This window comes from Streptomyces albireticuli, assembly GCF_021228125.1.
GTDB lineage: Bacteria > Actinomycetota > Actinomycetes > Streptomycetales > Streptomycetaceae > Streptomyces > Streptomyces albireticuli.
In genome coordinates this window covers 287,250-344,215 of the sequence record NZ_JAJQQS010000004.1, presented here as the reverse complement: position 1 = coordinate 344,215, position 56,966 = coordinate 287,250, and the positions used below count along the sequence as shown (strand labels likewise).

The window sequence follows — 56,966 nt, the reverse complement described above, 5'->3', positions numbered from 1 at the left end:
CGCATGGACCCGCTGACCGCCCGCCACCTGGCGACGCACTACGGCTCGCTGTCCTTCGACATCGCGCGCCTGGTCAACGAGAACCCGGAGCTCGGCGAGCGCATCCACCCGGACGGCCCGGAGATCTGGGCCCAGGTCGCCTACGCCCGCGACCACGAGTGGGCGGAGACGGTGGACGACGTCCTGCGCCGCCGTACGACGCTGACGATCCGCGGTCTGGACACGGAGGACGTCCGCACGCGCGTCAAGGACATGCTCGGCGACAAGGGCTGACGCCCGCCGGGCCGGTCCGTGTGACCGTGTGATCGCTTGATCGCTCCCGAGGGGAGAGACGCACCGCGCGTCTCTCCCCTCGCTGCTGACAGGAACTGACCGATCCGCGATCGCGTCACCTTTGGGAAGAAGAAGGGGCGATTCTTTCCATGAAACGACCGGATTTGCTTAAAAAGCTTTCCAAAATACGCGTTCGGCGGCCGAGCAAGCGACTGGTGACGCGTCTCGCGCTCGTCCTGACCGCGGTGCTCGTCCTGCCGCTCGCGGTGGCGGGCAGCGCGCTGCGCGCCGCCTACGCCGGGTCCCCCTCCGAGGAGGCCGTCACCCGGGGCAAGGACGCGATCTGGCTGGGGCACGCCTGGGTCGACGGCCGTAAGGGCGACGCCGAACTGGCCGGGCTGAAGCGGAAGATGGCCGGCACCGGGCTGCGCGACCTCTATGTGCACACGGGCCCCCTGGAGCACGACGGCACGCTCCCCGCGAAGGTCTACCCAAGCGCCTCCTGGCTGATCGACGCCGTCCACCGCGAGCTGCCGGGCGTCCGCGTCCACGCCTGGCTCGGTGACAAGGTCGTCCGTAAGGGCGAGGGCGACGCCGGCCTGCGGCTGGACTCGGCTCCGGCGCGCGCCGCCGTGGTGGCCAGTGCCCGCCAGGTGATGGGTGCCGGGTTCGAGGGCGTCCACCTCGACGTAGAGCCCGTACGCACCGGTGACGCGTCCTTCCTCACCCTCCTGGACGGCCTCAGGCCGGCCGTCCGGTCCGCCGGCGGGGTGTTCTCCGTCGCCGCCCAGCAGATCGACCCGGTGCCGAGCATGCACCGGGCGGCACGGGCGGCGGGCAGCCCCAAGTGGTGGACGCAGAAGTACTTCGGCCAGGTCGCCCGCAGGGTGGACCAGATCGCCGTCATGTCCTACGACACCGGGCTCCCGCTGGAGAGCCTCTACGGCGGCTATGTGGCCCGCCAGACGGCCCTCGCCCTCCAGGTGACGCCGCGGGACACGGACCTGCTGATGGGCCTGCCCTTCTACCACACCGACTCCTGGGGACATCACGCCCGGGCCGAGACGGCCGCGGCCGCGGTGCGCGGCGCCCGGCTCGGTCTGAGCAGGGAGGACCGCGACCGGGAGCGCTTCGGACTGGCGCTCTACGTCGACTTCGCGGCCACCGACGCCGACTGGCGGGCCTATCGCAACGGCTGGGGCGCCAGAGGGTGACCAACAGCTGAGGAAGAGCCCGTACAGGGGCTGCGAACAGGGGGCACGGAAGTCGTAGTCTTGGGGTCGCACGGCAGAAAGAACGCTGCCAGGAACAACACTGCACAGAACGGCAACCGGTGGCCCGGACACGTCCGCCCCGGTCGGAAGGAGGCGCTGGGTGATCGAGCTTGAGGGGGTTCCCGAGCTGATCGACCCGGTCATGATCTGTGCCTTCGAGGGATGGAACGACGCCGGGGACGCCGCCTCCAGCGCCGTCGCGCACCTGGACCGGGAATGGAAGGGCGAGGTCTTCGGCGCACTCGACGCCGAGGACTACTACGACTTCCAGGTCAACCGGCCCACGGTCTGGCTGGACGGCGGTGTCCGCAAGGTCACCTGGCCCACCACCCGGCTGTCCGTGGTGCGCACGGGCGGTGGCGCGGAAGGCACCCCGCAGCGCGACCTGGTCCTCGTGCGCGGCATCGAACCGAGCATGCGCTGGCGGTCGTTCTGCAACGAGATCCTGGGCTTCGCCCACGAGCTCGGCGTGGAGATGGTGATCGTCCTGGGCTCGCTGCTCGGCGACACCCCGCACACCCGGCCCGTGCCGGTCAGCGGCATCACCTCCGACCCGGACCTGGCCCGCACCATGGATCTGGAGGAGTCGCGCTACGAAGGCCCGACCGGAATCGTCGGCATTCTCCAGGAGGCCTGCACCCACGCCGGCGTCCCGGCGGTGAGCCTGTGGGCGGCCGTCCCGCACTACGTCTCCCAGCCGCCGAACCCGAAGGCCACCCTGGCGCTGCTCAACCGCCTCGAGGACCTGATCGACCTGCGCATCCCGCTGGGCGAACTCCCCGAGGACGCGCGGGCCTGGCAGCTGGGCGTGGACCAGCTGGCGGCCGAGGACAGCGAGGTCGCCGAGTACGTCCAGTCCCTGGAGGAGGCGCGCGACACCGCCGACCTCCCGGAGGCGTCCGGCGAGGCCATCGCCCGTGAGTTCGAGCGCTATCTGCGCCGCCGCGACGGCCAGCCCCCCGCCCCCGGCCAGCCGGGCGGCCTGGCGGCCGAGCCGGGCCTCACCGAGGGCCGCGACCCCTCCTACCTCCGCGACACGGCCAGCGGCCGCACCCGGCCCGCGCGCCCGGCCGCGAAGGACGAGGACGCGACGGGCTCCCCGGGGGACGCCCGGAAGGACGCCACGGGGAACGAGCCGGAGGGCGATCCGAAGAAGCCGGAGAAGAGCGCCGGGGACACCGGGAAGGGCCCCGAAGACGGCACCGGGCCCGGCCGGGAACCGGAGGACCCCCGGGACGGGGAGAGCTGAGAACGGCGAACGGGCCCGGTGGCGACAGCCACCGGGCCCGTTCCCTTCGTCCGCGCGGTACCGGTGCCGCGGCTACGACCGGCGGCGGGGCTTGCCGCGCTTGGCGCCCTTGGCCCCTCCGGAGGAGGCGCCCCGGGCGCTCTTGCCGGAGCCTCCGGCACCGCCCCGCGAGCCCTTGGCCGCCGTCCTGCCCGTGGCCTTGCCCGCCGTCCCGCCCGCCGCGGGCTTGCGCCGCGCGCCGCCCGCCTCGGGCCGCTTGTCCTTACGCTCCGGCCGGTCCTGCGCGCGGCCCCGCGAGCTGTTGACCGTCCGCCCCCGGACGATCCCGATGAAGTCCTCCACCAGGTCGGTGGTCTTCTCCTCCGGCCACGACAGCGCGACCCGCGACTCGGGCACGTCCGACAGCGTCCGGTACGTCAGGTCCTTGCGGTGGTGCAGCCGGGCGAGGGACTGCGGGACGACGAGCACCCCGATCCCCGCGGCCACCAGCTCGACGGCGTCCGCGGTCGTGGCGGGCCGCTCGAACGCCGGACGCCCCGGCGGGCGCTCCCAGTCCAGGGTGTCGTCCAGGGGGTGCAGCACGATCTCGTCGGCCAGCTCCGCGGCGGACACCTCCTCGACGGCCGCCATGACGTGGTCCTTGGGGATCACGACCACGGTCGTCTCGGTGTAGAGGGGGATCGCGCTGAGGTCCGTACGGTCGACCGGGAGCCGCAGGAAAGCCGCGTCGGCGCCGCCGTCCCGCAGCACACCGGCCGCGTCGGCGGCGGAGACCTGGAGGAGGGCCAGGGGGACGTCGGGCAACCGCTCGTTCCAGATCCGCACCCATTTGCTGGGTGTCACGCCCGGGACGTACGCGAGCCGGAACGAGGGGGATGCTTCCGAGCCTGTCACCCGCCCAGATTACCGGTCGTGGTCGGAGGTATCGCACACGCTCGCTACTCTTGACACCATGACGTCGCACCAGAACACCCAGACGATGAAGCCCGCGACCGCGGCGAAGAAGCTGGGTGTGTACCTCGAGGCCACCCCCGCAGAGTTCCAGGAGGGCGTCGTCTCGCGCGGCGAGCTGAACGCACTTCAGGCCGATCCGCCGGAGTGGCTCCAGGAGCTGCGGCGCAACGGCCCGCACCCCCGTCCGGTGGTCGCCGCCAAGCTGGGCGTCTCCATCTCCGGCCTCGCCCGCGGCGGGGTCACGGAGGCCCTCACCACGGAGCAGATCGCCGAGCTGAAGGCGGAGAACCCCGAGTGGCTCCGGAAGGAGCGCGCCACCCAGGCCGAGGTCCGCAAGGAAGCGGTGCGCATCAAGGAGAAGAACGCCGAGCAGGACAGCCGTTCCTGACCGCGGTCCCGGGCGCGTCGCGGACGCACCGTCCCTGGGCCGTGCCCGCCTGACGCGGCGATCCGCCACCTGACGGAGCGGGCCCCTCACGGCCTGTCGTGACCGGGTCCCCCGGATATCGGAGCGACGCCGGAGCCCGTCCGCCGTACACTGGTCGGTCCGGTGGAGGCCGGTCCGCCGCACCCCGGAGAGGGGAGCGGCGGGCCGGCCTTCGCGTCCCCCATGGAGGTGTGCCCGGATGACCAGCAGCATCCCCGTCGTCGACACGCGTAGCGCGGCAGGCTCGGCCCTGCAGGCGGTCCTGCTCGACATGGACGGCACCTTGGTCGACACCGAGGGCTTCTGGTGGGAGGTGGAGGTCGCCGTCTTCGCCGAGCTGGGCCACCAGCTGCTGGAGGAGTACCGCGAGGTGGTCGTCGGCGGGCCCATGGCGCGCAGCGCCGCCTTCCTGATCCAGGCCACCGGCGCGAAGATCGCCCTCACCGAGCTGACGGTGCTGCTCAACACCCGCTTCTCCCAGATGATCGGCCGTGGGGTGCCGCTGATGCCCGGCGCCCGGCGGCTGCTCGCCGAGCTGGCCGCGCACTCGGTGCCGACCGCCCTGGTGTCCGCCTCGCACCGGGAGATCATCGACCGGGTGCTCGCCACCCTGGGCCCGGAGAACTTCACGCTGACCGTCGCGGGCGACGAGATCGAGCGGACCAAGCCGCACCCCGACCCCTATCTGCTGGCCGCGGCCCGGCTGGGGGTGGAGCCCGGCCGGTGCGCCGTGGTGGAGGACACCATGACCGGGGTGACCGCCGCGGAGGCGGCCGGCTGCCGGGTCGTCGCGGTGCCCTCGGTGGCGCCGATCCCGGCCGCCGACGGGCGTACGGTCGTCCGGTCGCTGGAGGAAGTCGATCTCGGATTTCTCCACGGTCTGATGACTCCGCCGCCGGCCGGCCGATGACCGGAATGCACCGACACGGACACTGAGCGTGCGCCGGAGAATGTTCAAGGAACTCTGGGCGTCGGTCCGATTGTTTTCCGTGACGAATGGCCCGGTTTAATTCCGGAGCCGCCGTCGAAGTGCGTGAGTGAGCTTCGTCACCGGGTCAAGAGGCGGCGGGTGGGGAATCGATCACGCTGAAGCACCCTTTCCGGGGCGGAAGCGCACCCTTGTGTCCTGTTTGATGATCTCCTGCGTGAATCGTTCCGGCGTCCGGATATCGGTGAATCGGCGGCCGTTATCGGCGCGTGATATCGCGTCAACTTCACCGTGTCCCGGGGGCAGTGGTGCCGCGCACTAATCTTTTCGCGAGAACTTCACGGCTGCCCGTGGGCCGACGCGTCAGACGTCGGTATCGTCCCGGGAACCGATCGCATCACAGGGAGAACCCCACACAATGAACCGCAAGACGTTGGTGCTGCCGACCCTGGCAGTCCTCCTGGCCCCCGTACTCGCCGCCTGTGGCGGGAGTGACGAGGCGGGGAAGGGCGGCGGCGCCATCGTCATCGGCACCACCGACCGGTTCGAGGAGACGACCGACGCCCCGGCGCCGTTCGACCCGGCCGCCGCGTACGACATCGGCGCCTGGAACGTGCTGCACAGCACCTTCCAGACCCTGCTGCGGCTGCCCCGCTCCGGCACCTCCCCGGTCGCCGACGCGGCGTCCACCTGCACCTTCGGGGACCGGAAGAACGAGCAGTACCGCTGCACCCTGCGCAGCGGTCTGAAGTTCAGCAACGGTCACGCGCTCACCTCGGAGGACGTGAAGTTCTCCATCGACCGCGCCCGGGCCATCAACTTCGAGAACGGCCCGGTGTCGCTGCTCAGCAACATCGACTCGGTCGAGACCCCGAGCGAGCTCGAGGTCGTCTTCCACCTGAAGTCCCCCGACGCCACCTTCCCGCAGAAGATAGCCACGCCGGCCGCGGCCATCGTGGACAGCGAGACCTACGGGAAGAAGGAGCTCGGCAAGGGCTTCAAGGTCGTCGGCTCCGGCCCGTACACCCTGCAGACGGAGGAGAAGGACGGCCGCGTCGTCAAGGCCGTCTTCTCGAAGAACTCCGACTACCAGGGGTCGGTGCAGCTGCAGAACGACAAGGTCGAGATGCGGTTCTACGACGACGCGAAGTCGATGGAGAAGGCGCTGAAGGACGGCGACATCGACATCATGAACCGCACCCTGGCGCCCGACCAGCTCAGCCGGATGCGGGGCGCCACGGACCAGGGCGTCCGTCTGCTGGAGGCGCCGGGCCAGGAGATCAGCTTCCTCGCCTTCAACACCGACGACCCGTCGGTGAAGAACAAGGCCGTGCGCCAGGCCGTGGCGCAGCTGGTCGACCGCCAGGCGCTGGCCCGCGACGGCTACGACCGGACGAACGACCCGCTGTACTCGCTGGTGCCCAGCGGCATCACCGGCCACCAGAACTCCTTCTCCAACAAGTACGGGGAGCCCAGCGCCGACAAGGCCCGCTCCATCCTGCGGGCGGCTAACATCACCTCCCCGGTCCCGCTGACCCTCACGTACACCGACGACCACTACGGTGAGGCCACGGCCAAGGCCTTCCAGGCGCTCCAGAAGCAGCTCAACGGCAGCGGGCTGTTCCAGGCCAAGATCCAGGGCGTGAAGTGGGCGGACTTCCGCCCCGAGGCCGCCAAGGGCAAGTACGCCGTCTACGGCATGGGCTGGTTCCCCGACTTCCCGGACCCGGACAACTTCGTCGCCCCGTTCTTCGGCAAGGACAACTTCCTCCGCTCGCCGTACCAGAACACCAGGATCAGCTCGCAGCTGATCCCGGACTCCCGCGAGGCGGCCCAGCGCGACACCGCGGCCAAGTACTTCCAGCAGGCCCAGGACATCGTGGCCGACGACGTGCCCGTGCTGCCGCTGTGGCAGGGCAAGCAGTACGTGGCCGTCCGCAGCAATGTCACCGGCGCCGAGTGGGCCCTCAACTCCGCCTCCGAGATGCAGCCGTGGGAGCTGGGCCGCGGCAAGTGAGGCAATAGGTTTCGTCAGACCGGTTCTGCCGACGATCTCATCGGACGATCAAGGAAACTGTGAGGAACGTGCACGTGAGGAAACGTGACCAGTGGCTTGCCGCCCCGCTCGGCGCTGGGCTCGCCGCCGCCCTGCTCACCGGGTGCGGTTCGGAAGACGGCAACGCGGGCGGCACCGGTGAGTCCGTGGTCATGGGGATGTCCGACGAGGTCGTGGCCACCGACCCGGCCTCCGGCTACGACCCCGGCTCGTGGCTTCTGTTCAACAATGTCTTCCAGTCGCTGATGAGCTTCCCCAAGGGGGGCATCACCCCCCAGCCGGACGCGGCCGAGAACTGCAAGTTCCAGGACGAGGTCAGCCAGACCTATCAGTGCAAGCTGAAGGACGGGCTGAAGTTCAGCAACGGCCACGACCTCACCTCCGAGGACGTCGCCCACTCCTTCCGTCGCACGATCAAGATCAACGACAAGAAGGGTCCGGCGTCCTCCCTGCTGTCCTCCATCAAGGACATCAAGACCCCGGACAAGCTGACGGTCGTCTTCCACCTCAACCGCTCCGACGCCACCTTCCCGCAGAAGATCGCCTCGGGCGCCGGCTCCATCGTGGACCACGAGGAGTACCCGGCGGACAAGCTCCGCACCGACGGCAAGGCCGTCGGCTCGGGTGTCTACAAGCTCGACTCCTTCGACAAGAAGGAGGCCAAGTTCTCGGTCAACACGTCCTACAAGGGCGCGGCCGCCGCGGTGAACAACCGCGGTGTCACGATGAAGTTCTTCCACGGCGACCAGGCCGAGCTGAAGTCCGCCGTCCAGAAGGGCTCCATCGACCTCGCCTACCGAGGTCTGCCGATGAAGGACATCGCCGACCTGGAGGCCGCCGGCGGCAAGCAGCACCTCAAGGTCATCGAGGGCACCAGCGCCGAGGTCCAGCACCTGGTCTTCAACACCAAGGACCCGGTGGTCGGCAAGCTCGGTGTCCGCAAGGCCATCGCCTACCTGGTGGACCGCAGCGCGCTCGTGCGCGACGTCTACAAGCGCACCGCCGAGCCGCTGTACTCGATCGTCCCGAGCGGCGTCACCGGTCACAAGACCCCGTTCTTCGAGGCCTACGGCGACCGCCCGCAGCCCGACAAGGCCGCCGCCGCGCTGAACTCCGCCGGCATCAAGGACAAGGTCAAGCTCACCCTGTGGGCCACCCCCGTCCGTTACGGCCCGGGCACCGTGCCGGAGTTCCAGGAGATAGCCAAGCAGCTCAACAAGAGCGGCCTCTTCGAGGCGGACGTGAAGTCCGTCCCGCTGGAGGAGTACGAGGCGGGCGTGGCAGCCGGCAAGTACGGCGTCTATGTGAAGGGCTGGGTGCCCGACTACCCGGACCCGGACAACTTCACCGCGCCGTTCTTCGGCGAGGGCAACGTCCTCCTCAACAACTACGAGTCCAAGGACATCACCAACCGCATCCTGGCCACCGCCGCCGAGGGCAGCCGCCCGGCGACCGTCGGCGACTTCACCAAGGTGCAGACCACCGTCGCCCAGGAACTGCCCATCCTCCCGCTGTGGCAGGGCAAGCAGTACGCGGTGGCGAGCGACCGGATCTCCGGTCTCCAGTGGACCCTCGACGCCTCGACCGTCTTCCGGTTCTGGGAGATCGGCAAGGCCGCCAAGGAGTAGCGGGCCGCCGGCCGGGCCGGGTGGGCACCCCGCCCGGCCCCGCGGCACCCAGAGGATCAGCCCCGTACCCGGGCACCGGGTACGGGGCTGATCCTCTTCCGCTCGCCCTTCCCGCCCGGCGGCGGGCGAGGGGGAGGGACCTACTGCGCGCCCGGGCGCACCAGCCCGCTCTCGTAGGCGTACACCGCGGCCTGCACCCGGTCGCGCAGGCCCAGCTTCGTCAGCACATGACCCACATGCGTCTTGACCGTCGTCTCGCTCACGAAGAGATCCGCCGCGATCTCGGCGTTCGACAGCCCGCGCGCCACCAGCTTCAGCACCTCGACCTCGCGGTCGGTCAGCGTGTGCAGCGTGTCCGGCAGCGGCTCCTCGCCCGACGGCAGATGGCCCGCGTACTTGTCCAGCAGCCGGCGGGTGATGCTCGGCGCCAGCATGGCCTCGCCGCCCGCCACCACCCGGATCGCCTGGACGAGCTCATGGGCGGGCGCGTCCTTCAGCAGGAAGCCGCTGGCACCCGCCCGCAGCGCCTCCACCACGTACTCGTCGAGATCGAACGTGGTGAGCACCAGCACCTTCGCCGGGCCGTTCCGCTCCGGGCCGGTGATCTGCCGGGTCGCCTCGACGCCGTCCATCCGCGGCATCCGGATGTCCATCAGCACCACATCGGGCTGCAGCGCCCGCACCTGGTCGAGCGCCTGAAGACCGTCCCCGGCCTCACCGACGACCGCCAGGTCCTGTTCCGCCTCGAGAATCATCCGGAAGCCGGTGCGCAGCAGCGGCTGGTCATCGACCAGTAGGACGCGGATCGCCACGGAAACTCCTTCGTTAGACCGCGTCCATTCTGCCCTGACCCGTCCCGCGACGGTCAGCCGCCCGCGCGCGGGGCCACGACCGGCAGCGGATACGGCGGGGGAGTGCCCCCGAATTCCGGACAGACGGCCTGGTGGTCGCACCAGCCGCACAGCTTCGTCGGCCTGGGGCGCCACTCGCCCGTGTCGGTGGCCAGCTCGATCGCCTCCCAGAGCGCCCGCAGCTTGCGCTCCACGGCCAGCAGCTCCGCCTCGACCGGGTCGTACGTCAGCACGTCACCGCTGCCCAGATAGACCAGCTGGAGGCGGCGCGGCACCCGGCCGCGCAGCCGCCACAGCACCAGGGCGTAGAACGTCATCTGGAACAGCGGCTCCGACCGGAACTGCGGGGCCGGGGCCTTGCCCGTCTTGTAGTCCACGATGCGCAGGTCGCCGGAGGGCGCCACGTCCACCCGGTCGATGAAGCCCCGCAGCGTCAGCCCCGAGGAACCCGCGCCCTCGATCACCGTCTCCACGTACAGCTCGCGGTCGGCGGGCTCCAGGCGCGTGGGGTCCTCCAGGGTGAACCAGCGCTCGACCAGCCGCTCCGCGTCCGCCAGCCAGGTCGCCAGCCGGTCCGCGTCGTGCGCGCCGTCCTCGCCGGTGAAGAGCTCGGCCAGCTCCGGCCGGGCCGCCAGCAGCTTCTCCCACTCGCCGGGCACCAGACCCTTCGCCCGGGGAGCGGTCCGCTCCGCCGCCGGGGCGTCGAAGAGCCGCTCCAGCACGGCGTGCACCACGGTGCCCCGGGTCGCGGCGGAGCTCGGCTTCTCCGGCAGCTTGTCGATCACCCGGAAGCGGTAGAGCAGCGGGCAGCGCATGAAATCCGCCGCACGGGAGGGCGACAGCGCGGCCGGGCGCGCGGGAACCCGCACCCGCTCCCCGACCGCACCGGACGCGACGGCCTCCCCCGTTCCCGGAGCCCCGGTGGCCCCGGCAGTCCCGGAAGCACCTTCGGAGCCCTCGGAAACGCCCGGCACGGACGGCTCGGCCGGCTGCCCGGCGCTTTCCTCAGTGGCGATACCCATGACAGGAACCCTACGGCCCGTCACTGACAGTCGGACGCATACCATCGACGACAGACCACCTCGCACTGCATGATCGAGACAGCGCACCGCCGGTGCGAGGGCCGCATCCGACGAGGGGACACCGTGGAGAACAGCGGGCAGGGCCGGTCCGGCGGCGGGGGCGCCGGCACCCAGGACGAGCCCGGGGACCGCAGGCCGAAGCGCCCGCGCGAGGGCGGCGGCATCCTCATGGGCCGCCCCTTCGGCGTGCCCGTCTACGTGGCACCCAGCTGGTTCCTCGTCGCCGCCCTCATCACCTGGGTCTTCGGCGGCCAGCTCGACCGCGTCCTGCCCGAGCTCGGCGGCGTCCGCTATCTGGTCTCCCTCTTCTTCGCCGTCGCCTTCTACGCCTCCGTGCTCGTCCACGAGCTGGCGCACACGGTCGCGGCCCTGCGCTTCAAGCTCCCCGTGCGCCGCATCCAGCTCCAGTTCTTCGGCGGCGTCTCCGAGATCGAGAAGGAGAGCGAGACCCCCGGCCGCGAGTTCGTCCTCGCCTTCGTCGGCCCCCTGCTCTCCCTGGTCCTCGCCGGCCTCTTCTACCTCGGGATGCGGGTCGTCGAGCCCGGCACCGTCCCCGGCGTCCTGCTCGCCGGCCTGATGGTCTCCAACCTCCTGGTCGCGATCTTCAATCTGCTCCCCGGCCTCCCGCTGGACGGCGGCCGCATGCTCCGGGCCGTCGTCTGGAAGATCAGCGGCAACCCCATGACCGGCACCGTCGCCGCCGCCTGGATCGGCCGCGCGCTCGCCGTCGCCGTCCTCATCGGCCTGCCCCTCCTCACCCGCGCCGCGGGCGGCTCCGAGGACATCGGCGGCGTGGACTCCCTCACCGACGCCCTGCTCGCCGCGATCCTCGCCGCCATCATCTGGACCGGCGCCGGCAACGGCCTCCGCATGGCCCGGCTGCGCGAGCGCCTCCCCGGCCTCCGGGCCCGCACCCTCACCCGCCGCGCCGTGCCCGTGGAGCCCGCCACGCCGCTCTCCGAGGCCCTGCGCCGCGCCGCCGAGGCCGGCGCCCGCGCCCTCGTCGTCGTGGACCCCCACGGCACCCCCACCGCGCTCGTCCGCGAGTCCGCCATCACCGGTGTCCCCGAGCACCGCCGTCCCTGGGTCGCCGTCAGCGCCCTCGCCCAGGACATCAAGGACGGCATGCGCGTCTCCGCCGAGCTCACCGGCGAGGAGCTCCTCGACACCCTGCGCGCCACCCCCGCCACGGAGTACCTGGTGGTCGAGCCCGGCGGCGAGGTCTACGGTGTGCTGTCGACCTCCGACGTCGAGCAGGCGTTCGTGGCCGCCATGGGCCGGACCCCGTCCCCGGCCCGGCCGCCGTCCTGAGCCCGTACGCGCCCCCGGCCCGTACCCCGGCCCGTCCCCGCGCGGCCGCCGGCCCGGCGTCGTGTCCATACCCCCGCCGGATGGCGGGTACGCTGGTCACATGTCCGAACCGACCGGTGCCGCCCGTCGTCGCGGCCCCTTCCAGGTCGGGGACCAGGTCCAGCTCACCGACCCCAAGGGACGCCACTACACCTTCACGCTCGAAGCCGGGAAGCAGTTCCACACCCACAAGGGTGCCTTCCCGCACGACGAGCTGATCGGTGCCCCCGAGGGCAGTGTTGTCCGTACCACGGGAAACGTCGCCTACCTCGCGCTGCGCCCCCTGCTCCCCGACTATGTCCTGTCCATGCCGCGCGGTGCCGCGGTGGTCTACCCCAAGGACGCGGGGCAGATCCTGGCCATGGCCGACATCTTCCCCGGCGCCCGCGTCGTGGAAGCCGGCGTCGGCTCAGGCTCCCTGAGCAGCTTCCTGCTGCGCGCCATCGGCGACCAGGGCATGCTGCACTCCTACGAGCGCCGTGCCGACTTCGCCGAGATCGCCACGCAGAACGTGGAGCGCTACTTCGGCGGCCCGCACCCCGCCTGGCAGCTCACCGTCGGCGACCTCCAGGACAACCTGTCCGACACGGACGTCGACCGCGTCATCCTCGACATGCTCGCCCCCTGGGAGTGCCTCGAGGTCGTCCGTAAGGCGCTCGTCCCCGGCGGCATCCTCTGCTGCTACGTGGCGACCACCACCCAGCTCGCCCGGACCGTCGAGTCCATCCGCGAGATCGGCTGCTTCGCCGAGCCGTCGGCCTGGGAGACCATGGTCCGCACCTGGCACGTGGAGGGCCTGGCCGTCCGCCCGGACCACCGCATGATCGGGCACACCGGCTTCCTGCTCACCGCCCGCCGCCTCGCGGACGGCGTCGAGCCGCCGCTGCGCCGCCGCCGCCCCGCGAAGGGCGCCTACGGCGAGGACTACGACGGCCCCGGCAGCCAGAGCGGCTCCTCCGACCGCTAGCCGGTCCGACAACCTCCGGCCGGAGCGCTCCGGCCGCGACACCACCCGCGGCGCCGCCGCCGGGAACCGCATCGCGGAACTCGGCGGCGGCGCCCGTTCGTTGACCCCGCGCGGACCCCGCCCCGACCCGGGCGGCGGTCCCCGCACATGGCGAAACCCCCTGTTCCCCGGCGCGGCGCCGTATGGCACGATGCGGATCATCCCCCGCAGTCACCGCCCACAGGAGTCAGCGCGCGTGCAGTCACCGGCAGGACCCACACCGTCCACCGCCGCGGGTCCGCTCCCGCACGCCCGCCCGCGCCCCGCGCACTGGGCGGTCACCGCCGCCGCGCTGGCCGTCGTGATCGCCGCGGCCGGCCTGGCCGGCCCCACGGAGGACACCCCTCCGGCCCCGTCACGCGCCACCGGGGCCGCTGCCGCACCCGACCCCGGAGCCGCGCGCTACCCCCTGGACTGCGGCGGCGGCGCGCTTCCCGAGGTCGTCCGGCGGGCCACCGCCGACCTCGACGGCGACGGGCGGCCCGAGACCGCGGCCGTCGTCCGCTGCCGCTCCGGCGCCGGCACGGCCCCCAGCGGCGTCTACGTCCTCGCCCCGGCCGCGGAACCCGGCGAGCCGCCCCGGATCGCGGCGACCCTCGTCGACCCGGCCCAGAAGATGAGCGTCACCCGCTTCGCGGTGACCGGCGGCACCGTTTCGGCCACTCTCCTCGGCTACTCCACCCCACGGGTGCCGCGTTGCTGCCCCGACCTCAGCCGGGCCGTCGAATGGCGGTGGCAGGGCGGCAAGTTCGTCCTGACCGCCCTGCCCGTCGCGGGGAGTGTGTGAGCCGTCACTCGGCGTCGGGGCCGTAGACCTCGACCTTGTCCGAAACCCTGCGGACGTGGATGCAGTCGCCCGGGCAGTCCTTCGCGGACTCCCGGACGTCGTTGAGCAGCGGCAACGGCACCGGGGTGGTGGCGCCCTGCTCCTGGAGGAGCTCGTCGTCCGGGCTCTTCACATAGGCCAGCCCGTCGATGTCCAGCTCGAAGACCTCGGGGGCGTACTGGGCACAGATGCCGTCGCCGGTGCACAGGTCCTGGTCGATCCAGACTTCCAGGTCGCCGAGTCCTTCTTCCTGCACGGTCATCTCGCCTGCCGTTTCCTGCGTACGTGAACCAATTGGAGCCAGCCCTGACGGGTGTTGACCGACTCGACGATACAACCGCCCGCTTTCCGATGTTGATGGGTGGGTATTCCCCTGCTGTGAGGACGTGCGCAAGGGTGAAGATCGGACACACTCCGACCGGGTTTGTGATCTAGGGGTTTCAACCTGCACCGGCCCAGGTAGGGTCAGGAAGCGTCCAGCTCCCCTTGGAGGAGGTGAGGACCGTGGCAGCCCACGACGACGACATGAACCGCGGCATCCGGCCGGGACGAGGGTCTGACGACCTCGCGAGCCAGGTTGCCTATTTCGAGCAGGAGATCGCCGTCCTGCGGCGCAAGCTCGCCGACTCTCCGCGTCACACGAGGATTCTCGAAGAGCGGATCGTCGAGCTCCAGACGAACCTGGCCGGCGTGTCCGCCCAGAACGAGCGGCTCGCCAATACCCTCCGCGAGGCCCGCGACCAGATCGTCGCGCTCAAGGAGGAGGTCGACCGGCTCGCGCAGCCGCCGGCCGGCTTCGGGGTCTTCCTGAAGGCGAACGACGACGGCACGGCCGACATCTTCACCGGCGGCCGCAAGCTCCGGGTCAACGTCAGTCCGAGCATCGATCCGGAGGACCTCCGGCGCGGCCAGGAGGTCATGCTCAACGAAGCGCTCAACGTGGTCGAGGCCATGGAGTACGAGCGGGCCGGGGACATCGTCACCCTCAAGGAGATCCTCGAGGACGGCGAGCGGGCCCTGGTCATCGGGCACACCGACGAGGAGCGGGTGGTGAGGCTCGCCGAGCCGCTGCTGGACACCACCATCCGCCCCGGCGACGCCCTCCTGCTCGAACCCCGCTCCGGCTATGTGTACGAGGTCATCCCGAAGAGCGAGGTCGAGGAGCTCGTCCTCGAAGAGGTCCCGGACATCGACTACACGAAGATCGGCGGTCTGGGGAACCAGATCGAGCTGATCCGCGACGCGGTCGAGCTCCCCTACCTCTACCCCGACCTCTTCAAGGAGCACGAACTGCGGCCGCCCAAGGGCGTGCTGCTGTACGGCCCGCCCGGCTGCGGCAAGACGCTCATCGCCAAGGCCGTCGCCAACTCCCTTGCCAAGAAGGTCGCCGAGGTCACCGGCCAGCCCGCCGGGAAGAGCTTCTTCCTCAACATCAAGGGCCCCGAGCTGCTCAACAAGTACGTGGGCGAGACCGAGCGGCACATCCGGCTGATCTTCCAGCGCGCCCGGGAGAAGGCGAGCGAGGGCACCCCCGTCATCGTCTTCTTCGACGAGATGGACTCCCTCTTCCGCACCCGTGGCTCCGGCGTCAGCTCGGACGTGGAGAACACCATCGTCCCCCAGCTGCTCTCCGAGATCGACGGTGTGGAGGGCCTGGAGAACGTCATCGTCATCGGCGCCTCCAACCGCGAGGACATGATCGACCCCGCGATCCTGCGCCCCGGCCGCCTCGATGTGAAGATCAAGATCGAGCGTCCGGACGCGGAGGCCGCCAAGGACATCTTCTCGAAGTACCTCACGGCCACCCTGCCCATCCACGCGGACGACCTCGCCGAGCACGGCGGCGACGGCAAGGCCGCCGTGGCGGGCATGATCCAGTCGGTCGTCGAGCAGATGTACGCGGAGTCCGAGGAGAACCGCTTCCTGGAGGTCACCTACGCCAACGGTGACAAGGAAGTCCTCTACTTCAAGGACTTCAACTCGGGCGCGATGATCCAGAACATCGTGGACCGGGCCAAGAAGATGGCGATCAAGGCCTTCCTCGACCACAACCAGAAGGGTCTGCGCGTCTCCCACCTGCTCGCCGCCTGTGTGGACGAGTTCAAGGAGAACGAGGACCTGCCCAACACCACCAACCCGGACGACTGGGCCCGGATCTCCGGAAAGAAGGGCGAGCGGATCGTCTTCATCCGCACCCTGGTCACCGGAAAGCAGGGTGCCGACACCGGTCGCTCGATCGACACGGTGGCGAATACCGGTCAGTATCTGTAAGCGCCTCGTCCGGCCGCGGATGCCCTGTCCTTCCCGCCCCGGCGGGGGGACGCCCGGGGCGTCCGCGGCCGGACGTGTTTTTCCCGGGATCCCGGCCATGTTTCCGCCAGGATTTCGCCACGGGGACATCGATCGCCCTGGTACGGCACGAACCGGAGCAATGACTGTAATGATCTCCCCACCGCCGCAAAGCCGTTCTAGGCTCTTCGATACCGCCGCGACGCGCAGCGCGGGATCGGGGGCCGCACAGCGAGCGGACGCGCGGCGGTACTTGAGCGCCGACCCCACCAGGGGGCGGCGCCGGGCAAGGAGGGCCGCATGACCGTACGGCGAGTAATGGGCATTGAGACGGAGTACGGGATCTCCGTCCCCGGTCACCCGAACGCCAATGCCATGCTCACCTCGTCCCAGATCGTCAACGCCTACGCGGCGGCGATGCACCGGGCGCGGCGAGCCCGCTGGGACTTCGAGGAGGAGAACCCGCTGCGGGACGCCCGTGGCTTCGACCTCGCCCGTGAGGCCGCCGACTCCAGCCAGCTCACGGACGAGGACATCGGCCTGGCCAATGTCATCCTCACCAACGGCGCGCGGCTGTACGTCGACCACGCGCACCCCGAGTACAGCTCCCCCGAGATCACCAACCCCCGCGACGCTGTCCTCTGGGACAAGGCGGGGGAGCGGATCATGGCGGAGGCCGCCGAGCGCGCCGCCCAGCTGCCCGGAGCCCAGCCGATCCACCTCTACAAGAACAACACCGACAACAAGGGCGCGTCCTACGGCACCCACGAGAACTACCTGATGAAGCGGGAGACCCCCTTCTCGGACATCGTGCGCCACCTCACGCCCTTCTTCGTCTGCCGGCAGGTGGTCACCGGCGCCGGCCGGGTGGGCGTCGGCCAGGACGGCCACGAGCACGGCTTCCAGCTCAGCCAGCGCGCCGACTACTTCGAGGTCGAGGTCGGCCTGGAGACCACCCTCAAGCGGCCGATCATCAACACCCGGGACGAGCCCCACGCGGACGCCGAGAAGTACCGCCGGCTCCATGTGATCATCGGGGACGCGAACCTCTCGGAGATCTCCACCTATCTGAAGCTGGGCACCACGGCCCTGGTGCTCTCCATGATCGAGGACGGCTTCATCGCCTCCGACCTCGCCGTGGAGCAGCCGGTCCGCACGCTCCACCAGGTCAGCCACGACCCCACGCTCAAGCGCCTCATCACGCTCCGTAGCGGACGGACGCTCACGGCCGTGCAGCTTCAGATGGAGTACTTCGAGCTGGCCCGCAAGTACGTGGAGGACCGCTTCGGCGCCGACGCGGACGAGCAGACCAAGGACGTCCTGGCCCGCTGGGAGGACGTCCTGGGGCGGCTGGAGCACGACCCGATGAGCCTCGCGGGGGAGCTGGACTGGGTGGCCAAGCGCGAGCTCCTGGAGGGCTACCGCCGCCGCGACGGCCTGGACTGGGACGCGGCCCGGCTGCACCTCGTCGACCTCCAGTACGCGGACGTACGCCCGGACAAGGGCCTCTACAACCGCCTCGTGGCCCGCGGCAGGATGAAGCGGCTCCTGGAGGAGCCCGAGGTGGAGCGGGCCCGCACGGCGCCGCCGGAGGACACCCGCGCGTACTTCCGCGGCCGCTGCCTGGAGCAGTACGCGGACGACGTGGCCGCGGCCTCCTGGGACTCCGTGATCTTCGACCTGCCGGGCCGTGACTCCCTGCAACGGGTGCCCACCCTGGAGCCGCTACGCGGTACCCGCAACCACGTCAAGGAGCTCCTCGATCGCTGTCGCACCGCCGAGGACCTGGTCCGGGTGCTGTCGGGAGGCTGAGCGACGTCCCTTCCGGCCGGGGCCGCCGGTGGGGTCTGAGAGGGCTGCGTTCAGGGAATCATCACGGTGGTTCCGGGACGTTGTAGCAAGTACGGGGCCGATGTCGGACCCTGCTTGTAGGGTCGGATCTTGTACGGCCGAGTACGTCGAAGTACCTCTGATCTTGTACGTCGAACCGAGCGGGGTGAGGGATATGGCGACCAAGGACACCGGCGGCGGGCAGCAGAAGGCCACGCGATCCACGGAGGACGTGGAGGAGCAGGCGCAGGACGCGCAGGTTTCGGAAGACCTCAAGGAACGGCAGGAGAAGCTCTCCGACGACGTCGACTCCGTGCTGGACGAGATCGACGACGTCCTCGAGGAGAACGCCGAGGATTTCGTGCGCTCCTTCGTCCAGAAGGGCGGCGAGTAGCCCGCCGCCGGCACCGCGGGCGGGGCCGCCGGACGGGGCCGGGCCGTACGGCCCGGCGGGGCGCGTGGGCAGGGCACGCGTGATCCGTCCCGCTGCTCCGTCCGGGGATATCTATCACGATCATGGGACGGGTAAGGTCCCTCGCGTACGGTGCCCCGGCCGCGACGCGGCGCCGGGGGCAGTTCATGGATCGGGCGGACGCGAAGGGCGGGCCGCCGCATATCTGGAAGGAAACGTGTGGAAGCCAACACTCGTAGCACCGGGCGTCTACCAGCTGCCTTCCTGACACCCGGCTCCTCGTCGTTCATGGATTTCCTCGGCTCCCACGCGCCGGAGCTGCTGCCGGGCAACCGCGCGCTGCCCCCGGTGCAGGGCGCCGTCGAGATCCCGCACGGTACGACGATCGTCGCGGCCTCGTTCCCCGGCGGCGTGGTGCTCGCCGGTGACCGGCGGGCGACGATGGGCAATGTCATCGCGCAGCGCGACATCGAGAAGGTCTTCCCGGCCGACGAGTACTCCGCGGTCGGCATCGCCGGCACGGCCGGGCTGGCCGTCGAGATGGTCAAGCTCTTCCAGCTGGAACTGGAGCACTTCGAGAAGGTCGAAGGGGTGCAGCTGTCCCTGGAGGGCAAGGCGAACCGGCTGTCCACGATGATCCGCAGCAACCTCGGCATGGCCATGCAGGGCCTCGCCGTGGTGCCGCTCTTCGCGGGCTGGGACGTCGACCGGCAGAAGGGCCGCATCTTCTCCTACGACGTGACCGGCGGCCGCTCGGAGGAGCACGGCTTCGCGGCCACCGGCTCCGGGTCGGTCTTCGCCCGGGGCTCGTTCAAGAAGCTCTTCCGCCCGGACTTGACGGAGAGTCAGACCACCACGCTCGTCGTCCAGGCGCTCTACGACGCCGCCGACGACGACTCCGCGACCGGCGGACCGGACCTCGCCCGCAGGATCTATCCGATCGTCACCGTCATCACCGACGAGGGCTTCCGGAAGCTGACCGAGGCCGAGTGCTCGGAGGTCGTCCGCGCGATCCACGACCGCCGGCTGGAGGAGCCGGACGGTCCCCGAGCCGCGCTCCTCTGAATGCACCCGCCACTGACAGAAAGGGACGGATAGCCGGTGTCGACGCCGTTCTACGTCTCCCCCCAGCAGGCCATGGCCGACCGCGCCGAGTACGCCCGCAAGGGCATCGCGCGCGGCCGGAGCGTCGTCGTGCTCCAGTACACCGACGGCGTTGTCTTCGTCGCCGAGAACCCGTCCCGCGCGCTCCACAAGGTCAGCGAGATCTACGACCGGATCGCCTTCGCCGCGGTCGGGAAGTACAACGAATTCGAGAACCTCCGCATCGGCGGCGTCCGCTACGCCGACCTGCGGGGCTACACCTACGACCGGGACGACGTCACGGCCCGCGGCCTTGCCAACGTCTACGCCCAGACCCTGGGCAACATCTTCTCCAGCGCCGGTGAGAAGCCGTACGAGGTCGAGCTGATCGTCGCCGAGGTCGGGGCCGGCCCCGAGAACGACCAGATCTACCGCCTGCCGCACGACGGCTCCATCGTCGACGAGCACGGCTCCGTCGCGGTCGGTGGCAACGCCGACCAGATCAGCAGCTATCTCGACCAGCGCCACCGGGACGGGATGACCCTCTCCGAGGCGCTCAGGCTCGCCGTCGAGTCCCTCACCCGGGACAACAACGGCGGGGAGCGCACGCTGACGGCGGAGCAGCTGGAGGTCGCGGTCCTGGACCGTACGCGGCCGCAGCAGCGGAAGTTCAAGCGGTTGCTCGGACGGCAGCTGTCGCGCCTGCTGGAAGGCGCCGGCGGAGCCTCCGCGGCGGACGAGCCGGAGGAGCAGGACGAGTCGGCCGGGGGTTCGGAGACCTCGGAGGACTGAGCCCCGGGTCTCCGGGGCCCTCGCCCCGGATCACGGCCGCCCTTGAGCGCCGGGCGGGCCGGAATTCCCGGCCCGCCCGGCGCTCAAGGGCATCGCGCGCGGCACGGAAGCGGCCCGGGGGCCGTCAGCCCCCGGCCACCGTCGTCGTACCCCGGACGACGAGTTCCACCGGGAGCAGCCGGGGCGCGACCGGTCCGCCGTCCAGCACCCCCATCAGCGCCCGCATGCCCGCCTCGCCCACCTCCTCGGCCGGCAGCCGGACGGTCGTGAGCTCCGGTTCGACCGCCGTGGCCAGGGACAGGTCGTCGAAGCCGGTCACCGACAGGTCGTCCGGCACCCTGAGGCCCAGCCGTCGGGCGGCTTTGCAGGTGCCCGCGGCGAGGACGTCGTCGTCGCAGATCAGCGCGGTCGGCCGGGGCCCCGGCCGGGTGAGGGCGTGCTCGGCGGCGCGGAGGCCGTCGGCGACGGTCAGCGGGGCGCGCACCACGCTCAGCTCCGTGCCGGGCGTCCCTCGCAGCGCCTCGGCGAGGGCCGCGGCCCGCACCCGGAAGGTCCAGGAGTCGATGTCCGCCGCGAGGTGGACGAAGCGGCGGTGGCCCAGGGCGAGCAGGTGCCCGGCGACCTGGCGCATGCCGTCCGCGAGGTCGAGGTTGACGGTCGTGGCGGCCTCCGCGCGCTCCGGGTCGCTGTCGAGCATGACCAGCGGCAGCCCGCCCTCGCGCAGCGCGGCCAGTGCCTCCGCCGCCATGGAGGAGGCGATCACCCCGTCCAGCGTGGCGCGGGCGGAGGCGAAGGGGTCACGGGCCGGGCCGACGCCCTCGGGGGAGGGGTAGAGGACCACCCCGATGCCCTGCTCGGCGGCCACCCGGGCGGCCCCGGTGTAGACGCGGGCGAAGAATTCGTTGGTGAGCGCGGGCACGACCAGCAGCGCGGTGCGGGTGCGGCCGAGGCGCAGGTTCCGGGCCGCGAGATTGGGCCGGTAGCCCAGGCTGCGCGCGGCGGAGCGTACCGAGTCGGCGGTGCGCTCCGAGACGCGGCCGCGCCACTTCTCGCCCATGACGAGGGAGACGGTGGCCTGCGAGACGCCCGCGACCCGGGCGACGTCCCGGCTGGTGGCGCGGGCCCCGGTGCGGGGTCCGCGGATGCTGGGCCAGCGGCTTCCGGGAGCGGCCTCGGGCCGCTCCCGCGGACCGGTCCCCGCCGGGACGGCGGTCCCCTCCGCCTGGCCCCCGTGCTCCCCCTGGGCCTCGTCGTTGCCGTCCGTGCTGGTCACTGGCCTGGTCACTGGCTGTCTCCCCGATCGCCCGCCCACAGGGTTGGACCCGTGGGCTGCGGCCATGGTACGTATAACGTCTCTAGTTATACGTAAAACCGGACTGGCTCGGTCGAAAACGACCCGGTCGAACGAAAGGCGGACCATGGCGTCGGCGGGTGGCGGTTATGTCGAGATGCTCAGAACGAAGCATGCGGCACGGTTGCTGACCGGCACCCTCGTGGGCCGCCTGCCCAACGCGACCGCCGCGCTGGCGATCGTGCTCTTCGTCCGCGCCGAGGGCGGCAGCTACACCCTCGCCGGAGCGCTCTCCGCCGTCTACGGCGTGGCCAACGCCTTCGGCCAGCCGCTGCTCGGCCGGGCCGTCGACATGTACGGCCAGCCGCGCGTGATCCTGCCCTCGGCCGTCCTGGCCGCCCTCGGCATGACGCTGTTCACCGTGGTCGGACTGGACCCGCTGCCCCTGTCCTACGTCGCCATGGTCGTGGCCGGCTTCTTCACGCCGCCGCTGGAGGGCGGGCTGCGCGCCCTGTGGCCCTCCGTCCTCAAGAGCGAGGACGACATCCACGCCGCGTACTCCCTCGACGCGATCGCCCAGGAACTGATCTACGTGGTCGGTCCGCTGATCGTCATGCGGATCGTGGCGTTCTGGTCCGAGGCCGGCGCGCTGTTCGTCCTCAACATCCTGGGTCTCCTCGGCGCGCTCGCGGTCGTCACCTCCCCGCCTTCGCGGAAGTGGCGCAGCGAGGCCCGTGAGGCGCACTGGCTGGGCGCGCTGCGCTCCCGCGGGCTGCTGGTGCTCCTCGGCGCGTTCTTCTTCATCGGCTCGGCCCTGGGCTCGATCGCCGTGGCCGCGGTGGCCTACGGCGACGACCACGGTGGCGGCGGCGTCGCCAGCTACCTCCTCTCGGCCCTCGGCGTCGGTGCCCTCATCGGCGGTTCGATCTACGGTGCCCGGCAGTGGGCGGGCACGCCGGAGCAGCGGCTGCGGGTGCTCGTGGCGGGCCTGGCCGTCGGCTATGTTCCGCTGCTGCTGGTCCCGGGCGTCGTCGCCATGACGATCCTGGCCGGTGTGGCCGGCCTCTTCCTGGCTCCCGCGCTGGCCTGCGCGTTCGTCGTCGTGGACCGGCACGCCCCGCGCGGCACCGTCACGGAGGCGTTCTCCTGGCTGGTGACGTCCTTCGGCGTCGGCGCCGCCATCGGCACCGCCTTCGTCGGCCCCGCGGTCGAATACGGCGGCGCGACGGCGGGATTCGTGGTCGCCGTCGGCAGCGGTGCCACCGCCCTGCTGGTCCTTCTGGCGGCCCACCGCTCGCTGCGCGCTCCCGAAACCTCGGGGACGGTCGTGGCGCGGTCGGAAAATGATCGGAACGGTGCTGTCGAACCCGGTTTCAGCGCAGGGGTTCAGGCGTAATGTTCAGGCATGGACCGCCGCATTTTCGGGCTGGAGAACGAGTACGGCGTCACGTGCACCTTCAGGGGACAGCGCCGGCTGTCGCCTGACGAAGTGGCGCGCTACCTCTTCCGCCGTGTCGTTTCCTGGGGGCGCAGCAGCAACGTCTTCCTGCGCAACGGTGCCCGGCTCTACCTCGACGTGGGTTCGCACCCGGAATACGCAACTCCCGAGTGCGACAGCGTTGTCGAGCTGGTCACCCATGACAAGGCGGGCGAGCGCATTCTCGAGGGCCTGCTCGTCGACGCCGAACGGCGCCTGCACGAGGAGGGGATCGCGGGCGACGTCTATCTCTTCAAGAACAACACCGACTCCGCGGGGAACTCCTACGGCTGCCACGAGAACTACCTGGTGGCCCGCCACGGGGAGTTCTCCCGGCTCGCGGACATCCTCATCCCCTTCCTGGTGACGCGGCAGCTGCTGTGCGGCGCCGGGAAGGTCCTCCAGACCCCGCGCGGGGCGGTCTACTGCGTCAGTCAGCGCGCCGAGCACATCTGGGAGGGCGTCAGCTCGGCCACGACCCGCTCGCGCCCGATCATCAACACCCGGGACGAGCCGCACGCCGACGCCGAGCGGTACCGCCGGCTGCACGTGATCGTCGGCGACTCGAACATGTCCGAGACCACGATGCTGCTCAAGGTCGGCGCCACCGATCTGGTGCTGCGCATGATCGAGGCGGGCACGGTGATGCGGGACCTGACCCTGGAGAACCCGATCCGGGCCATCCGCGAGGTCAGCCACGACATCACGGGAAGACGAAAGGTGCGCCTCGCCAGCGGCCGGGAGGCCTCGGCCCTGGAGATCCAGCAGGAGTACTACGAGAAGGCCGTGGACTTCTGCGAGCGGCGCGGCATCCGCACGGGCACGGTGGAGCGGGTCCTGGAGCTGTGGGGCCGCACTCTGGAGGCGGTGCGCGACGAAGACCTGGACCGGATCTCCACGGAGATCGACTGGGTGATGAAGTACCAGCTCATCGAGCAGTACCGGGCGAAGAACAACATCAGCATGTCCCATCCGAGGGTCGCCCAGATAGATCTGGCGTACCACGACATCCACCGCCGCCGGGGGCTGTACTACCTGCTGGAGAAGCGCGGCCGGGCGGCCCGGGTGTGCAACGACCTCAAGATCTTCGAGGGCAAGTCGGTGCCTCCGCAGACCACCCGGGCACGGCTGCGCGGCGACTTCATCCGCCGGGCGCAGGAGCAGCGCCGTGACTTCACGGTCGACTGGGTGCATCTGAAGCTGAACGACCAGGCGCAGCGGACGGTGTTGTGCAAGGACCCCTTCCGGTCGGTGGACGACCGGGTGGAAAAGCTGATCGCCGGGATGTAGTCCGGGCGTGCCACGGGCGGTGTGCCGCCCGTACGGGCGGACGGCGGTGGGGCCGGTGTGCAGGGGCTCCACCGCCGTTGCGTGCCATGGTTAGAGTTGGCCCGTCCGAATGTGTCCGACCGCTGCCCGTCTTGAGGGATTTCTGTGCGCCGAATCGCAGCCCTGTTGATCGCCCCCTTGCTGCTCGTCACCGCTACGGCGTGCGGCAGCGACGATTCCGGCAAGGCCGGTGAGCCGCCCGCCGTCAGCGGGGAGGCCGACAAGAAGCCCAAGATCGACAAGGGTGAGGGCGACCCGCCCAAGGACCTGAAGATCAAGGTGCTGAAGGAGGGCGACGGGGCGAAGCTCCAGAAGGGCGACGCCCTGACGGCCAACTACCTGGGCCAGCTCTGGGACGGCAAGGTCTTCGACAACAGCTGGGACCGCGGCCAGCCGGCCACCTTCGAGATCGGCACCGGCAAGGTCGTCAAGGGCTGGGACGAGGGCCTGGTGGGCCAGAAGCTCGGCAGCCGTGTCGAGCTGGTCATCCCGCCGGACAAGGGCTACGGCGAGCAGGGCCAGGGCGAGCAGATCCCGCCCAAGTCCACGCTGGTCTTCGTCGTCGACCTCAAGAGCGTCACGCCGAACAAGCCGACGGGCAAGGTCGTCGAGCAGAAGAACGAGGACCTGCCGAAGGTGGGCACCAACACCGACGGCAAGGCCCCGTCGGTGACGGTCCCCAAGGACAAGGACGCGCCCTCCAAGGTGCAGTCCGAGACGATCATCGAGGGCACCGGTAAGCCCGTCGGCAAGGACGACACCATCCAGACGCACTTCGAGGCCGTGCTCTGGAAGGACAGCAAGCCGCTGGACAACACCTGGCAGCAGAGCGGTATGCAGGCGGTGGCGCTGAAGAGCCTGCCGGGCTGGCAGGAGGGCCTGGCCGGCAAGAAGGTCGGCAGCCGGGTGCTGCTGGTCGTGCCGAAGAGCGCGCTGACCGAGGCGCAGCAGAAGCAGTTCGACTCGGCCGTGGTCTTCGTCGTCGACATCCTGGGCGTCAACTGACCCGGGCACGTTCCGTCCCCGGTCCGGAACGGAGCGGGAACGGTCGGCATCGGCCGTTCGCACGGCCGGACATCTGCCAGACTTGCACGGTTGTCTACAAGATTCGTTCGTAGGAGCACTTTCGTGAGCATCGACAAGCCGGAGATCGACTTCCCGGACGGCCCGCCTCCGGCCGACCTTGAGATCAAGGACATCTGGGAGGGTGACGGCGCCGTCGCCCAGGCCGGCCAGATGGTCAAGGTCCACTACGTGGGCGTGGCCTTCTCCAGCGGCGAGGAGTTCGACGCGAGCTGGAACCGTGGCACGCCGCTCCAGTTCAAGCTGGGCGTCGGCCAGGTCATCGAGGGCTGGGACAAGGGTGTCCAGGGCATGAAGGTCGGTGGCCGCCGCAAGCTGGTCATCCCCGCCCACCTCGCCTACGGCGACCGTGGCGCCGGTCAGGCGATCGCCCCGGGCGAGACGCTGATCTTCGTCTGCGACCTGGTCGCCGTGGCCGGCTGAGGCCTTCGCCACCGCGGCCGAGGGCCCATGCCTGCGGGCATGGGCCCTCGGCTTTTGCCGGGGAAGCCTTGAGCGGTACGGTCAACGGTTGAGAGCACAAGTAGAGAGGGCGTCGATGGCGATCGCCAAGGCCGAGCGGCTGATGAACCTGGCGCTGTGCCTGCTGGGCACCCGCCGACCGCTCAGCAAGCGGGAGTTGCGGACCTCGATCGAGGCCTATCTGGAGGCCTTCGGCCCGGGGCACGGAGGGACCTCCGCGCCCTCGGACACCGCGACGGGCAGCGAGGACGCCTTCAACCGGATGTTCGAGCGCGACAAGGACGACCTGCGCGAGCTCGGACTGATCATCGAGACGGTCGAGAGCGTCGAGGGCGACATCGGCTATCTCGCCCGCCGCGACAGCAACCGCCTCCCCCCGATCACCCTCGACGTCGAGGAGGCCGCCGCCCTGGGCGTCGCGGCCAAGGTGTGGCAGCAGGCCCGGCTGGCCGGCGCCGCCAGCGGCGCGCTCCAGAAGCTGCGCGCCGCCGGGATGCCGCTCGCGGAGGACGCGTACGAGGGCCACAGCGCCCTCGAACCGCGGATCCCCGCCCATGAGGCCGCCTTCGAGCCGCTGATGCTGGCCGCCCGCGACCGCCGCCCGGTCACCTTCGACTACCGCAAGGCCAACAGCGCCCGCGCCGAGCAGCGTCAGGTGGAGCCCTGGACCCTGGAGTGCTGGCGGGGCCACTGGTACCTGGCGGGCTGGGACCGCGACCGCGGCGCCGAGCGGGTCTTCCGGCTCTCCCGGATCACCGGCCGGGTGCGCTCCCGGGGCGTCCCCTTCACGGCCCCCGTGCCCGACCACGTCACCGTCCGCGAGACGGTCGAGACCTGGGCGGGCGAGAACGCCACCGGCACCGCCCTGATCAAGGTGCGGGCCGGGCACGGCTATCCGCTGCGCGCCCGCGCGATCGCCACCCGTGACCTCGGTGACGGCTGGGACGAGCTGGAGATCCCGTCCGGGCACGGCCTGGACGCCTGGCTGGTCGAGTTCGGGCCCGATGTGATCGTCCTCGGACCCGCCGAGCTGCGGGCCGATGTCATCGACCGGCTGCGCGCCGTGGCCAAGGGCTGACCGAAGCAGAAGGGAACGGTACCGACTTCTCATGGCCGGAAACGCCATTGACCAGACCCGGCGGATGCTGTCGCTGGTCACCTATCTGCGGGAGCGCCCCGGCGCCCGGGTCGCCGATGTGGCCCGCGCCTTCGGGATCACCGAGGACGAGCTGATCGGCGACCTCGACGTGCTGCCGATGTGCGGCACCAGCTTCCGCGGCGGTGACCTGCTGGACATCGACACCGACGGCGACCGCATCTGGTGGCACAACCCCGACGCCTCGGGCACCAGCACCGGCGAGCCGCTGCGGCTCGCCGCGGACGAGGCGACCGCCCTGCTGGTGGCCGCCCGTGCCGTCGCCACCCTGCCCGGCCTCCGCGAGAGCGACCGGCAGGCGCTGGTGCGCGCCACTGCCAAGATCGAGACCGCGGCCGGGGACACGGCCGCCGCCAGCTCCCGGCTCTCGGTCACCTTCGAGTCCGAGGGCGGCGTCTTCGCCGACGTCGACCGGGCCATCGCCGAGCGCCGTAGGGTGTGGCTGCGCTACTACTCCCCGGCACGGGACGAGCTCACCGAGCGCGAGGTGGACCCGATCCGGCTGTTCGCCGTCGGCCACACCTATGTGGAGGCGTGGTGCCGTCTGTCGGAGGCGCGGCGCACCTTCCGCCTCGACCGGGTGGCCGAGATCCGGCTCCTGGACGAGCGCTCCGACCCGCCGCCCGTCGAGCCGCGCGACCTGTCGGAGGGGCTGGTGCAGCCGGCCGCCGAGGATCCGGAGGTCGTGGTCGAGGTCGGGCCGGGCGGACGCTGGGTCGCCGAGTACTACCCGCACGACAGTGCCGAGGAACTGCCCGACGGCGGCCTGCGGATCACCCTGCGCACCCCCGACCCGGCGTCCCTGCGCCGGCTGGCGCTGCGCCTGGGCCGGGACGGCCGGATCGTCACCCCGCCGGAGCTGGCGGAGAGCGCCCGGGACGCGGCCCGCGAGGCCCTCGCGGCCTACGGCGAGTGAGCGGGGGAGCGGTGGAAGCGCGGACCACGGTCGCCGCCGTCTTCAAGGCGGCCTGCCCCGACTGCCGGGGATGCTTCGAGTTGGCCGCGGGCGCGCTGAGGCTCGCCATCGGGGCGAGCCACCGCACCACCTTCTACTCGTTCACCTGCCCCGACTGCGGGGTCCCGGTCCGCAAGCCGGCGGGGGAGCGGATCGTGGAGCTCCTCACCGGTGGCGGAGTGAGCACGCTCCGGCTGCACTCGTCGGTCTGACGCGCCGGGCGGGGCCGTCCGGAGGTGCTCGCCGGGTGCCCCGGGACCGGCCGGAGTCCCCCACGGACCGTTACCCGGGGGGCACCGACTGGTGTCAGCCGGGTGATCCACCCTGGAATGTTCCATTCCGAGCGCTTGTTTCGGCCAAATTCGCCGCGTTCTTCGGTCTCTTTCCGCCTTTTCCGGCTGTCTCCCACGCCGCCGACGTCCCCGTGCACCTCCCCGGTGCCCTCTTCCCACCCCTCCTGGCCCCTCCTGGCCCCTCCCGGTCCTTCCCGCCCCGATAGGCTCGCCCCCATGTTCTGGCCCATGCTCGCCGTCGCCCTCGCCTTCAGCGGTATCGCCGTGCTCGGCGTCCTCGCCGTCCGGGTCCTGGTGGAGGTGCGGAGACTGGCCGCTCAGGTGTCCGAGAGCTCGCGGCGGATCACCCGGGCCGCCGAGGACCTCGAACGGGCCGCGACACCGCTCGCCGCACAGGCCGCGCACACCCTGCGACAGGACTGATCAAGGGCCGGGCGGCGGCCGATCAGAGGGCGTCACGAAACCCGACAAGGTCGGGCACAGTCTTTCCTGGGCCCGAGGGGCGGGCGGTACGCTGTTTCGGGTGACCCTGCTGACGAAGCGGAGGGTCGCATCGGGAGTACGCACAGGGATTGCCCCGCGTTTACCCCTGCGCGTTACGATCGCTGCCGTACGACTGATGGACAAATGTCCGATCGGTCGGGCAGCACCCACACCCATGCCGCTTCGGTGAGAAGGTTACGCATATGTTCGGAAGGCTCGGCGCCCCCGAGATCATTCTTATTCTCGTCGTCATCGTCCTGCTGTTCGGTGCGAAGAAGCTTCCGGACATGGCGCGCTCCCTCGGCAAGTCCGCCCGCATCCTCAAGAGCGAGGCCAAGGCCATGAAGTCCGAGGGCCAGGACAACGCCTCCGCCCCGGCCGACCCGCCGGCCTCCGCCACGCCCCGTACGATCAAGGCCGCTCCCGGTGATGTCACCGGTGCCCGCCCGGTGACCGAGCCGAGCGACCGCACCACGCAGCACTGAGCAGCAGTACAGACCCAGCACTGACCGAGGGATCGGGCCGGCCGCCCTTGGCGTCCGCCTGCCGCACGAGATAGGGACGTGGGTTGCTCAAGTCTGCCCGCAAGAAGGAGAAGGACCCCGAGGGGCGGATGCCGCTCGCGGAGCACCTGCGGGAACTGCGGAACCGCCTGGCGAAGGCGGTGCTGGCCATCGTGGTCGTGGCGCTCCTCGCCGCGTTCTACAACACGCAGCTCATGGACTTCCTGTCCAGCCCCGTTCCCAAGTGCCCCGACCGCGACCTGGCCCAGAGCCACGGCGGCAACTGCGCGGTCCTGACGTTCAACTCCTTGGGAGCGCCGTTCGGGACGGTCGTGAAGGTGTGCCTGCTCGCGGGCGTCACGATCTCCTCCCCGGTCTGGCTCTACCAGCTGTGGGCGTTCCTCGCGCCCGGTCTGCACAAGAACGAGAAGAAGTACACGGTCGCCTTCGTGGCGACGGCCGCCCCCCTCTTCGTCGCGGGCGCCTACCTCGCCTACCTGATCATGCCGACCAGCATGCGGGTGCTGCTCAGCATCACCCCGGAGACCGCGGCCAACACCCTCAGCCTGAACGACATCCTCGACTTCACGGTCCGGATGATCCTGGTCTTCGGCCTGGCCTTCGAGCTGCCGCTGATACTCGTCATGATGAACATGGTCGGCATGGTCACGGGAAAGACCATGGCCACCTGGTGGCGCGGCGTCGTGATGGGCATCTTCGTCTTCGGCGCGATCGCCACGCCCAGCACCGACCCGTTCGGCATGTGCATCCTGGCCGTCCCGATCATCATCCTGTACTTCGGCGCCGTCGGGTTCTCCCTCCTCAACGACAAGCGGCGCGCCAGGAACAACCCCGACGCCCTGCTCGACGACGACGAGGCCGCCCCGCTGGACCTCGCCCCGCAGCCGGTCGGCGACTCCGAGCCGATGCCCGCCCTCACCGACCGGGCCGACCCGGGCGCCCGTCGCAACGGCTACGACGACGTCACCTGAGCCCGTCTGACGTCCGGCCGGACCCGATAGGGTCCGGCTGGTGACCAGCGACATCACCCTCTTCGTCAACCCGACGGCAGGCCGGGGCCGGGGCGCGGGCGCCGTCCGGCCGGCGGCCCGGGTGCTGCGCGACGCCGGGTTCTCCGTCCGTACGGTCCTGGGGGAGAACGCCGCAGACGCCCTGCGCCGGGCCCGGGAGGCGGTCGCCGGCGGCACCGGCGCGCTGATAGCCGTCGGCGGCGACGGAATGACCTCGCTCGCCCTCCAGGCCGTCGCGGGAACCCCCACCCCGCTCGGCGTGGTGGCCGTCGGCACCGGCAACGACTTCGCCCGCGCCGCGGGGCTGCCCGTACGCGACCCGGCGGCCGCCGGGCGGCTGATCGCCGGATCGCTCAAGGGCGACGGCGGCCGCCCCGTCGACCTCGGCCGGGTCGGCGGCACCTACTTCGGCACGGTCCTCGCCTCCGGCTTCGACTCCCGCGTCAACGACCGCGGCAACCGCATGCGCTTCCCCACCGGACGGCTGCGCTACGACGCCGCGCTGGTCGCGGAGCTGGCCGCGCTGCGGCCCGTCCCCTACCGGATCACCCTCGACGACGGGCCCGAGCTGGCCGTCGAGGCGACGCTCGTCGCCGTCGGCAACGGCACCTCCTACGGCGGTGGCATGCGCATCTGCGCGGGCGCCCGCATGGACGACGGCCTCTTCGACGTCACCGTCGTCGGCGCCTGCAGCCGCGCCACCCTCCTCAGGGTCTTCCCCAAGGTCTACCGGGGCACCCACCTCACCCACCCCGCCGTCACGGTCCACCGCGCGGCGAAGGTGGCCCTCGCCGCGGACAGCGTCACCGGCTACGCCGACGGCGAGCCGCTCGGCCCGCTGCCCCTCACGGCCCGCACCGTCCCGGGCGCCGTGCGCCTGCTGGGAGCCGCATAAAGATCGGGTGGCTGTCGGAGGTCCCCGGTAGGCTCGTACACAAGATGACCGACGACATGTCCCCCGCTGAGCGCTACGCCCTTTCGAGGGTGCGCGCCGCCGAGCAGGCCACCGCGCTCGCTCCCTTCCGCGAGATGTACGAATTCGAGCTCGACCCCTTCCAGATAGAGGCCTGCAAGGCCCTGGAGGCCGGGAAGGGCGTGCTGGTCGCGGCGCCGACCGGATCAGGCAAGACCATCGTGGGCGAGTTCGCCGTCCACCTGGCCCTCACCCAGGGCCGCAAGTGCTTCTACACCACGCCCATCAAGGCGCTGTCGAACCAGAAGTACAGCGATCTCGTCAAGCGCTACGGCGCCGACAAGGTCGGTCTGCTGACCGGCGACAACAGCGTCAACGCCGACGCCCCGGTGCTCGTGATGACCACCGAGGTCCTGCGCAACATGCTCTACGCGGGCTCCCAGGCGCTGATCGGCCTCGGCCACGTGGTCATGGACGAGGTGCACTACCTCTCCGACCGCTTCCGCGGCGCCGTCTGGGAAGAGGTGATCATCCACCTCCCCGAGTCGGTCACGCTGGTCTCCCTCTCCGCCACCGTCTCCAACGCCGAGGAGTTCGGCGACTGGCTGGACACCGTGCGCGGCGACACCGAGGTGATCGTCTCCGAGCACCGGCCCGTGCCGCTGTGGCAGCACGTCCTGGCCGGCCGCCGGATGTACGACCTCTTCGAGGAGAAGAACGGCGCGCAGGGCACCCCCGGCACCGGCCGCCGCGAGGTCAACCCCGACCTGGTGCGGCTGGCCCGGATGGAGAACAGCCGGCCCTTCGGCGGCCGGGACAAACGGCGCGGGAACCTCCGCGAGGCCGACCGCGAGCGCGAGCGACGCCAGCGCAGCAGGATCTGGACGCCGAGCCGTGTGGAGGTCATCGAGCGGCTCGACGCCGAGGGCCTGCTGCCCGCGATCACCTTCATCTTCAGCCGCGCCGGCTGCGAGGCCGCCGTCCAGCAGTGCATGTACGCCGGCCTGCGGCTCAACGACACGGAGGCCCGTGCGCGGGTCCGGGAGATCGTCGAGGAGCGCACCGCCTCGATCCCCGACGAGGACCTGCACGTCCTCGGCTACTTCGAGTGGCTGGAGGGCCTGGAGCGCGGTATCGCCGCCCACCACGCCGGCATGCTGCCGACCTTCAAGGAGGTCGTGGAGGAGCTCTTCGTCAAGGGCCTGGTCAAGGCCGTCTTCGCCACCGAGACGCTGGCCCTCGGCATCAACATGCCCGCCCGCTCGGTGGTCCTGGAGAAGCTCGTCAAGTGGAACGGCGAGCAGCACGCCGACATCACCCCCGGCGAGTACACCCAGCTGACGGGCCGCGCCGGCCGCCGCGGCATCGACGTCGAGGGCCACGCGGTGGTGCTGTGGCAGCGCGCCATGGACCCGGGCGCCCTCGCGGGCCTGGCCGGCACGCGCACGTACCCGCTGCGCTCCAGCTTCAAGCCGTCGTACAACATGGCGGTCAACCTGGTCTCGCAGTTCGGCCGGCACCGCTCCCGGGAGCTCTTGGAGACCTCCTTCGCGCAGTTCCAGGCCGACAAGTCGGTCGTCGGGATCTCCCGGCAGGTCCAGAAGAACGAGGAGGGCCTGGCGGGCTACCGCGAGGCCGTCACCTGCCACCTCGGCGACTTCGAGGAGTACGCCCGGCTCCGCCGCGAGCTCAAGGACCGCGAGACGGAGCTGGCCCGGCAGGGCGCGACGCAGCGCCGGGCCGCCGCGGCGGCCGCGCTGGAGCGGCTCAAGCCCGGCGACGTCATCCACGTGCCCACCGGCAAGTTCGCCGGCCTGGCCCTGGTCCTGGACCCGGGCCTGCCCGCGGGCCGCACCGACCGGCACCGCGGCCACGACCCGCAGGACGGGCCGCGCCCGCTGGTCCTCACCGCCGAGCGGCAGGTCAAGCGGCTCGCCGCGATCGACTTCCCGGTCCCGGTCGAGGCCCTGGAGCGGATGCGGATCCCCAAGTCGTTCAACCCCCGCTCCCCGCAGTCCCGTCGCGACCTCGCCTCCGCGCTGCGCACCAAGGCCGGGCACATCGAGCCCGAGCGGCACCGCCGGTCCCGCGCCGCCGCGGCCGACGACACCGAGATCGCCCGGCTGCGCACCGCCATCCGCGCGCACCCCTGCCACGGCTGCGACGAGCGCGAGGACCACGCCCGCTGGGCCGAGCGCTACCAGCGGCTGCTGCGCGACACCCGCCAGCTGGAGCGGCGCATCGAGGGGCGTACGAACACCATCGCCCGTACCTTCGACCGGATCTGCGCGCTCCTCACCGACCTGGACTACCTCCGGGACGGCGAGGTGACGGAGGACGGCAAGCGGCTCGCGCGGCTCTACGGCGAGCTGGACCTGCTGGCCTCCGAGTGCCTGCGCGAGGGCGTCTGGGACGGCCTCAAGCCGGCCGAGCTCGCGGCCTGCGCCTCCGCGCTGGTCTACGAGGCGCGGGCGGCGGACGACGCGGCACCGCCGAAGCTGCCCACGGGCCCGGCGAAGGACGCGCTCGGCGAGATGGTCCGCATCTGGGGCCGGCTCGACGCCTTGGAGGAAGAGCACAAGATCAACCAGGCGGAGGGCGTCGGCCAGCGCGAGCCGGACCTCGGCTTCGCCTGGCCCGCCTTCCGCTGGGCGTCCGGCCACGGCCTGGACGAGGTGCTCCGCGAGATCGAGATGCCCGCCGGCGACTTCGTCCGCTGGTGCAAGCAGCTCATCGACGTCCTCGGCCAGATCGCGGCGGCGGCCCCGCCCGGCAGCCCGGTCGCCCGGAACGCCCGTAAGGCCGTCGACGGCCTCCTGCGCGGTGTCGTCGCGTACTCCTCGGTGGGCTGACGGCCCGGGACACACCGAGAGCCCGTCCCGCACGCGCGGGACGGGCTCTTCGTCGTGGGATGTCACGGGACGGCACCGACGCCGTGGGAGGCCGTTGGAAAGGGCGTCACCAGGACCGGTCTGCGCCCTTCTTGGCGCGGCGGACCAGGGCGTACGTGCCCAGGGCGGTGAGCACGGCGGCCACGACGGCGGACCCGGCGGCCACCCCGACGACCGCCCCGGTGCTCATGCCGTCGCCCTCTTCCTCCTCGTCCTCCAAGGCGGCCTCGCTGGTCTTGTCGACCGCGTCCTCGTAGCTCTTCGGGCCCGCGCAGAAGTCGCGGTTGCCGGGGTCCATCTCCGGCACCACGGTCAGGTCGACCGTGTCCACCGCCTCGCCCTCGCCCTGGTCCTTCAGCGCCACCGGGTAGGTGCCCGGTGTCACGTCGCAGAGCACCATGCCCGCGCCGTGGGCGTACAGGACACCGTCCTTGCCCTCCCGGAACCGCTTCGCCTTGAGCGTGACTTTCTTGGCGAAGGCGGGCGACTCCAGCGTCACATAGCCGTTGTTCTCGTCGAGCGTGCCCGGTGTGATCGTGACGGTGAAGGCGGCCTCGCGGCCGCGCTGCGTGGGCGCGGCCCCGGACACCTCCCAGGTGGGATCCGCCGAGGCGTCGGCGGCCGCCGTGAGGACGAGCGCGGCCGCCGCCACGCTCGCCAGGGATATCCGGGCGCGGGTCGTCATGGGGGCGAGGATATCCACGCCCGCCCGGAACGTGTGGTTCAGGCCGCGGACGGGGCCGCCGCCCCCTCCTGCTCCTGTTCCACCTGCTGGTTCCACTCGCGCTTCGACGCCTGCCAGCCGTCCTCGTCGTGCCCCCGGCGCCAGTAGCCCGAGATCGACAGGCGCTCGCGCGGCACCTCGCGCTCCACCCGCAGATGGCGGCGCAGCTCCTTCACGAAGCCCGCCTCCCCGTGCACGAACGCCTGGACGTCACCGGGCGGGAACTCCAGCGCGCACACGGCCTTCACCAGGGCTTCGCCGACGGGCGCGCCCGCGCGGTGCAGCCAGACGACCCGCACGCCCTCGGGCACGGTCAGCGGCTGCTCCTCGGCGGCGTCCTCGACCTCGACGAACGCGTGCACGGGCACGCCCGAGGGCATCGCCTCCAGGGCGGCGGCGATCGCCGGCAGCGCGCTCTCGTCACCCGCCAGCAGATGCCAGTCCGCCTCCGGGTCGGGGGCGTAGCCGCCGCCGGGGCCCAGGAAGTACAGCTCCGCGCCCGGCTCGACGGAGGCGGCCCAGGGCCCGGCCAGGCCCTCGTCGCCGTGGACGACGAAGTCGATCGCCAGCTCGCGCGCCTCGCGGTCGAAGGAGCGCACGGTGTACGTCCGGGTGCTGGGCCACTGGTCGCGGGGCAGGTCCCGGCGGACGGTCTCCATGTCGAAGGGCTCCGGGTAAGCGACACCGGGCACCGGGAAGAGCAGCTTCACATAGTGGTCGGTGTGCGCCCCCGCCCCGAAGTCGGCGAGACCCTCGCCGCCCAGGACGACCCGCACCATGTGCGGCGTCAGCCGCTCGGTGCGCACCACCCGGGCGCGGTTCTGCCGCGGGCCCTTCCGTACGGGACGGTCTGCCATGGCTGTCTCCCCTTGACGCTCCGACGACAACTGAAAAGAAAGTGCTGCCTAACTTAGGCAGCCCTAACTTAACATGGTTCAGTCGGCGAGGACGGTGAGCAGCCGCTGCAACGAGCCACCCAGCCCCCAGCGCTCCGCCAGCTCCTCCAGCGTCATGGGGTCGCGCGGCTCGGCCGGCAGCGCCGCGTCGAAGGGCGCCAGCGGGACGTCCGAGGCCACCCGCACCACCTTGGGCGCCACCGCCAGATACGGGCCCGCCTCCACCAGCCGCTTGCGCTGCGCCGGCGTCATCCTCACCGCCGGGTCGGCCGCCGCCGCGACGATCCCCGCCAGGTCGCCGTGGGCGGCCAGCAGCTTCGCCGCCGTCTTCTCGCCGATGCCCGGCACGCCCGGCAGCCCGTCGCTGGGGTCGCCGCGCAGCAGTGCCAGATCGGCGTAGCCCGCGCCGTCCACCCCGTACTTCTCCCGCAGCAGCGCCTCGTCGACGACCTGGAGGGTGCCCACGCCCTTCAGCGGATACAGCACCCGCACCCCACGGGCGTCGTCCACCAGCTGATAGAGGTCGCGGTCGCCGGTGACGATGTCCACCGGGCCCGCCGCCCGCCCGGCCAGTGTGCCGATCACGTCGTCCGCCTCGTAGCCGACCGCGCCGACGCGGGCGATGCCGAGCGCGTCGAGGACGTCCTCGATCACCGGCACCTGCGGGGACAGCGTGTCGGGCACCTCCTCCACGAAGCCCGTGGCCTCGCCCGGCGGCTCCTCCTCGGCGACCCGGTGCGCCTTGTACGTCGGGATCAGGTCGACCCGCCACTGCGGCCTCCAGTCGAAGTCCATGCAGGCCACCAGGTCGTCCGGGTGGTGGTCCTGGACCAGCCGGGCGATGAAGTCGAGCAGGCCGCGCACCGCGTTCACGGGGGTGCCGTCGGGGGCCCGCACGGTGTCCGGCACCCCGAAATAGGCGCGGAAGTACAGGGAAGCGGTGTCGAGGAGCATCAGGCGTCGCGTCACGGACCGATCATGCCGCATGCCACCGACACCGCCCGACCGGACATGTGAACCACATCACTGTTCCGTTTGCCCGGATTGAACCGGGGCAGGCGCGGCACCGGAGCGGACGCCGTCCCCACTCGGAGGAGCGACGGCGGATCCGCGGACCGATACCGCGCCGCTCCATGTCCCGGTCGCGGGGGCCTCCGGTAGGAGGGCGTCCGGGACATCGCTGAGTTCGACCCGAGAGGTTTATGTGTCCAGGCTTCAGGCCGAGCACCTGTACAAGGTGTTCGGCACACGACCACAAGACGGCGTCAGGCGACTCGAGGACGGTGCCGGCCGCGACGAGCTGCGCGCCGACGGCACCACCGCGGCGGTCATCGACGCCTCCTTCGAGGTCGAGGCCGGCCAGATCTTCGTGGTGATGGGTCTCTCCGGATCCGGCAAGTCCACCCTGCTGCGCATGCTGAACGGACTGCTGGAGCCGACCGCCGGACGCGTCCTCTACGACGGGCAGGACCTCACCGCCCTCACCCCCCGCGAGCTGCGCGCCGTGCGCTCGCACCGCATCAGCATGGTCTTCCAGCACTTCGCGCTCTTCCCGCACCGCAGCGTGCTGGAGAACGCCGCCTACGGCCTGGAGGTCCAGGGCGTGGAGCGCCCGGAGCGCGAGCGGCGGGCCGCCGAGGCCCTGGAGCTGGCCGGTCTGAAGGGCTGGGAGACCTCCTGGCCCGACGAGCTGTCCGGCGGCATGCAGCAGCGCGTCGGCCTCGCCCGCGCCCTGGCCACCGACGCCGACCTGCTGCTGATGGACGAGTCCTTCAGCGCCCTCGACCCGCTGATCCGCCGTGACATGCAGGACCAGCTCCTGGACCTCCAGACACGGCTGAAGAAGACCATCGTCTTCATCACCCACGACCTCAACGAGGCCATGCGCCTCGGCGACCGGATCGCCGTGATGCGCGACGGCCGGATCGTGCAGAACGGCACCGCCGAGGACATCCTCATGCGGCCCGCCAACGACTACGTCGCCTCCTTCATCCAGGACGTGGACCGCTCCCGGGTGCTCACCGCCGGAGCGATCATGGACGCGCCGGGCGGTGACCGCGGCGCGGCCGAGGTACTGGCCGCGGCGCCCGCCACCGTCGGCGCCGAGACCCCCGTCGCCGAGCTGTTCGGCCCCTTCGCCCGCGGCGGCGGCGCCCCCGTCGCCGTCACCGACGAGCGCGGCGGGCTGGCCGGCGTCATCACCCGCGATCGGCTGCTCGCGGCCCTCGGCGAGGAGCCCGCGATGCCCACGCCCGCCGACGCCCGCGAGGCGGAGGTGACCGCCCGTGCCTAGGATCCACCTCGGCCAGTGGGCCGAGTCCGCCGTCAGCTGGCTCCAGACCCACCTCGACTGGCTCTTCGACATCATCAACACCGTGCTGAGCGGGGCGTACGACGGTGTCGTCGCCGTGCTCGGCGCCCCCCACCCGCTGCTGATGGCCGGCATCCTCGCCGTCGTCGCCTGGTGGCTGCGCGGGCTGCTGCCCGCCGTCCTCACCTACGCCGGGCTCGCGCTGGTGGACTCCTTCGGCCTGTGGGACGAGGCGATGGCGACGCTGTCGCTCGTCCTCGTCGCGAGCCTGCTCACCCTGCTGATGGCGGTGCCGCTGGGCGTCTGGGCGGCGCGCAACCGCACTGTCAGCGGGGTGCTGCGGCCCGTCCTGGACGTCATGCAGACGATGCCCGCCTTCGTCTACCTCATCCCCGGCGTGATGTTCTTCTCGATCGGCCCGCTGCCGGGTCTGATCGCCACCGTCGTCTTCTCGATGCCGCCGGGCGTCCGGATGACCGAGCTCGGCATCCGTCAGGTCGACGGCGAACTCGTCGAGGCCGCACGCGCCTTCGGCACCACCCCGCGCGACACCCTCACCCGCGTCCAGCTGCCGCTGGCCCTGCCGACCATCATGGCGGGCGTCAACCAGGTCATCATGCTGGCCCTGTCGATGGTCGTCATCGCGGGCATGGCCGGCGCCGGCGGCCTCGGCGAGGCCGTCTACGCGGCCGTCACCCAGGTCGACATCGGCGGCGGCGTGGAGAGCGGTCTGGCCGTCGTCATCCTCGCCATCTACCTGGACCGGATGACCGGCGCCCTCAACCAGCAGGTCTCGCCGCTCGGCCGGCGCTCCCTGGCCAAGGCGGCCGCCGCCGCGCGCGGCTCCGTCTCCGCCACCTTCCTGCGCTACCGCCCCGGCGCGGCCGTCGCCGCCGTCGGCGTCGTCGTCCTCGCCCTCGTCGCCGGCGGGATGAACCTCGCCGGGACCGGCGACAAGCAGACCGTCGCGGCGGGCATGAACGTAGGCAACGGCAAGAAGATCAAGCTCGGCTACTTCCCCTGGGACGAGGCCGTGGCCACCACCTACCTGTGGCAGAACATCCTGGAGGACCGCGGCTTCGCCCCGGAGGTCAAGCAGCTCGACCCCGGACCGCTCTACACCGCGCTCGCCCAGGGCCAGATGGACGTGCAGTTCGACTCCTGGCTGCCCACGACGCATAAGCGGTACATGGACGTCTACCGCGACCGGCTCACCGACCTCGGCGCCTGGTACGGGCCGACGTCGCTGGAGCTGACCGTGCCGTCCTACGTCAAGGACGTCGACTCGATCGAGGACCTCAAGGGCAAGGCCGGGCAGTTCGGCGGGAAGATCGTCGGCATCGAGTCCAGCGCCGGCAACATGGGCACGCTCAACGGCAAGGTGCTCAAGGAGTACGGCCTCGACGGCGAGTACAAGGTCGTCTCGTCCACCACCTCCACGATGCTGGCCGAGCTGGACCGCGCGTACAAGAAGAAGGAGCCGATCGTGGTCCCGCTGTGGACCCCGCACTGGGCCTACGCGAAGTACGACCTGAAGAAGCTGAAGGACCCCAAGGGCGCCTGGGGCACCGGCGAGAAGATCCACACGGTGGCGAAGAAGGACTTTGCCCAGGACTTCCCGAAGGTCACCGGCTGGCTGAAGAACTTCAGGATGAGCGAGAAGGAGCTGGCCTCGCTGGAGGCCGAGATCCAGGCCGGCGGCAAGGGCAAGGAGAAGGAGTCGGCCCGGCGCTGGCTCGACAAGCACGAGGGGTTCGCCGACCGGTTCGCGCCGGCCGGGGCGTAACCCCTCCCGCTCCAGGGGCTCCGCCCCGGACCGCGGCCGGCCGGGAGACCGGCCGGCCGGGGTCCGGGCGGGGCCCCGATTGCGTACGGTGGCCGCATGGCCCTCCGCAGCGTACGGCGCGTCGTCTCGCTCGTCCCCTCCCTCACCGAGGCCGTCGCCGCCACGGAACCCGGCCTCCTGGTGGGCGCCACCGACTGGTGCGACCACCCCGCCGGGCTCGACGTCACCCGCGTCGGCGGCACCAAGAACCCCGACCCGGCGCGGATCGCGGCCCTCGCGCCCGACCTCGTCCTCGCCAACGAGGAGGAGAACCGGGCGCCCGACCTGGCCGCGCTGCGCGCCGCCGGGCTGGAGGTGCTGGTGACCGAGGTGCGCACGCTCGGGCAGGCGTTCACCGAGCTGGAGCGGGTCCTGGTGGCCGGCTGCGGGCTGGCCCGGCCCGACTGGCTCGCGGACGCCGAGGACGCCTGGCGGGACGTGCGCGCCGAGGGGCCGCCGGTGCGGGCCGTGGTGCCGGTCTGGCGGCGGCCCTGGATGGTCCTCGGCCGGGACACCTTCGCGGGCGACGTGCTCGCCCGGCTCGGCGTCGTCACCGCACACGCCGGGCACGCCGAGCGCTATCCCCGCGTGTCGATCGACGAGCTGAACGCGTGCGGGGCCCGTCTGGCCGTACTGCCCGACGAGCCCTACCGCTTCACGCGCGACGACGGCCCGGAGGCGTTCCCCGGGCTGCCGTGCGCGCTCGTCAGCGGCCGTCACCTCACGTGGTACGGACCGTCGCTCGCGGAAGCACCGACGGTGCTGGGCGCGGCGCTTCGAGCAGCCGGCCGCTGACCAGCCCGCGCAGCGTACGGGCGGCGGCCACCGCCCAGGCCACCACCAGCAGCGCGTACAGCCCGGTGGCCAGGCCGGTGAAGGCCGGCAGCCCCGTGTGCCGGGCCAGGCCCGCGGCGCCGGTGACACAGGTGCCCAGGGGGAAGGTGAACGCCCACCAGGTCATCGCGAAACCCATGCCCTGCCGGAAGGCGCGGACGACCATGGCGCCCGCCAGCGCCAGCCACAGCAGCGCGAAGCCCATCACCGGGACGCCGTACAGCACCGCGAAGGCCGCCATCGCGGGCGCGTACGGGGCCGCCACGGCACCCTGCGCGGCGTCGGCGAGGTTGTTCACGGCGGTGGTGGACTGGCCCAGCGGGCCGAGGACGAGGAAGAGGGTCGGGGTCAGCGCCAGCGGCAGGGGGCCGTGGTGCACGAGCCGGGAGAAGACGGCCGGCAGGATCACCAGGGTGGCCAGCAGGCTCATCCCGAACAGCGCGTAGCAGCCGAGCACCATCGCCGACCGCCACTGACCGGCCGGCAGGTGCGGCACCAGCGCCGGGCCCAGCGCGGCGGAGACCATGGGCGCGACCACGGGCAGCAGCCACACGGGGGAGGCGCCGTCGGCCGCGACCTTGTGCCGGGTCACCATCAGGTACGGGATCGCCGCCGCGGCGCCCAGGCCGATCACGGTGCCGCCCGTCCACAGCACGACGTCGGCCGCCACGGCCGCCCGCTCGCCGATCACGCCCGACCCCACGGAGAGGGTGGCCCCGCCGACCGCCATCAGCGCCATCGCCAGACAGCCGTAGAACGGCGCCACGGCCGGGTCGGCCAGGTGCCGCCGGGCCTGGTCCGGGTGGCGCGCCCAGTGCGTGGCGCGTGCCACCAGCAGGGCGAGCAGGGCGAGCGCGGCCAGCGCCCACACCGCCTCGTAGGCGTCGCGGAGCAGCGGCGAGCGCGCGGGCAGCGCGGCTCCGGCGCTCGCGACGATCGCGGTGCCCATGACGGTCGCGTACCAGTTGGGCCCGAGGTGGCGTACGCCCGGGCGGGGGCGGGTGGAGTGGATCGTGCTCATGTCTCCACGGTCGCCGCCCGGAGGCCCGGGCGGCAGAGGCCATATGCCTATGAGGGCATAAGCTGGATTTATGACTGATGCCTGGCGGGCCCCGCTCGCGCACCGGGTGCCCGACCTCGGCGCGCTGGAGCTGCTGCTCGCCGTGGCACGGCTGGGGAGCCTGGGGCGGGCGGCGCGGGAGCTCGGCATCACCCAGCCCGCGGCCAGCGGGCGGCTCAGGGGCATGGAGACGCTGCTCGGCGTCGCGCTCGTCGAGCGGTCCCCGCGCGGCTCGCGGCTGACCGACGCCGGGGTGCTCGTCACGGACTGGGCCCGCCGGATCGTGGAGGCCGCCGAGGCCTTCGACGCCGGGGCACAGGCGCTGCGGACCCGGCGGGACTCCCGGCTGCGGGTCGCGGCCAGCATGACCATCGCGGAGTACCTGCTGCCCGGGTGGCTGATCGCGCTGCGCGCGCTGCGGCCGGACACGGCCGTTTCGCTGAGCGCCGGGAACTCCGCGGCCGTCGCCGGCCGGCTGCGCGAGGGGGAGGCCGATCTGGGCTTCGTGGAGGGCCTGGAGGTGCCGGCCGGTCTGGACGGCGCGGTCATCGGCCAGGACCGGCTGGTGGTCGTGGTCGCCCCTGGGCACCCGTGGGCCCGCCGCCGGGCCCCGCTGTCCGCGTCCGAGCTGGCGGCCACCCCGCTCATCCTGCGCGAGCGGGGTTCGGGCACCCGGCAGGTCCTGGACGCGGCCCTCGCCGCGCACGGCGGCGCGGCGCCGTCGCTGCTGGAACTCGCGTCGACGACGGCGGCGAAGGGGGCGGCGGTGAGCGGGGCGGGGCCGTCGGTGCTGAGTGAGCTGGCGGTGGGGGAGGAGCTGGGGGTGCGGCGGCTGGTGTCCGTACCGCTGGAGTTCCCGCTGCGGCGGGAGCTGCGGGCGGTGTGGCCGGTGGGGCAGCGGCCCGCGGGTCCCGCGAGGGATCTGCTGGGTCTGACGCGGGGGCCGTCGGGCTGAGCGCCGCGGGCTTTTCCCCGGCCCCGCCCCTTCCCGAAACCGGGGCTGTGCCCCGGGCCCCCTCCGCGCTACCGCGCGGTGTCCTCAAACGCCGGACGGGCTGGGATCGCCCCGGCCGGCCTTTGCCGAACGGACCGGGCCCGAGGTCCGGACCTTCAGACGCCGCTCGCCGCCCGCACCAGTCCCTCCATCAGCCGCGCGTCGTCCCGTGCCTCCGGGTGCCACTGCACCCCCACCGCGAACCGTTCTCCCACGTACTCCAGGGCCTCCACCGTGCCGTCCTCCGCGTACGCCGTCGGGATCAGGCCCTCGCCCAGGCGGTCCACCGACTGGTGGTGGTGGGTGGCCACCTGGACCGCCTCGGGGAGCAGGCTGCCGGTGAGGGTGTCCGGGACCGGCTTGACCAGGTGGTCGGTGAAGGTGCCCACCCGGGGGTTGTGGCCGTCGTGGCCCACCTCGTCCGGCAGGTGCTGGCAGAGGGTGCCGCCCGCGTGGATGTTCATCAGCTGCATGCCGCGGCAGATGCCGAGCACCGGTGTGCCCCGCCGCAGGGCGGCGTCCAGCAGCGCCCGCTCCCAGCGGTCGCGCTCGGGGATCGGCCTTCCCGTGCGGGGGTGCGGGTCCTGGCCGTAGAGCGCCGGGTCCAGGTCCTCGCCGCCCGCGAGGACCAGGCCGTCCAGCCGCCGGAGCACCGTGTCGGCGGCGGCCGGGTCGTCCGGCGGCAGCAGGACGGCCAGACCGCCCGCCCGCTGCGCGTACCGGGGGTAGGTGGCGTGTACCAGGGCCGCCGGCGCGTCCCACGCGACTCCCCAGCGGGCCCGGGCGAGGTAGGTGGTGATGCCGATCAGCGGCTGCGTGCTCATGTGCGCGATGTCCTTCCTGGAACTTCTTGGAACTTCCTGGGGCTTCCTGGTGCTTTCCTGGGGGCTGGCCGGGGCGAGCCCGGTCATTCGCGGGTCAGTTCCGCCTCCGCGGCGGCGAGCGCGGCGAACTCCTCCTCCGGCGCGCTCGCCACCAGCCGGTGCCGGCTGTAGAAGCCGAAGTAGCAGGCGGCGAGGGCGTACACGCCCAGGGCGATGAACGCGGCGGTGACGTCCACCAGGAACGTCGCCACGAGCGCCGCGCAGGCCAGCGCGAGCGCCACGGCCGAGGTCAGCACGCCGCCCGGGGTGCGGTACGGGCGGGACAGGTGCGGTTCGCGCCGCCGCAGCACGATGTGGGACAGCGACATCAGCGCGTACGAGATGGTGGCGCCGAACACCGCGACGTTCAGCATCCGCGCGCCGTCGCCGGTCGCCGCGGCCAGCCCGAAGCCGAGCGCGCCGGGCACCAGCAGTCCGAGGTAGGGCGCCTTGCGGCGGCTGGTGAGGGAGAGGAAGCGGGGGAGGTAGCCGGCCCGGGAGAGTGCGAACAGCTGCCGGGAGCCGGCGTAGATGAGGGAGAAGAAGGAGGCCACGAGGCCCGCCAGGCCCGCGTAGTTGACGATCCGGCCGAGCGTGGTGGGCCGTCCGTCGCTCTGGAGCGCGGCGACGAGGGGGTTGCCCGCGTCCTTCATGGCGTCCGCGCCGCCCGCGCCGGTGGCCGCGAGGAAGGTCAGCAGGGCGAGGACGAGCAGGATGCCCATGGAGGTGGCCATGGCCTTCGGCAGGGTCCGCGCCGGATCCCTGGTCTCCTCGGCCGCCAGCGGGACGCCCTCGACGCCGAGGAAGAACCACATGCCGAACGGGAACGACGCCCAGATGCCCAGCAGCCCGAACGGTAGCCACGACGAGGAGCCGAAGGCGTCCCGGTCGACCGGGATGTCCTGCAGCCGGCCCGCGTCGAAGTCGGTGAGGGCACCCGCCGCGAAGATCAGCAGCGCGGCGACCGCGACCCCGGTCACCACGAAGCTGAACCGCAGCGCCTCGCCCACGCCCCACAGGTGGATGCCGATGAAGAGGACGAAGCAGGCGAGGTACACCGGCCAGGAGGAGGTGAGCCCGAACAGGCCCAGGGACTCCACGTAGTCGCCGATGAAGAGCGAGATCGCCGCGGGGGCCAGGACGTACTCGATGAGGATCGCGGTGCCGGTGAGGAAACCGCCCCAGGTGCCGAGGGCCCGGCGCGCGAAGCCGTAGCCGCCGCCCGCCGTGGGCAGCACGGAGGCCATCTCGGCGAGCGCGAAGACCATACAGGTGTACATCAGCCCCATCAGCACCGCGGCGACGGCGAGACCGCCGAAACCCCCGTGCGCCAGGCCGAAGTTCCAGCCGGAGAAGTCGCCGGAGACGACATACGCCACGCCGAGACCGGTGAGCAGCAGCGGTCCCGCACTGCCCCGTCGCAGCGTCCGCTTCTCCAGATAGGCGTCCTCGGGGGAGCGGGGCGTGGGCGGTGCGTCGGGGATCTCCGTACGGTCGGGCATGGGGCCGCTCCTGCCTCGCGAGGGGTAAAGGTTGTGCGGCATACCTTTGCCAGGCGGATATGGCCGAAGCAACCCTCTTGCGTAAAAGACTTGTTACTTGTGATCTCCGCCCGCGCGCCGTCCGTCCGCCCCTCGCACCCCGCCGCGCCCGGCTACGAGAGGAAGCCCCGCAGCAGCGCCGCCGTACCCGAGCAGTGCTCGCGCATGACCTCGCGCGCGGCGCTCGCGTCCCCGGCCAGCACCGCCCCCACCAGCGAGGTGTGCTGCGCCTGTGAATGCTCCAAGTTACGCACGAGCAGGGGGATGCAGTCCAGTAGATCGTTCACGGTCGCCCGGACGGCGGCGTACTGCGTGGTGAGCGTGGGGGAGCCGGAGAGCTCCATCAGCGTCAGGTGGAACCGGGTGTCCACCCGCCGGTATTCGGCCAACGGGGCGTCGTGCGTGGCGTCCAGGGCCGCTCGCAGCCGCGCCGCGCCCTCCTCGTCCAGGCCGTGCGCCGCGCACAGACCGGCCGCGCCGACCTCCAGCACCTCACGGAAGCGGAGGGTGTCCTCCACGTCCACCTCCGCGACCCTGCGCCGCAGTTCGTCCGTGCCCGCCGCGGCCGCCGTCGTGCGGGCGCACACGAACGTCCCGCCGTAACGGCCCCGCCTGCTCTCCACCAGCCCCTGGTCCTGGAGCACCTTGAGCACCTCGCGCAGCGTCACCCGGCTTATTCGCAGCCGCCCGGCCAATTCCCGCTCGGCGGGCAGCCGTTCCCCCGCCGGCACCAGGCCGAGGCGGACGATCTGGAGTATCTGCTCCAGCGCCTCCTCGAAGCCGCTGCCCACGCGGACCGGTCGCAGCACCGGCGCCAGCCGGTCCGTCGAACTCCCGTCCATCGTGACCCCTTCCCAATCAATGGTCTACGGGCCTACCTTAAGACCTCCGGTCACACCGACAGGAGGCTTCACTGTGGCAGACCGCACGCCCCCGCTCAGCGTCGACGAGCTCCGCGCTCTGGTCGACAGCGGGGAGATCGACACTGTCGTCCTCGCCTTCACCGACATGCAGGGCAGGCTCCAGGGAAAGCGGTTCGCCGCCAGGTTCTTCCTCGACGACGCGCTCGAACACGGCACGGAGGGCTGCAACTACCTCCTCGCCGTGGACACCGACATGAACACCGTCGACGGCTACGCCATGTCGTCCTGGGAGCGCGGCTACGGCGACTTCGCCATGCGCCCCGACCTCGGCACGCTGCGCCGCACCCCCTGGAACCCCGGCACCGCCCTCGTCACCGCCGACCTCGCCTGGCACGACGGCGGCCCCGTCCTCGCCTCGCCCCGGCAGATACTCAGGCGCCAGCTCGACCGCCTCGCCGAGCGCGGCTGGCGCGCCTACGCCGGCACCGAGCTGGAGTTCATGGTCTTCAAGGACACCTATGAGGACGCCTGGAACCGCGGCTACCGCGGCATGACCCCGGCCAACCAGTACAACGTGGACTACTCCGTCCTCGGCACCGGCCGCGTCGAACCCCTGCTGCGCCGCATCCGCAACGAGATGGGCGCCGCCGGGATGACCGTCGAGTCCGCGAAGGGCGAGTGCAACCTCGGCCAGCACGAGATCGCCTTCCGCTACGACGAGGCGCTGACCACCTGCGACCAGCACTCCGTCTACAAGACGGGAGCCAAGGAGATCGCCGCCCAGGAGGGCTCGGCGCTCACCTTCATGGCCAAGTACGACGAGCGCGAGGGCAACTCCTGCCACATCCACCTCTCGCTGCGCGACGAGGCCGGCCGGCCCGTCCTCGCCGACGACGAGGGCCCGTACGGCATGTCGAAGACCATGCGGCACTTCCTCGCCGGACAGCTCGCCGCCCTGCGCGACTTCACCCTCCTCTACGCCCCGAACATCAACTCCTACAAGCGGTTCCGCCCCGGCTCCTTCGCCCCCACCGCCGTCGCCTGGGGGCCCGACAACCGCACCTGCGCCCTGCGCGTCGTCGGCCGCGGCCACGCCCACCGCTTCGAGAACCGGCTGCCCGGCGGCGATGTGAACCCCTACCTCGCCGTCGCCGGCATGGTCGCCGCGGGCCTCCACGGCGTCGAGCACGAGCTGGAACTGCCCGACGCCTGCACCGGCAACGCCTACGCCGGCGACGCCGCGCACGTGCCGGCGACCCTGCGCGAGGCCGCCGACCTGTGGGAGGCCAGCCCCGTGGCCCGCGCCGCCTTCGGCGACGAGGTCGTGGAGCACTACCTCCACATGGCGCGCGTCGAGCAGGAGGCGTACGACACCGCCGTCACGGACTGGGAGCGCTTCCGCTCCTTCGAGCGCATGTAAGGGAACGTCTTGTACGAGCACCACATCCTCAACCCGGCGACCGAGGAGCACCTCGCCACCGTCCCGGACGCCACCCCGCGGGACGTCGACGCCGCCGTCGCGCGCGCCACCGCGGCGCAGCGGAGCTGGGCGGCCCTCGCCCCCGGCGACCGCGCCCGGCAGCTGCGCCGCTTCGCCGCCGCCGTCGACGCGCACCTGGAGGAGCTGGCCCTGCTGGAGGTCGCCGAGGCAGGTCACCCCCTCGGCAACGCCCGCTGGGAGGCCGGCAACGTCCGCGACCTCCTGGACTACGCCGCCGGGGGAGCGGAGCGGCTCAACGGCGCCCAGATCCCCGTCGCCGGCGGGCTGAACGTCACCTTCCACGAACCCCTCGGCGTCGTCGCCGTCATCGCCCCGTGGAACTTCCCGCTGCCCATCGCCGGCTGGGGCCTCGCCCCCGCCCTCGCCGCGGGCAACGCCGTCCTGCTCAAGCCCGCCGAGACCACCCCGCTCACCGCCCTCCGGCTGGCCGAACTCGCCCTCGCCGCCGGGCTGCCCGAGGGCCTCTTCCAGGTCCTGCCCGGCGCCGGCCCCGTCGTGGGCGGCGCGCTCGTCGAGCACCCCGGCGTCGCCAAGGTCGTCTTCACCGGCTCCACCGCCGTCGGCAAGCAGATCATGGCGAGCTGCGCCGAGCGGGTGAAGCGGGTGACCCTCGAACTCGGCGGCAAGAGCCCCAACATCGTCTTCGCCGACGCCGACGTCGAGGCCGCCGCGGCCGCCGCCCCCGGCTCCTTCCTCGACAACACCGGCCAGGACTGCTGCGCCCGCAGCCGGATCCTCGTCCAGCGGGACGTCTACGACCGCTTCATGGAGCTCCTGGAACCGGCCGTCAAGGACTTCACGGTCGGCGATCCCACCGACCCGGCCACCCGGATGGGCCCGCTGATCTCCGCCGCGCACCGTGAGCGCGTACGGTCCTACGTCCCCGAGTCCGCCCCCGCCGCCATCCGCGGCGAGGTACCGGCCGGCAAGGGCTTCTGGTACCCGGCGACCGTCCTGGAGGGCACCCCGGAGGACCGTGTCGCCACCGAGGAGATCTTCGGCCCCGTCGCCGTGGTCATCCCCTTCGAGGACGAGGCGGACGCCGTGCGGATCGCCGACGCCACCGACTACGGCCTGTCCGGCTCGATCTGGACCCGCGACGTGGGCCGCGCCCTGCGGGTCTCCCGCGCCGTCTCCGCGGGCAACCTCTCCGTCAACTCCCACAGCAGCGTCCGCTACTGGACCCCGTTCGGCGGCTTCAAGCAGTCCGGCCTCGGCCGCGAACTGGGCCCCGACGCGCTGACCGCCTTCACCGACACCAAGAACGTGTTCATCAGCACAGAGGAGCGCAAGTGACCGACCAGACCCCCGTGTGCCGCCGACTCGTCGGCCGTACCGCCGTCATCACGGGCGCCGGCAGCGGCATCGGCCTGGCCACGGCCCGCCGCCTCGCCTCCGAGGGCGCGAACGTCGTCTGCGCCGACATCGACGACACGGCCGGCAAGGCCGCCGCCGAAGAGGTCGGCGGGCTCTTCGTCAAGGTCGACGTCACCGACCCCGAGCAGGTCGAGGCGCTCTTCAAGACCGCCTTCGACACCTACGGCTCCGTCGACGTCGCCTTCAACAACGCGGGCATCTCCCCGCCGGACGACGACTCCATCCTCACCACCGGCCTCGACGCCTGGAAGCGCGTCCAGGAGGTCAACCTCACCTCCGTCTTCCTCTGCTGCAAGGCGGCGCTGCCCTACATGCGGCGCCAGGGCAAGGGCTCCATCATCAACACCGCCTCCTTCGTCGCCGTGATGGGCGCCGCCACCTCGCAGATCAGCTACACCGCCTCCAAGGGCGGCGTCCTCGCCATGTCCCGCGAGCTCGGCGTGCAGTTCGCCCGCGAAGGCATCCGCGTCAACGCCCTCTGCCCCGGGCCGGTGAACACGCCCCTGCTCAAGGAGCTCTTCGCCAAGGACCCGGAGCGCGCCGCCCGCCGCCTGGTGCACGTGCCCGTCGGCCGGTTCGCCGAGCCCGAGGAGATGGCCGCCGCGGTCGCCTTCCTCGCCAGCGACGACTCCTCCTTCGTCAACGCCGCCGAGTTCCTCGTCGACGGTGGCATCGCGGGCGCCTATGTGACCCCTGTGTAAGGTCCATGATCAAGCGCCGGGGCGGGCCACCCGCCGGCCCCGGCGCGTCCTGCCCTCCCTCGCACGTAAGAGAACGCATGCGCAAGAAGCCCGCCATCGTCGTCGGCCTCCTGGCCGCCGCGGCCCTCGCCACCACGGTCCCCGCCACCGCCGCCCCGGCCCACGACGCGTCCCGCGCGAAGTGCCCCCAGCTCGACAAGAGCCTCACCTGGTCCGGTGACAACCGCGCCAAGCTCCAGAAGATGATCGACGAGCGGGGCACCTGCTCCGGCAAGGGCGGCCCCCGCCCCGTCGCCGCCTTCGACTGGGACAACACCGTCGTCAAGAACGACATCACGGACGCCACGCTCGCCTGGGCCCTCAAGCACGACAAGATCCTCCGGCCCAAGAGCTGGCGGGACACCAGCGCCTGGCTCACCCCGGCCGCCGACAAGGCCCTCACCAAGGCCTGCGGCACCGAGGTGCGCGTCGGCCGCCCGCTGCCCACCTCGAAGAACGCCGCCTGCGCCGACGAGATCTTCGAGATCCGCGAGAAGTCGCAGACCATGGCCGGCGAGGCGGCCTTCGCCGGTGACTGGAACCACCGCCGCACGGTGCCCGCGTACGCCTGGATCCCCCAGCTCTTCGCCGGCCGCACCCCGGACCAGCTCACCTCCTTCGCGAAGAAGGCGCGCGCCGAGCAGCTCGCCGCGCCGGTCGGCACCAAGCAGACCGTCGGCACCCACACCCTGGCCGGCTACGTCCGCTACTACGACCAGCAGAAGGACCTGATCCGCACCCTCAAGGCGGCCGGCTTCGACGTCTACATCGTCTCCGCCTCCTCCGAGCCCATCGCCGAGGCGTGGTCCAGCGGCGTGGGCCTCGACCGCGAGCACACCATCGGCATCCGCAGCGTCACCAAGCACGGGCGCCTCACCACCCAGATCAAGGGCTGCGGCGGCGTCGAGACCGGCCGGGGCGACGCGCTGCCCTACATGGACGGCAAGCGCTGCATGATCAACCAGGAGATCTTCAAGATCAAGGGTGCCAAGGCCTGGCAGAAGCAGGACTTCGCGCACCGCATCGCCCTCGGCGCGGGTGACGCGGACACCGACGTCACGTTCGTCAACGACGCCACCGGCGCGCACGTGGCCATCAACCGCAACAAGTCCGAGCTGATGTGCCGCGCCTTCGACGACGCGGACGGCCGCTGGGTCGCCAACCCGATGTTCATCGAGCCGATGCCGCGCAAGTCCGGCGCGTACCCGTGCGCGACGACGGGCGCTACGGCCGAGGACGGCTCGAAGACGCCGGTCCGCCGTGCCGACGGCTCGGTCATCCCGGACCAGCTCGACCGGGTCTGACCCGGCGACGGGAGCCGGCGGGCATCGGTGCCGCCGGCTCCCGGGGTGAGGGTCAGCCGAACGCCTGTCCCTCACCCCGGTAGGTGGGGACCGTCCCCACCACCCGGTCGCCGTCGACGAGGTGCAGCGCCGCGAAGCGCTCGCACAGCTCGCCGGCCTTCGCGTGCCGGAACCACACCTTGTCGCCCACCAGCAGATCGTCGGCGGGCGGCCCGACCAGCGGGGTCTGCACCTCGCCCGCGCCCTCCCGCCCGTCGAGCCGCAGCCCGGCCGGCAGCCAGGGCCGCGGCAGCCGGTCCCGGCCCGCCGCCCCCGACGCCGGATAGCCGCCGCCCGCCACCGTCACCACGCCCGTGCCGGGGCGGCGCACCACCGGCAGCGCGAACAGCGCCGCCGGACGGGCCCGGAACGACGTGTAGTGGTCGAACAGCCGGGGCGCGAACAGCCCCGACCCGGCGGCGACCTCCGTCACCGCCGCCTCCGCCGCGGTGTGCTGCACACTGCCCGTGCCGCCACCGTTGACGAACTCCAGCTCCGCCACGGCCCGTACGGCCCGCACCGCCTCGGCCCGGCGCACCGCCAGCTCCCGGCGGGCCGCCGTCTGGAGCAGCCGCACGGCACCGGAACGCACCGGCCGGCCCGCGACCGCGTCCGCCACACCCGCCACATGCGCCTCGTACGCCATCAGCCCCACCACCCGGAAGCCGGGCCGCCGCTCCACCAGCCGCGCCAGCTCCGCCAGCCCCGCCGGGGAGTGCACCGGCGAGCGCAGCGCCCCTATCCGCACCCGCCCGCCCAGCAGCCGCAGCGAGGTGTCCAACTCCAGGCAGACCCGGACCTCTTCCCGGCCCGCGCGCGCCGCGTCGATCAGCGTCAGCTGGGCCGGGTCGTCCACCATGACCGTGACCGCCGCCGCCACCTTCGGATCCGACGTCAGCTCGGCGAACGCCGCCCGGTCGGCCGACGGGTACGCCAGCAGGACGTCCTCGAACCCCGCGCGCGCCAGCCACACCGACTCCGCGAGCGAATGGCTCATCACCCCCGAGAACCCGTCCCGCTCCAGCACCCGCTCCAACAGCGCCCGGCAGCGCACCGACTTGCTGGCCACCCGGACGGGCTTGCCCCGCGCCCGCCGCACCAGGTCACCGGCGTTGGCGTCGAACGCCCCGACGTCCACCACGGCCAGCGGCGCGTCGAGGGAGGCGGTGGCCCGGTCGTAGCGGGCCCGGTCAGCGGTACGAGCGGGAGGAGCCGGCATGGCCGCAGCCTGCCAGACCACCTTGCCGCCCGGTAGGGGCCGGACGCGGAGAACGCGGCCGTCCGGCCGGACCGGATGGTCTTCGACACCGCCCGCCCCGTAAAGTGACGGGCACGCCGTGGGCCGTGCGCCACGGCGTGATGTCCGGATACGAACCGGCCTGTCCCGAAAGGGCGATCGGGCCCGGCGCGCCAGCTCGCGAGGGAGAGCGCAGGTTGAGCACCGAAGCGGACCCCAGGCCGCCGTCGGCTCCCACGCTGGCCGCGCGGCGGCCGTCCGTACCCGCGCAGGCGCTTCCCGTGCACCCGCCGCGCACGGCACCGCTGCCCCCCACCCTCTTCCCCGGACCGGGCGGCCCCACCACCCCCGAACCCGACCCCGCGCCGACGGCCGCCCGCGCCCGCGGCCCCGTCCGCACCGTCGCCGCGGCCGTGTGCCTCGTCCTCGGCGTCGGCCTGATCGGCGGCGCCGTGGCGGGCGGCCGGCTCGCGGAGGCACCCGGCCGGAGCACCGCCGCCGAACGGAACTTCGCGGAGGGCCGCACCCTGTGGCGCACCGTCCCCGTCGACGAGCTCTTCCCCCGCTCCGTGCGCGGCGCCGGCGCGGGCCCCGGCGGCGCGGACCGCCGCTGGACACGCGTCGGCGTCGCCCCCGACGGCGACTGCGCCGGAGCCTTCGACGCGCCGCTGGCCCGCGCCCTCGCTCCGGCGGGCTGCGCCCGCCTGCTGCGGGCCACGTACACCGACGCCACGTCCACCACCGTCACCACGGTCGGCCTGCTCGTCACGGCCGCCGACGAGGCCGGCATGCGCGCCCTGCGCACCCGCTTCACCACCGAACGGCTCGCCGAGCGCACCGATCTGATGCCCCGCCCGTACGCGCCGCCCGGCACCGTCGCCGAACGCTTCGGCGACGCACAGCGCGTCAGCTGGCACATCGGCGTCCTCGTCGACGCCCCCGCCGTCGTCTACGCCGTCACGGGCTTCGCCGACGGCCGCGCGGACATGCCCCCGCAGCCCGCCGCGCAGGCCGTCGCCCACGGCGCGACCACCGCCCCGGCCCAGGCCGGCCTCGGCCACGACGCGTCCGCGCTGGCCGAACGGATGGAAACGGCCCTGCGCCGGGCGCTGCGCGCGGCGGCCCGCGAGGACGAGCGATGAGGCGGCCGCCACGCCCCGCCCCGCGGGGCGCCCCCGCGCGCGGCGCGGCGCGGCGGCTCCCGCGCACCGCCGCCGCGCTCGCCGCCGGTTTCGTCCTCACCGTCCTGCCCGCCGGGACCTCGGCGGCCGACGGCATACGGGTACAGGAGTGGGCCCTCGACGCCCTGCACACCGAGGAGGCCTGGCGGACCACCAAGGGCGCGGGCGTGACCGTCGCCGTCCTCGACACCGGGGTCGACGACGGACACCCCGACCTGCGGGGGCAGGTGCTGCCCGGCAAGGACCTCATCGGCTTCGGCGCCGGACCGGGCGACCGGGCCTGGGCCCGGCACGGCACCGCGATGGCGGGCATCATCGCCGGCCGCGGCCACGGCGAGGGCCGTGCCGACGGGGTACTCGGCGTCGCCCCCGAGGCGAAGATCCTCCCGGTCCGGGTGATCCTGGAGGACGGCGACCCGGCCCGCCCCAAGGCCCGCGGCGCGCGCGGTTCCGCCCTCGCCGACGGCATCCGCTGGGCCGCCGACCACGGCGCCGACGTCATCAACCTGTCCCTCGGCGACGACAGCGCCACCGCGCATCCCGAGCCCCGCGAGGACGCCGCCGTCCAGTACGCCCTCGACAAGGGCGCCGTCGTCGTCGCCTCCGCCGGCAACGGCGGCGAGCAGGGCGACCACGTCTCCTACCCGGCGGCCTACCCCGGCGTGATCGCGGTCACCGCCGTCGACCGCTACGGCAACCGCGCCCCGTTCTCCACCCGCCGCTGGTACGCGGCGGTCAGCGCCCCCGGCGTCGACGTCGTCATCGCGGACCCGGACCGCCGCTACTACGAGGGCTGGGGCACGAGCGCCGCTTCGGCCTTCGTCTCCGGGGCGGTGGCGCTGGTCCGCGCGGCCCACCCCGGGCTGACCCCCGCCCAGGTCCGCGAGCTGCTCGTGACCACGGCCCGGGACACGCCACCGGGCGGACGGAGCGACGCGCTCGGCTCCGGGGTCGTCGACCCGGCCGCGGCGATCGCCCGCGGCCCGGATCCCGTGCGGGAGCCGCGCCCGTACACGGCCCGGTACTTCGGGGCGGGGCCCCATGACCGACGGCGGTCGGAGGACGGCGGTGTGCCGACGGTCGCCCTGGCGGGGGGAGTCTTGCTGCTCGTGGCCGCGGTGGTTCTTTGGCGGAGACCGTCGCTTCGGTGACGGCCTTGTGCCGGGTGCGGGGCCCGTGCCGGGCGGTTCTTCTTCGCCGGGTGCGGCGCCATCTCCCGCTGCGCGGGGCGGGTCCGCTGCGCGGGGCTTTCAGGTCGGTGCCGGGCCGGAGGGGTGGTTGCCGGGCTGCTTCGCTTTACGCCCGGCAACCACCCCTCCGGCCCGTCCCCTCCTGCGGGTGGGTGGGGGAAAGGCGTAGGGGTTGAGCCGCACTTGTCGGCTGACGGTGACCACGGCTGTTTTTCACCACCCACTCACGGGAGGTGGGGGGCCGCAGCGGGTCCTTTCGGGACGTAAAGCGAAGCAGTCCCGAAAGGACCCGCGGAGGCCCACCGCCGCACCGGTGAACGCCCCGCGCACCGGTGAACGCCCCGCGCAGCGGGAACGCCCGCGCAGCGGGAAACGGCGCCGCACCCGGCATCGAACAGCCCCCCGGCAGGGGAAAAGGCGGCTCACCCGACGAGGGACAACCGCCCAAAGAACCCCGCATCCCCGGCCGGTAGGCTCAAACCGTGCTGAAGAACATTCCGGATCCCGGTTTCTCCGACGACAACGGCTCGGCCGACCCCGCCCTCGCCCAAGCCCTCGCCTCCTGGGCCGCGGACCCGGCCGCCGAGGGGCGCGTGCTCGCCGCGCTGCCCGGTGCGCGGCTGCTCGTGCCCGTGGTGGCCGTGCTCGGCGAGGTGGAGACCGGGCCCGACGGGCTGAAGCGCGAGAAGACCAGCGACATGGCCGTGCCGACGCTCCAGGCGCCCGACGGGCGCAAGGCGCTGCCGGCGTTCACGTCGATCGAGACGCTGGCGCGCTGGCGCGCGGACGCGCGCCCCGTGGCCGTGCCGCTGCACCAGGCGCTCCAGGCGGCCGCGCACGAGAAGGCGGACACGATCGTCCTGGACATGGCGGGTCCGGTGCCGTTCCAGCTGACCGGCCCGGCGCTGCTGGCGCTGGCCGAGGGGCGGGGGAGCGCCGACCCTCTCGCCGACCCGGCGGTCGCGGACGCGCTGCGCGCGGTGCTGGCCGCGGAGCCGGGCGTGCTGCGGGCGTATCTCGGCCCCGCGCGGGACTCCGACGGGACGCTGGCGCTGGCGCTCGTGGAGGACGCGCGGCAGGAGACGGTGCGGCGGGTCGCGACGGCGCTGGCGGCGGACGACGTGCTGCGGGCGCGGCTGGTCAGGGGCCTGGACATGGCCCTGCTCCCGGCGGGGGCGGCGCTCCCGGGGGAGCCGCTCTTCACGCGCTGAGCCCACCGGCCGACAGGCGGGCACCCGGGGATCGTCCGACAATGCGAAGACAGTCCACGAGATCCGGGAGGACGCGATGGACGCCGTGAACCTGGGGTCTTTGCGGCTCGACCCCGTGCAGACGAGAACCGTCGCGGCCGAGTTCTTCGGCACCGCGCTGCTGGTCTTCTTCGCCGTCGGCTCCGCGGTGCTCGCGGCCGACTACATCGGTGTGCTCGGCATCGCCCTGGCCTTCGGCTTCACCCTGCTGGCCCTGGCGTACGCGCTGGGACCGATCTCCGGATGCCATGTGAACCCGGCGGTGACGCTCGGGCTGCTGGTGGAGGGCCGCATCTCGCTCCGTACGGCCATCGAGTACTGGGTCGCCCAGCTGCTCGGCGGCATCGTCGGCGCGGCGGTGCTGTTCCTGCTGGCCAAGCAGGTGCCGGGGCTCAAGACGCACGGTGCCTTCGGCAGCAACGGCTACGGTGACCGCTCACTGGTGCACATCAACACCGGCGGGGCGTTCCTCGCGGAGGTCGTCCTGACCTTCCTGCTGGTCTTCGTCGTGCTCGCGGTGACCCACAAGGTGGCCGTCGTGGGCTTCGACGGGCTGCCCATCGGCCTGGCCCTCGCCGTGATCCACCTGGTGGGGGTGCCGCTGACCGGCACCTCGGTGAACCCGGCGCGCAGCCTGGGCCCGGCCCTCTTCGCGGGCGGTCCGGCGCTGTCCCAGCTGTGGCTGTTCATCGTGGCGCCGCTGATCGGCGGCGCGCTCGCGGCCCTGGCCCACCAGCTGACCCATCCGAGGATGGGCCCGGCGAATCTGGCCGACGAGCTCTCGACGTCGTCGCGGCCGGGCGGCGTGAAGCCGGCCCGTCCGGACGCGCGCGAAGAGTGAGGGGCTCAGCCGAAGACGGGGCCGGTGTACTTCTCGCCGGGGCCCTGGCCCGGCTCGTCCGGCACCACGGACGCCTCGCGGAAGGCCAGCTGGAGGGACTTCAGCCCGTCGCGCAGCGGTCCCGCGTGGAAGTTGCTGATCTCGGTGGCGCTGGCCGTGACCAGACCCGCCAGGGCGGTGATCAGCTTGCGGGCTTCGTCGAGGTCCTTGTGCTGGTC

At 72.2% G+C, this 56,966-nt stretch carries 53 protein-coding genes (2 of these 53 cut by a window edge); 39 read left to right on the top strand and 14 right to left on the bottom strand.

Translation table 11 applies throughout. The features are described from left to right. From LUZ64_RS09930 to LUZ64_RS09920, 3 genes are all read left to right on the top strand, one after another. On the top strand, nt 1-273 hold the final stretch of the coding sequence (locus LUZ64_RS09930; protein ID WP_095583960.1) for a glycerol-3-phosphate dehydrogenase/oxidase. It extends 1,335 nt beyond the left edge of the window; 273 of the gene's 1,608 nt are visible here — the last part of the coding sequence; the start codon falls outside the window, past its left edge; it ends in the stop codon at nt 271-273. Nucleotides 274-488: 215 nt separating this feature from the next. Then, entirely contained in the window at nt 489-1,487 is a 999-nt protein-coding gene (locus tag LUZ64_RS09925) for a glycoside hydrolase family 18 protein (RefSeq protein ID WP_443728952.1), read from the top strand. A 160-nt stretch (nt 1,488-1,647) separates the two neighbouring features. After that, a complete protein-coding gene (locus tag LUZ64_RS09920) occupies nt 1,648-2,796 on the top strand; it encodes a PAC2 family protein (RefSeq protein ID WP_095583962.1) in 1,149 nt (382 codons plus the stop codon). Nucleotides 2,797-2,868: 72 nt separating this feature from the next. Here LUZ64_RS09920 and LUZ64_RS09915 read toward each other — a convergent pair whose 3' ends face one another. Next, nucleotides 2,869-3,690, bottom strand: coding sequence for a LysR family substrate-binding domain-containing protein (locus LUZ64_RS09915; RefSeq protein ID WP_095583963.1), 822 nt, complete (start codon nt 3,688-3,690; stop codon nt 2,869-2,871). Between the two features lie 58 nt (nt 3,691-3,748). Between LUZ64_RS09915 and LUZ64_RS09910 the strand changes: the two genes are divergently transcribed. From LUZ64_RS09910 to LUZ64_RS09895, 4 genes are all read left to right on the top strand, one after another. Next, a complete protein-coding gene (locus LUZ64_RS09910) occupies nt 3,749-4,138 on the top strand; it encodes a DUF5997 family protein (RefSeq protein ID WP_095583964.1) in 390 nt (129 codons plus the stop codon). Nucleotides 4,139-4,376: 238 nt separating this feature from the next. Continuing rightward, the gene (locus LUZ64_RS09905; protein ID WP_095583965.1) at nt 4,377-5,087 is read left to right on the top strand and encodes an HAD family hydrolase; all 711 of its coding nucleotides are present in this window, start codon (nt 4,377-4,379) and stop codon (nt 5,085-5,087) included. Nucleotides 5,088-5,523: 436 nt separating this feature from the next. Then, nucleotides 5,524-7,122 carry an ABC transporter substrate-binding protein gene (locus tag LUZ64_RS09900; RefSeq protein WP_095583966.1) on the top strand — a complete coding sequence of 533 codons (1,599 nt, stop codon included), beginning with the start codon at nt 5,524-5,526 and terminating at the stop codon, nt 7,120-7,122. A 74-nt stretch (nt 7,123-7,196) separates the two neighbouring features. Continuing rightward, on the top strand, nt 7,197-8,789 hold the full coding sequence (locus LUZ64_RS09895) for an ABC transporter substrate-binding protein (RefSeq protein WP_095583967.1): 1,593 nt from the start codon (nt 7,197-7,199) through the stop codon (nt 8,787-8,789). 140 nt (nt 8,790-8,929) lie between these two features. Here the strand turns inward: LUZ64_RS09895 and LUZ64_RS09890 are convergent, their stop codons facing one another. Both LUZ64_RS09890 and LUZ64_RS09885 read right to left on the bottom strand, forming a co-directional pair. Further along, nucleotides 8,930-9,601, bottom strand: coding sequence for a response regulator (locus LUZ64_RS09890; protein ID WP_087928839.1), 672 nt, complete (start codon nt 9,599-9,601; stop codon nt 8,930-8,932). 53 nt (nt 9,602-9,654) lie between these two features. Then, a complete protein-coding gene (locus tag LUZ64_RS09885) occupies nt 9,655-10,662 on the bottom strand; it encodes a RecB family exonuclease (protein ID WP_095583968.1) in 1,008 nt (335 codons plus the stop codon). 123 nt (nt 10,663-10,785) lie between these two features. On the opposite strand from LUZ64_RS09885, the gene LUZ64_RS09880 reads away from it, so the two are divergent. The 3 genes from LUZ64_RS09880 (at nt 10,786) to LUZ64_RS09870 (ending at nt 13,865) form a co-directional block, all read left to right on the top strand. Then, the gene (locus LUZ64_RS09880) at nt 10,786-12,033 is read left to right on the top strand and encodes a site-2 protease family protein (RefSeq protein ID WP_095583969.1); all 1,248 of its coding nucleotides are present in this window, start codon (nt 10,786-10,788) and stop codon (nt 12,031-12,033) included. Between the two features lie 100 nt (nt 12,034-12,133). After that, on the top strand, nt 12,134-13,039 hold the full coding sequence (locus LUZ64_RS09875) for a tRNA (adenine-N1)-methyltransferase (protein WP_095583970.1): 906 nt from the start codon (nt 12,134-12,136) through the stop codon (nt 13,037-13,039). A 235-nt stretch (nt 13,040-13,274) separates the two neighbouring features. Further along, nucleotides 13,275-13,865 carry a hypothetical protein gene (locus tag LUZ64_RS09870; RefSeq protein ID WP_095583971.1) on the top strand — a complete coding sequence of 197 codons (591 nt, stop codon included), beginning with the start codon at nt 13,275-13,277 and terminating at the stop codon, nt 13,863-13,865. Nucleotides 13,866-13,869: 4 nt separating this feature from the next. On the opposite strand, the gene LUZ64_RS09865 is transcribed toward LUZ64_RS09870, so the two are convergent. Continuing rightward, nucleotides 13,870-14,166 (bottom strand): ferredoxin, encoded by a 297-nt coding sequence (locus tag LUZ64_RS09865; RefSeq protein ID WP_095583972.1) that lies wholly within the window; start codon nt 14,164-14,166, stop codon nt 13,870-13,872. 242 nt (nt 14,167-14,408) lie between these two features. On the opposite strand from LUZ64_RS09865, the gene arc reads away from it, so the two are divergent. The 5 genes from arc to prcA all read left to right on the top strand — a co-directional run bounded on the left by arc (nt 14,409) and on the right by prcA (nt 20,310). Continuing rightward, nucleotides 14,409-16,175, top strand: coding sequence for a proteasome ATPase (gene arc, locus LUZ64_RS09860; protein WP_095583973.1), 1,767 nt, complete (start codon nt 14,409-14,411; stop codon nt 16,173-16,175). 318 nt (nt 16,176-16,493) lie between these two features. Further along, a complete protein-coding gene (gene dop, locus LUZ64_RS09855) occupies nt 16,494-18,005 on the top strand; it encodes a depupylase/deamidase Dop (protein WP_338120264.1) in 1,512 nt (503 codons plus the stop codon). Nucleotides 18,006-18,198: 193 nt separating this feature from the next. Continuing rightward, nucleotides 18,199-18,417: a ubiquitin-like protein Pup gene (locus LUZ64_RS09850; RefSeq protein WP_058045164.1), complete on the top strand. Its 219-nt coding sequence runs from the start codon at nt 18,199-18,201 to the stop codon at nt 18,415-18,417. A 237-nt stretch (nt 18,418-18,654) separates the two neighbouring features. Beyond that, nucleotides 18,655-19,500, top strand: coding sequence for a proteasome subunit beta (gene prcB, locus LUZ64_RS09845; RefSeq protein ID WP_095583975.1), 846 nt, complete (start codon nt 18,655-18,657; stop codon nt 19,498-19,500). 36 nt (nt 19,501-19,536) lie between these two features. Further along, nucleotides 19,537-20,310, top strand: coding sequence for a proteasome subunit alpha (prcA, locus tag LUZ64_RS09840; protein WP_095583976.1), 774 nt, complete (start codon nt 19,537-19,539; stop codon nt 20,308-20,310). 124 nt (nt 20,311-20,434) lie between these two features. Here prcA and LUZ64_RS09835 read toward each other — a convergent pair whose 3' ends face one another. Continuing rightward, the gene (locus tag LUZ64_RS09835) at nt 20,435-21,367 is read right to left on the bottom strand and encodes a LacI family DNA-binding transcriptional regulator (protein ID WP_248288301.1); all 933 of its coding nucleotides are present in this window, start codon (nt 21,365-21,367) and stop codon (nt 20,435-20,437) included. Nucleotides 21,368-21,758: 391 nt separating this feature from the next. Between LUZ64_RS09835 and LUZ64_RS09830 the strand changes: the two genes are divergently transcribed. The 12 genes from LUZ64_RS09830 (at nt 21,759) to LUZ64_RS09775 (ending at nt 34,138) form a co-directional block, all read left to right on the top strand. Further along, a complete protein-coding gene (locus LUZ64_RS09830; protein WP_232390400.1) occupies nt 21,759-22,997 on the top strand; it encodes an MFS transporter in 1,239 nt (412 codons plus the stop codon). A gap of 9 nt (nt 22,998-23,006) precedes the next feature. Then, nucleotides 23,007-24,368: a Pup--protein ligase gene (gene pafA / locus LUZ64_RS09825; RefSeq protein WP_095583978.1), complete on the top strand. Its 1,362-nt coding sequence runs from the start codon at nt 23,007-23,009 to the stop codon at nt 24,366-24,368. Nucleotides 24,369-24,512: 144 nt separating this feature from the next. After that, the gene (locus LUZ64_RS09820; protein WP_095583979.1) at nt 24,513-25,412 is read left to right on the top strand and encodes an FKBP-type peptidyl-prolyl cis-trans isomerase; all 900 of its coding nucleotides are present in this window, start codon (nt 24,513-24,515) and stop codon (nt 25,410-25,412) included. 123 nt (nt 25,413-25,535) lie between these two features. Next, complete coding sequence (locus LUZ64_RS09815) at nt 25,536-25,913, top strand: FKBP-type peptidyl-prolyl cis-trans isomerase (RefSeq protein ID WP_095583980.1); 378 nt, start codon at nt 25,536-25,538, stop codon at nt 25,911-25,913. A gap of 115 nt (nt 25,914-26,028) precedes the next feature. Further along, entirely contained in the window at nt 26,029-27,030 is a 1,002-nt protein-coding gene (locus LUZ64_RS09810) for a helix-turn-helix transcriptional regulator (protein WP_095583981.1), read from the top strand. A 31-nt stretch (nt 27,031-27,061) separates the two neighbouring features. Further along, nucleotides 27,062-28,024, top strand: a complete 963-nt coding sequence (locus LUZ64_RS09805; protein ID WP_095583982.1) for a helix-turn-helix transcriptional regulator — start codon at nt 27,062-27,064, stop codon at nt 28,022-28,024. Then, nucleotides 28,021-28,275 (top strand): hypothetical protein, encoded by a 255-nt coding sequence (locus tag LUZ64_RS09800; RefSeq protein WP_308251443.1) that lies wholly within the window; start codon nt 28,021-28,023, stop codon nt 28,273-28,275. Before LUZ64_RS09805 ends, LUZ64_RS09800 begins: the two co-directional genes overlap by 4 nt. 297 nt (nt 28,276-28,572) lie before the next feature. Further along, nucleotides 28,573-28,779, top strand: coding sequence for a hypothetical protein (locus LUZ64_RS09795; protein WP_095579366.1), 207 nt, complete (start codon nt 28,573-28,575; stop codon nt 28,777-28,779). A 263-nt stretch (nt 28,780-29,042) separates the two neighbouring features. Further along, complete coding sequence (gene tatA, locus LUZ64_RS09790; protein WP_095579365.1) at nt 29,043-29,324, top strand: Sec-independent protein translocase subunit TatA; 282 nt, start codon at nt 29,043-29,045, stop codon at nt 29,322-29,324. Nucleotides 29,325-29,407: 83 nt separating this feature from the next. Next, nucleotides 29,408-30,334, top strand: a complete 927-nt coding sequence (gene tatC / locus LUZ64_RS09785) for a twin-arginine translocase subunit TatC (RefSeq protein WP_232390399.1) — start codon at nt 29,408-29,410, stop codon at nt 30,332-30,334. A 40-nt stretch (nt 30,335-30,374) separates the two neighbouring features. Then, nucleotides 30,375-31,268 (top strand): diacylglycerol kinase family protein, encoded by an 894-nt coding sequence (locus LUZ64_RS09780; RefSeq protein WP_095579364.1) that lies wholly within the window; start codon nt 30,375-30,377, stop codon nt 31,266-31,268. Nucleotides 31,269-31,312: 44 nt separating this feature from the next. Continuing rightward, nucleotides 31,313-34,138, top strand: coding sequence for a DEAD/DEAH box helicase (locus tag LUZ64_RS09775; protein WP_095579363.1), 2,826 nt, complete (start codon nt 31,313-31,315; stop codon nt 34,136-34,138). Between the two features lie 106 nt (nt 34,139-34,244). Here LUZ64_RS09775 and LUZ64_RS09770 read toward each other — a convergent pair whose 3' ends face one another. The 3 genes from LUZ64_RS09770 to LUZ64_RS09760 form a co-directional block, all read right to left on the bottom strand. Continuing rightward, nucleotides 34,245-34,862, bottom strand: a complete 618-nt coding sequence (locus LUZ64_RS09770; protein ID WP_095579362.1) for a hypothetical protein — start codon at nt 34,860-34,862, stop codon at nt 34,245-34,247. A gap of 38 nt (nt 34,863-34,900) precedes the next feature. Beyond that, the gene (locus tag LUZ64_RS09765; RefSeq protein ID WP_095579361.1) at nt 34,901-35,758 is read right to left on the bottom strand and encodes a siderophore-interacting protein; all 858 of its coding nucleotides are present in this window, start codon (nt 35,756-35,758) and stop codon (nt 34,901-34,903) included. Nucleotides 35,759-35,836: 78 nt separating this feature from the next. Next, complete coding sequence (locus LUZ64_RS09760; protein ID WP_095579360.1) at nt 35,837-36,751, bottom strand: 5'-3' exonuclease; 915 nt, start codon at nt 36,749-36,751, stop codon at nt 35,837-35,839. A 250-nt stretch (nt 36,752-37,001) separates the two neighbouring features. Here LUZ64_RS09760 and LUZ64_RS09755 point away from each other — a divergent pair, with 250 nt between their 5' ends. The 3 genes from LUZ64_RS09755 (at nt 37,002) to LUZ64_RS09745 (ending at nt 40,728) form a co-directional block, all read left to right on the top strand. After that, a complete protein-coding gene (locus LUZ64_RS09755) occupies nt 37,002-38,090 on the top strand; it encodes a quaternary amine ABC transporter ATP-binding protein (protein ID WP_095579359.1) in 1,089 nt (362 codons plus the stop codon). Further along, nucleotides 38,083-39,894, top strand: coding sequence for an ABC transporter permease/substrate binding protein (locus LUZ64_RS09750; protein ID WP_095579358.1), 1,812 nt, complete (start codon nt 38,083-38,085; stop codon nt 39,892-39,894). The genes LUZ64_RS09755 and LUZ64_RS09750 overlap by 8 nt, the downstream gene beginning before the upstream one ends. 96 nt (nt 39,895-39,990) lie before the next feature. Further along, complete coding sequence (locus tag LUZ64_RS09745) at nt 39,991-40,728, top strand: helical backbone metal receptor (protein WP_095579357.1); 738 nt, start codon at nt 39,991-39,993, stop codon at nt 40,726-40,728. On the opposite strand, the gene LUZ64_RS09740 is transcribed toward LUZ64_RS09745, so the two are convergent. Then, nucleotides 40,655-41,788: a TDT family transporter gene (locus LUZ64_RS09740; protein WP_095579356.1), complete on the bottom strand. Its 1,134-nt coding sequence runs from the start codon at nt 41,786-41,788 to the stop codon at nt 40,655-40,657. The genes LUZ64_RS09745 and LUZ64_RS09740 overlap by 74 nt on opposite strands. Before the next feature lie 70 nt (nt 41,789-41,858). On the opposite strand from LUZ64_RS09740, the gene LUZ64_RS09735 reads away from it, so the two are divergent. Next, nucleotides 41,859-42,782: a LysR family transcriptional regulator gene (locus tag LUZ64_RS09735; RefSeq protein WP_232390398.1), complete on the top strand. Its 924-nt coding sequence runs from the start codon at nt 41,859-41,861 to the stop codon at nt 42,780-42,782. Nucleotides 42,783-42,937: 155 nt separating this feature from the next. Here the strand turns inward: LUZ64_RS09735 and LUZ64_RS09730 are convergent, their stop codons facing one another. The 3 genes from LUZ64_RS09730 to LUZ64_RS09720 all read right to left on the bottom strand — a co-directional run bounded on the left by LUZ64_RS09730 (nt 42,938) and on the right by LUZ64_RS09720 (nt 46,067). Continuing rightward, nucleotides 42,938-43,645, bottom strand: coding sequence for a gamma-glutamyl-gamma-aminobutyrate hydrolase family protein (locus LUZ64_RS09730; RefSeq protein WP_095578573.1), 708 nt, complete (start codon nt 43,643-43,645; stop codon nt 42,938-42,940). A gap of 83 nt (nt 43,646-43,728) precedes the next feature. Then, a complete protein-coding gene (eat, locus tag LUZ64_RS09725; protein ID WP_095578574.1) occupies nt 43,729-45,186 on the bottom strand; it encodes an ethanolamine permease in 1,458 nt (485 codons plus the stop codon). 152 nt (nt 45,187-45,338) lie between these two features. Beyond that, nucleotides 45,339-46,067 carry a FadR/GntR family transcriptional regulator gene (locus LUZ64_RS09720; protein WP_095578575.1) on the bottom strand — a complete coding sequence of 243 codons (729 nt, stop codon included), beginning with the start codon at nt 46,065-46,067 and terminating at the stop codon, nt 45,339-45,341. A 73-nt stretch (nt 46,068-46,140) separates the two neighbouring features. On the opposite strand from LUZ64_RS09720, the gene LUZ64_RS09715 reads away from it, so the two are divergent. The 4 genes from LUZ64_RS09715 to LUZ64_RS09700 all read left to right on the top strand — a co-directional run bounded on the left by LUZ64_RS09715 (nt 46,141) and on the right by LUZ64_RS09700 (nt 51,010). Beyond that, on the top strand, nt 46,141-47,508 hold the full coding sequence (locus tag LUZ64_RS09715; RefSeq protein ID WP_095578576.1) for a glutamine synthetase family protein: 1,368 nt from the start codon (nt 46,141-46,143) through the stop codon (nt 47,506-47,508). A gap of 9 nt (nt 47,509-47,517) precedes the next feature. Continuing rightward, on the top strand, nt 47,518-48,885 hold the full coding sequence (locus LUZ64_RS09710) for an aldehyde dehydrogenase family protein (RefSeq protein ID WP_095578577.1): 1,368 nt from the start codon (nt 47,518-47,520) through the stop codon (nt 48,883-48,885). Beyond that, nucleotides 48,882-49,667, top strand: a complete 786-nt coding sequence (locus LUZ64_RS09705; RefSeq protein WP_095578578.1) for a 3-oxoacyl-ACP reductase — start codon at nt 48,882-48,884, stop codon at nt 49,665-49,667. Before LUZ64_RS09710 ends, LUZ64_RS09705 begins: the two co-directional genes overlap by 4 nt. Nucleotides 49,668-49,744: 77 nt before the next feature. Beyond that, a complete protein-coding gene (locus LUZ64_RS09700; RefSeq protein ID WP_095578579.1) occupies nt 49,745-51,010 on the top strand; it encodes an HAD family hydrolase in 1,266 nt (421 codons plus the stop codon). 52 nt (nt 51,011-51,062) lie between these two features. On the opposite strand, the gene LUZ64_RS09695 is transcribed toward LUZ64_RS09700, so the two are convergent. Then, nucleotides 51,063-52,268: an amino acid deaminase/aldolase gene (locus tag LUZ64_RS09695; protein WP_232390397.1), complete on the bottom strand. Its 1,206-nt coding sequence runs from the start codon at nt 52,266-52,268 to the stop codon at nt 51,063-51,065. Between the two features lie 215 nt (nt 52,269-52,483). Between LUZ64_RS09695 and LUZ64_RS09690 the strand changes: the two genes are divergently transcribed. From LUZ64_RS09690 to LUZ64_RS09675, 4 genes are all read left to right on the top strand, one after another. Next, entirely contained in the window at nt 52,484-53,428 is a 945-nt protein-coding gene (locus tag LUZ64_RS09690; protein ID WP_232390396.1) for a hypothetical protein, read from the top strand. Continuing rightward, complete coding sequence (gene mycP / locus LUZ64_RS09685) at nt 53,425-54,618, top strand: type VII secretion-associated serine protease mycosin (RefSeq protein WP_232390395.1); 1,194 nt, start codon at nt 53,425-53,427, stop codon at nt 54,616-54,618. The genes LUZ64_RS09690 and mycP overlap by 4 nt, the downstream gene beginning before the upstream one ends. A 521-nt stretch (nt 54,619-55,139) precedes the next feature. Beyond that, nucleotides 55,140-55,868, top strand: a complete 729-nt coding sequence (locus LUZ64_RS09680; RefSeq protein WP_095579910.1) for an SseB family protein — start codon at nt 55,140-55,142, stop codon at nt 55,866-55,868. A 115-nt stretch (nt 55,869-55,983) separates the two neighbouring features. Further along, nucleotides 55,984-56,748 carry an MIP family channel protein gene (locus LUZ64_RS09675; protein WP_095579920.1) on the top strand — a complete coding sequence of 255 codons (765 nt, stop codon included), beginning with the start codon at nt 55,984-55,986 and terminating at the stop codon, nt 56,746-56,748. A 5-nt stretch (nt 56,749-56,753) separates the two neighbouring features. On the opposite strand, the gene LUZ64_RS09670 is transcribed toward LUZ64_RS09675, so the two are convergent. Further along, nucleotides 56,754-56,966 carry the 3' portion of a DUF1844 domain-containing protein gene (locus tag LUZ64_RS09670; RefSeq protein ID WP_087928876.1) on the bottom strand. The gene runs 150 nt beyond the window's last position, so the window shows 213 of its 363 coding nt (coding positions 151-363); its start codon lies off the right edge, out of view — the gene reads right to left on this strand; it ends in the stop codon at nt 56,754-56,756.

What these genes read in the sequence shown, in the direction of transcription:
- LUZ64_RS09900 (WP_095583966.1), top strand. Translation starts at nt 5,524, where the DNA reads ATGAACCGCAAGACGTTGGTGCTGCCGACCCTGGCAGTCCTCCTGGCC.
- LUZ64_RS09770 (WP_095579362.1), bottom strand. Translation starts at nt 34,862, where the DNA reads ATGACGACCCGCGCCCGGATATCCCTGGCGAGCGTGGCGGCGGCCGCG.
- LUZ64_RS09745 (WP_095579357.1), top strand. Translation starts at nt 39,991, where the DNA reads ATGGCCCTCCGCAGCGTACGGCGCGTCGTCTCGCTCGTCCCCTCCCTC.
- LUZ64_RS09730 (WP_095578573.1), bottom strand. Translation starts at nt 43,645, where the DNA reads ATGAGCACGCAGCCGCTGATCGGCATCACCACCTACCTCGCCCGGGCC.
- LUZ64_RS09810 (WP_095583981.1), top strand. Translation starts at nt 26,029, where the DNA reads ATGGCGATCGCCAAGGCCGAGCGGCTGATGAACCTGGCGCTGTGCCTG.
- LUZ64_RS09795 (WP_095579366.1), top strand. Translation starts at nt 28,573, where the DNA reads ATGTTCTGGCCCATGCTCGCCGTCGCCCTCGCCTTCAGCGGTATCGCC.
- LUZ64_RS09700 (WP_095578579.1), top strand. Translation starts at nt 49,745, where the DNA reads ATGCGCAAGAAGCCCGCCATCGTCGTCGGCCTCCTGGCCGCCGCGGCC.
- dop (WP_338120264.1), top strand. Translation starts at nt 16,494, where the DNA reads ATGACCGTACGGCGAGTAATGGGCATTGAGACGGAGTACGGGATCTCC.
- LUZ64_RS09835 (WP_248288301.1), bottom strand. Translation starts at nt 21,367, where the DNA reads ATGGGCGAGAAGTGGCGCGGCCGCGTCTCGGAGCGCACCGCCGACTCG.
- LUZ64_RS09865 (WP_095583972.1), bottom strand. Translation starts at nt 14,166, where the DNA reads ATGACCGTGCAGGAAGAAGGACTCGGCGACCTGGAAGTCTGGATCGAC.
- LUZ64_RS09720 (WP_095578575.1), bottom strand. Translation starts at nt 46,067, where the DNA reads ATGGACGGGAGTTCGACGGACCGGCTGGCGCCGGTGCTGCGACCGGTC.
- eat (WP_095578574.1), bottom strand. Translation starts at nt 45,186, where the DNA reads ATGCCCGACCGTACGGAGATCCCCGACGCACCGCCCACGCCCCGCTCC.
- LUZ64_RS09695 (WP_232390397.1), bottom strand. Translation starts at nt 52,268, where the DNA reads ATGCCGGCTCCTCCCGCTCGTACCGCTGACCGGGCCCGCTACGACCGG.
- LUZ64_RS09850 (WP_058045164.1), top strand. Translation starts at nt 18,199, where the DNA reads ATGGCGACCAAGGACACCGGCGGCGGGCAGCAGAAGGCCACGCGATCC.
- LUZ64_RS09885 (WP_095583968.1), bottom strand. Translation starts at nt 10,662, where the DNA reads ATGGGTATCGCCACTGAGGAAAGCGCCGGGCAGCCGGCCGAGCCGTCC.
- LUZ64_RS09910 (WP_095583964.1), top strand. Translation starts at nt 3,749, where the DNA reads ATGACGTCGCACCAGAACACCCAGACGATGAAGCCCGCGACCGCGGCG.
- LUZ64_RS09805 (WP_095583982.1), top strand. Translation starts at nt 27,062, where the DNA reads ATGGCCGGAAACGCCATTGACCAGACCCGGCGGATGCTGTCGCTGGTC.
- LUZ64_RS09875 (WP_095583970.1), top strand. Translation starts at nt 12,134, where the DNA reads ATGTCCGAACCGACCGGTGCCGCCCGTCGTCGCGGCCCCTTCCAGGTC.
- LUZ64_RS09830 (WP_232390400.1), top strand. Translation starts at nt 21,759, where the DNA reads ATGCTCAGAACGAAGCATGCGGCACGGTTGCTGACCGGCACCCTCGTG.
- LUZ64_RS09735 (WP_232390398.1), top strand. Translation starts at nt 41,859, where the DNA reads ATGACTGATGCCTGGCGGGCCCCGCTCGCGCACCGGGTGCCCGACCTC.
- mycP (WP_232390395.1), top strand. Translation starts at nt 53,425, where the DNA reads ATGAGGCGGCCGCCACGCCCCGCCCCGCGGGGCGCCCCCGCGCGCGGC.
- LUZ64_RS09740 (WP_095579356.1), bottom strand. Translation starts at nt 41,788, where the DNA reads ATGAGCACGATCCACTCCACCCGCCCCCGCCCGGGCGTACGCCACCTC.
- LUZ64_RS09775 (WP_095579363.1), top strand. Translation starts at nt 31,313, where the DNA reads ATGACCGACGACATGTCCCCCGCTGAGCGCTACGCCCTTTCGAGGGTG.
- LUZ64_RS09760 (WP_095579360.1), bottom strand. Translation starts at nt 36,751, where the DNA reads ATGCTCCTCGACACCGCTTCCCTGTACTTCCGCGCCTATTTCGGGGTG.
- tatA (WP_095579365.1), top strand. Translation starts at nt 29,043, where the DNA reads ATGTTCGGAAGGCTCGGCGCCCCCGAGATCATTCTTATTCTCGTCGTC.
- LUZ64_RS09905 (WP_095583965.1), top strand. Translation starts at nt 4,377, where the DNA reads ATGACCAGCAGCATCCCCGTCGTCGACACGCGTAGCGCGGCAGGCTCG.
- LUZ64_RS09765 (WP_095579361.1), bottom strand. Translation starts at nt 35,758, where the DNA reads ATGGCAGACCGTCCCGTACGGAAGGGCCCGCGGCAGAACCGCGCCCGG.
- pafA (WP_095583978.1), top strand. Translation starts at nt 23,007, where the DNA reads ATGGACCGCCGCATTTTCGGGCTGGAGAACGAGTACGGCGTCACGTGC.